The organism is Flavobacterium sp. KH_035 (assembly GCF_057839565.1).
Window position 1 is genome coordinate 5362234 of sequence record NZ_CM174492.1, and the last position, 57671, is coordinate 5419904.

Below are 57671 nucleotides of genomic sequence, written 5' to 3' on the forward strand. Positions count from 1 at the left end.
GACTGCTTTGTTAAAGATTTTCGAATCACAAGATCCCAACACCAATCTGGTACTTTTGGAACAACGGAAATTTGAGCTGGAATCCTTCCGTGATGAACTGGATGCTCCTTTAAAAGCAGACACCGAACAATATATTCAACGCTATATTGAAGAAGAAATTCATCCTCTTTTAAGGAACACAAAAGAAACCGAAAAAAGTGAAAAACTGGAACGTCATTACTTTGAAAGTCTTGACGCTAAGACCGGATTGTTTTATCAGGAAAGAAAGAAATTTGATAATGCGATGTCAATTATCAATAAAAAACTGGCTTCGGTTCTGGACAGGAAACAACTTGAAGCACAGCAAATTTATCCACACTATTACGAACGGTTTAAAACCGATGGTGTAGAGCATAATCTCTATATTGGGGCTTCTATTACTCCAACCCAGCCATTTGATATGATGTATTTGCACAACTTGCGTTTGTGGCAACTACAAACCTTGTGCGAGATGGAACTCGAACATCATCACCTTAAAGAATCACTTCCGTACGAACTGGACGTGACCTCTTTAATTTTAGTTTTTAGTTCAGCACTTTCCATCCGTTTCAGAATGGATGAAAAACGTTTTGATGTCGACGGAACCTACAATGCCAGATATGAAGTGGTAAAAAAACGTATCGACAAATCGAATATAAAAGGCACAAAGGACCGCATTACCGAGAAAGAGAAAATTACAATTGTCTATTCTCAAAACAGTGAAGAGGCCGAATACTTAAAATATATCAAATACCTTCAGCACAAGAAAATTCTGGAGCCTTCTATAGAACAATTTGAAGTTGAGGATCTTCAGGGAGTTTCAGGTTTACGGGCAATTAGGGTAAAAGTAATTAACAACAATACAAATCCGGTAGCAAAAAAAATTACATATCAGGACTTATTAGATGAGCTCAACTAAAATTTAGTTGAGCTTATATTGATTTGAAAGCAATTATAAAAGCGATAACAGTAACAATTATCCCCACCATAAAAAGATTATAAGCAATGCGCAGTAAATTGTACTTGCGCTGCAAAACCAATCCCAGATAGTACAAATCTTTAATCATCGTGGAATACAAATAGTCACGGTCTTTCATCATTTCATTCATCGCCCAGTCGTATTCTTCCAATGGCATTTTGTAGAAATTCCCAAAGAATAACAAATTAATCTTCTTGGCTTCGATATCCTCCCGGGTAAACACACCCGTAGTCACTTTTGGTCTCGTGGAAAGAATCGCAAAAATAATAGTCACTACACTAGAAATCAACATAATAAAAGTAGGAACAACCAAATGTGCATTTTTCGGACTGTCCAGTTTCGGGATAATCGTAGACAATGCAATCGAAATAATAATAGCGTTAACAGATAATAAAATATTGGCTTTGCTATCGGCAATCCCGCTCAGTCGGGTATGATTTCCTAACGTAACACGAAACAGCGTATCGACACCACGATCCGGCTTTTCAACTTTCTCTTTCTTTCTGTTTTCTTCTTCGATTCTATCCGCTTCTTTCTTTTCCTGTTTTTCAATTTTCTTCTGAACCAAAAGCAAGTTTTTCTCTTTTAAAGGTTGCCATTTTTTAAGCGCATAATCTGTATAAAACCTATGTTTATTCATTAAAAAATTTAGGTTTTCTTTTGCCCATTCGGCATTAGAAAAATTCAAATTCCAGGTATTCTTTAATTCAATACGCAATAATTCACAAGTAGTTGCATATTCAGCCCCCATGAGATGGGCAAAATCTGCATCTTTAATTATTTTCTCCAAATGTGTTTTGGGAATATACTCTTTTACAGTTGCCAGAACCAAACCCGAAACCTGCGCTATAAATTCCTCCGACAGTCCTTTGTCTTTCAAAAAAGCTGTAGCAATTTTTACGCTCTCCTGCTCGTGATTTTCATAACCGTTAATATATCCGCTATCATGAAACCAGGCCGCCACTAAAAGTACTTCTTTCTCCTCTGCCTTAACATCTTCCTTTTTACAAAGCTCTTTTACAGCATTTACGACCGTTAAAGTATGGTTAAAATTATGATAAGAATATAAATTAGAAAGTTTATCTTTGAGTAAATTACTAACAAAATCTTCGGATTGTTCTATTAAATTCATAGAGAATATTTTTACACCACTAAATTATGAAATTGTTTTTGGATAATCATTTTATTGCGAAAATTAAAACTTGTTCTTTGGCAATAACGGTCCTGCTGCTGGCCTATTCCTGTGCGACACATAAAGCGCAATACGGCAAAAATGTCAGTGCTAACGAAACGGAAAACGCAACAGATAGCATAAAAATTGCCCACACTTTTTATTTAGTAGGAGATGCCGGAAATGCCGATGAAGAAAAAGCACAACAAACACTTGAACTACTGCACCAAAAACTAAAAAAAGCCAATAAAAAATCGACTTTACTTTTTTTAGGAGATAATATTTATCCTAAAGGTTTTCCTGCTAATGATAATGCCACAGAAAAGGCTTTGGCAGAAACAAAACTTTCCAATCAATTAAAACTCACCAAAGGATTTAGAGGAAAAACAATTGTTATTCCCGGAAACCACGATTGGTACAACGGTATCAAAGGTCTGGAACGTCAGGCCGATTTTGTGACTAAATATTTAAACGATAAAAAAGCCTTCTTGCCCCGAAAAAGCTGTGCCATAGAAGATATAAAAATAGACAGTACAGCAACTTTAGTTACCATAGACAGTGAATGGTTTCTGGAAGACTGGGACAACCATCCCACAATCAATGACAATTGTGACATCAAAACCAGAGAAGATTTCTTTGACGAACTGGAAAGCGTCCTGAATAAAAACCAGGAAAAAACAGTTATCCTTGCTATTCACCATCCTCTGATGAGCAATGGCTCGCATGGCGGACAGTATTCGTTAGAAAAACAATTGTTTCCGTTAGAGCAAAAGATACCGCTTCCGGTAATTGGTTCTATCATTAATTTACTGCGAAAAACTTCCGGCGCCAGTCCACAGGACATTCAAAACAAACAATATACGATTTATGCCAAGCGCATTAAGACACTTTTGCAAAAGCAGAAAAATGTAATTGTAGTTTCCGGACACGATCATAATCTGCAATACGTGAACAAAGAAAACATCAAGCAAATTATTAGTGGTGCAGGATCAAAATCTGAAGCTGCAAGAGCAATCAATTCAACCGATTTCTCTTATGGAGGAAATGGTTACGCCACATTAACTTTATTCAAAAGCGGAGATGCCAAAGTTTCTTTCTTTGGAAATGAAAACAACCACGAAAAATTACTTTTTGAGCATGAAATCATAAAAGCCAAAGAAATCAACTGGGCTGCTGATATTCCGAATAATTTCCCTGCTAAGATGACCACTTCGATCTATTCTGAAAAAATGACCCAAAAAAGTGTATTCCATAAATTCCTTTTCGGAAATCATTACAGAAAATATTACAGCCTACCGATCGAGGCTAAAACTGCGACCTTAGACACTTTAATGGGCGGGCTTAAACCTATTCGCGAAGGCGGCGGACACCAGTCCAAATCCTTAAGAGTATCTGATCCTAAAGGCCGTGAATATGTGTTGCGTGCGTTGAAAAAAAGTGCTACACAATTTTTACAGTCTGTAGCCTTTAAAGATCAGTACATTGTTAATGATTTTGAAAACACCTATGCCGAAAACTTTTTGTTAGACTTCTACACAACCTCTCATCCTTATACTCCTTTTGCAGTTGGCAATCTGGCGGACAAACTAGGATTGGCGCATACAAATCCGATTATATATTACATTCCAAAACAAAATACCTTAAAAGAATTCAATTCGAATTTTGGAGATGAGTTGTACATGGTCGAAGAAAGACCTGCCGACAATCATCTGGACGGTAAAAACTTTGGAAATCCAACAGATATCATAAGCACATCTGATATGATGAAAAACCTTCATAAAGATGAAAAATATACGGTTGATGAAAACGAATATATAAAAGCACGTTTGTTTGACATGCTAATTGGCGATTGGGACAGACATGACGATCAATGGCGTTGGGGCGAGTATAAAAAAGGCGGAAAGGTTACTTACAAACCAATTCCACGCGATCGCGATCAGGCTTTTTCGAAATATGACGGTACTTTACTTTCACTCTTGATGAACATTCCTGCACTGCGTCACATGCGTACATTCAAAGACAAAATCGATAACGTAAAATGGCTCAACAGAGAACCTTACCCACTCGATTTGGCGTTTTTGAGAACTGCCGACGAAAAAGACTGGATCGCTCAGGCAAAATACATTCAGGAAAACTTAACCGATGCTGATATTGACAATGCCTTTAAAAGCCTGCCAAAAGAAGTTCAGGACGAGACTATTAAAGACATACAACAGAAGTTAAAAAGCAGAAAGAAGGAACTTCAAAAATATGCTTCCGAATACTTTGATGTTTTGAGTCATACCGTGATGATTGCCGGAACTGATAAAAAGGACAAATTCGTAATCAATCATAGCGCTAAAAAAACTTTGGAAATTAAGGTTTTCAGAATAAAAAAGGAAGGCGACGAATTAATCTATACCAAAACCCTTACAGATGCCAAGACTTGCAATTTATGGATTTACGGCTTGGATGATAATGATATTTTTCAGGTAACGGGCAATCAGAAATCGAAGATAAAAATTCGTTTAATTGGTGGACAAAATAATGACACTTATAACATTGAAAACGGAAAAAGAGTTATTGTTTATGATTTTAAATCAAAAGAAAACACTTACAATCTGGATTCAAAAACAGGAACGCAACTGACAGATGATTACGATGTCAACTTATACAATTATGAAAAACCGAAATACAATGTGGTTTCAGGGCTTCCTAATATTGGATACAATCCTGACGATGGTGTAAAACTTGGCTTTAACTTAAACTACACCATCAACAATTTTAAACAAAATCCATATACACAAAAACATATTTTAAACGGTTTTTTTTATTTCGCAACAGGAGGTTTAGAATTTAATTATGCTGCACATTTTCCGGGCTTGCTGGGCAAATGGGTTATTGACGTTGAATCTCTGTACACAACTCCAAATTTTGCAATGAATTATTTTGGATACGGAAATGAAACTGTCAATAATACAGAACAATTTGATATGGATTATAACCGCGTTCGCATCCAGAAATTTAATGTTTCGGCAGCGATCCGACATGTCGGACGATATGGAAGCGAGTTCAGCATCCAGCCCATGTTCCAACAAATGAGAGTAGAAGAAACCCAAAACCGATTTATTGACATTCCTAACATCATCAATCCGAATGTTTTTGAAAGTCAGGTATTTGGTGGAGCAAAAATCAAATATCAGTTCAAAAATTCTGATTTTGCCGCAAAACCTACTTTGGGAGTTACTTTCATGATCTCGGCAGCGTGGTTAGCAAATCTAAATAAAACCAAGCAAAACTTCCCGACTCTTGAAAGCCTTTTAGGATTTACGCATAAAATTGATTCTAACGGAAAGCTGGTTTTAGCTACTCTTTTAAAAGGAAAAGCACTCCTGAATAATAATTACGAATTTTATCAGGGTGCTGCTTTAGGTGGTGATACTGACTTACGTGGTTACAGAAACGAACGCTTTTTAGGAAGCTCTTATTTTTCGCAAAGCACCGACTTGCGATTCAGTATTGGTAAAATTCAGAAAACAATTGCTCCGTTCACTTACGGAATTCTGGGTGGTTTTGACTACGGAAGAATCTGGCTGGACGGTGAAAATTCCAGAAAATGGCATCAGGATTACGGTGGCGGACTTTGGCTAAATGCGATCAATGTTCTAACCGCAAGAATCACTTATTTCAAATCTCCAGACGAAACAGGAAGAGTCATTTTTGGAGCGGCGTACAGCTTTTAACTTTAATAGGTACTAAGGCACTGAGGTGCTAAGGCCCTAAGCTCAAAAAATTAGCCACGAATTCACGAATTTTAATTTATTAAATCATTCGTGAATTCGTGGCAAAAACCTTAGAACCTTAGCACCTCAGTACCTCAGAACCTTAGAGTTTAAACTCATAAACATTCCCACCCGTTTTATTTGCCTTCTCATCAGCAATCAGCAAGGTGTTGTTATCTTTAAAAACGATGGCTTCTTTTTGCGAAAAGTGGTCCAGTTTAATTTCGGCTTGAGATCCTTTATGAAACAAATCGCTTTTGTAGCCTTTAAACAAAACAATTTTATCATGACTTAATAAAACTACTTTTTTTCCGTCTGGACTAATTGTCGCACTGGTTAAAACACAATGATTATAATTGTCACAAGTCTTAAACTCTCCAATTTTAGTAGCTTTTTGAGTCCCAGGCGCATTCAAAATTTTATAAATAAAAGCAGTTCCATCAAAGTTTTTACTGCGGTTTTTGGTAAAAAGATAAAAGTAATTTCCATGTTCAAAAAAACCTTCAACATCATAAAACAATTCTTTTTTCTTTGGAGGAAATTCCGTTTGTTCCGGGTAGGAAAATGAAACCTTATACTCTGCCACTGCTGAATCTTTATTCAACTGATTCTTATTGACTTTATAAATACACAGATCTTTACGCTCGTTGTCGTTATTTCCAAAATCGCCTATATAAACATTCCCGCTTTTATCTCTGGTAATATCTTCCCAATCTACATTAGTCGCATTTGAAACAACAATCGATCTGGCAATCTTCCCATCTGATTTTATCGCATAAATTTCATTTTTATTACCACTGTCTTCTACCGCATAAATTAAATTCGTTTCAGGGAAATAAGTAATTCCTGAAACTTCTTTTAGCTTCTTCGGAAGTGCATATAACGTTTTTAAATTTGTATTGGATTGTTGCTGACAAGCCAGTAAGGCTATAGAAGCCCCGAGTAAAAAAAACTTTTTCATAATATCTTCTTTTAATTTAACCTAACTAAAATGTGCTAACCACAAAAGATTTTTATTGAGTGCGGTATTTAAAGTAGGTGTGTATTTTTAAAATTGCGTGTAATAAATTCAAAAGCAGCAAACATAATATGCCCCATAGATTTAGCATTCTTGAACTTCATATCATTGGTATAACGGTACAATTCCATTTTTAGTTGATTCAGATGCTCTTCTGTCGAAATCGTATCGTGACACATGATGTTCAGCAGTTTTTTGATTCTGGTTTCGGCAGAATGGATACGTTTCGCCAAAATCGCTCTTTCCTCATCCTTGTACTGAATAATTGACCGGTCCTCCAATTTTTCTTTAATCAATTTGATCATCGGATAATTTTCTTTGAAAAACTGCGGACGATACACTTTAAAATTCCCTTCATAACATTGCTGATCAAAATCAATTGGACGGATTTTATAAACTACCTGATCGAAGTCATGAATGGGAACAATCACATAATTATAAGCACGCATGTCACCCAAAAGCCTAATCATACAACGTTCGTTGAACTTCACAAACTCTTTTGCAATTTGTGACTTTTCCATTTCTGTACAACTATCTAATAAAGTATCCATAAAAACATCGCCCGGGATCCCGATGATGTGCTCTTCAATTAAAGTATCCTTAAAAACTAAAAAATTGATCTTGTCAGGGGAGAGAATATCTTCCAGCTCCAATCCATAAATTCTTGAAGCATCCGCTTTTTTGATATAAAAATGTACATAATTATCATTGAGAATATTACGGACTTTTATTCGAAAAGGTTTAGAATTTCCAAAGGTACAGTAATCAATTGCGTCAATATTTAAATACTGAATAATCTCGTTATTTCCATCAGAATGTAAAAGCGAATATATTTTTTTAAGATTCAGATCGATTTCATTTCGCTCAAATTCATTGTAATACACCCTAATCCACAAAGTATCCGTTTCGTTTTTATCATAAACATTTACAGAACCCGTAAATCGCAATAAATCATCATAGAACACAGATACTTTCGAAATACGTTCGTATCGCTCTAAATAGCTTAGCAGAGATGGCATTAAAGGATAGGATGGTTTTTTTAAAACCATTAAAGGTTCGCTCATTTTTTTGAATATCTTTATTACAAATTTACATGAATAGCCTGATAAAAATAAATTTAACGTAACAATATACAAGTTGAATCGTCATACATAAAACTAAAACCGAAATAAATTTGGAAACCATACTTACTATTGAAAATCTTCACAAGAGATACGGGCGCATTCAAGCCTTAAAAAATGTATCTTTTGAAATACAAAAAGGCCACGTTTATGGCATCTTAGGCCCAAACGGCAGCGGCAAATCAACCACTTTAGGAATTGTTCTGAATGTAGTTAACAGAACATCCGGAAACTACAGCTGGTTTGGAGGAAAAGTACAAACGCATGAAGCACTAAAAAAAGTAGGCGCGATTATCGAAAGACCCAACTTTTACCCGTACATGACTGCGGAAGAAAATCTGAAACTGGTTTGCAAAATAAAAAGCATCAATTATTCAAAAATTAATGAGAAACTTGATTTAGTAGGCTTATCCGAAAGAAAAGACAGTAAGTTCAGTACTTTCTCGTTAGGAATGAAACAACGTCTGGCCATTGCTTCAGCATTGTTAAATGATCCTGAAATTTTAATTCTGGACGAACCAACAAATGGTTTAGATCCACAGGGGATTCATCAGATCAGGGATATTATCAGAAAAATTGCGTCACAGGGAACGACTATTTTATTAGCCTCTCACTTACTGGATGAAGTCGAAAAAGTATGTTCACATGTAATTGTTTTACGAAAAGGAGAAATTTTATACTCCGGCTCAGTAGATGGTATGTCTGCAAACGAAGGTTTCTTTGAACTTCAGGCGAATGATAATCTGGCACTAAAAACCATTCTGGAAACTCATCCGGCAGTAGAAAAAATCACAGAAGAAGACGGCAAAGTTCTAGTCTATCTCCACTCTGAATTATCAGCCTCAGAACTCAATCTCTTTTTATTTTCTAAAAATATTGCTTTAAGTCATTTGGTAAAACGCAAAAACAGTTTAGAAGCACAATTTTTAGAATTAACCCAGAACGCCACTATCCAAAACAACTAGACCATGAACAGACTAATCTCTATAGAACTACAAAAAATCTGGAAAAACAAAGCCAGCCGTATCCTGACTTTAACCTATTTCGTACTGCTTTCGTTTATTGCTTTAATAGCCTCAATAAAATTTGACATAGGTCCATTCAAATTTCATGCGGCAGAAATGGGTATCTTTAACTTCCCATTTATCTGGCATTTTAATACCTATATAGCTGCTTTACTTAAACTTTTCCTGGCAATAGTCATTGTTTCGATGATGGCCAATGAATACAGTTACGGCACTTTAAAACAAAACTTAATTGACGGTTTAAGCAAAAAAGAATTCATTTTATCAAAATTCCTGACAGTCATATTGTTTGCATTAGGTTCGACTATTTTTGTTTTTATAATGAGTTTGATTCTTGGATTTTGCTTTTCATCGTATACTGAGTTTGACGTTATTTTTATGGATTTAGATTACCTTCTTGCCTTTTTCGTAAAACTCTCCGGTTTCTTCGCATTTTGTTTGTTTTTGGGGATTCTGGTAAAACGCTCTGCTTTTGCTTTAGGTTTTCTTCTAGTATGGAGTATTATTGAAGGAATTGTAAAAGGCCTTTTGATCTTTCAGATTTTTCCAGAAAGCCAAACTAGTTACACCATAATGAAATTTTTCCCGCTAGAAGCCATGTCAAACCTAATTATTGAGCCTTTTACAAGGTTATCGGTAATCAGATCTATCGGAACACAAATAGGCGTTGAAAGCACTAAAGATTATGGTGTACACTATACCTCAATTTTAATCGTTTTAATCTGGACATTCTTATTTGTTTACTTTTCATACAAACTATTAAAGAAAAGAGATTTATAGTATATTTGCTATACTATGAACTACTTTAAAGCCTTATCGCTAGTATTTTTTCTGTGCTTGTTATCTGTAAAGATAGAAGCGCAGAATATTACTGTAGACGATTCCAGAACTCCCGAAGATTTAGCAAAAAACATTTTAATAAACAGCACTTGTATTGATATTAGCGCTGTTAATGCAACCGGAAACCCGGCAAATACGGGTAAAAGTTATGCATATTTTAATTCAGGAGGTGGTAGTTTTCCATTTTCAGCAGGTATTGTTTTAAGTACATCACCAAGTAAAAATGCTGCGGGGCCATTTATAAGATCAAGCTCTATTGGAATTATCAACGATAGCTGGCCAGGTGACACAGACTTAAATCAGGCATTAAACAATACGGAAAGTCAGCAGGCAACAGTCCTTGAATTTGATTTTGTTGCGCTAACCAACTCTATCAGTTTCAATTATATTTTTGCATCAAACGAATATCAGATATATTATCCGTGTCAATACTCAGATGGATTTGCTTTTCTAATAAAAGAAGCAAACACAAGTGATCCCTATAAAAACTTAGCCATTTTACCTAACACTACAATACCTGTTTCATCTACAACTGTCCATCCCAAAATTGAGCCTTACTTGGCAAATGGTGTAAACGAAGACGGCTGTGCACCTTTAAATGAAAAATTCTTCAATGGCTATAATACCGTCAACAGCCCTATAAATTACGCAGGACAAACTGTTATTATGAATGCTCATTCGCAAGTTGTACCAGGTAAAAAATATCACTTAAAACTGGTAATTGCCGATGATGAAACGGGACAATACAACTCTGCTGTTTTTATAGAAGCCGGAAGTTTTACCTCGAATATAAATTTTGGAGCAGACAGAACAATTGCCGATAAGAACCCCGCCTGTTTTGGTGAAGGCATTGTATTAGAAACACATCTTGACGATAGTCTCTACACTTTTAAATGGTTAAAAGAAAACACTCCCAACAATTATGTAGAAGTTTCTCCTATAGAAACTGGCTCTAGATATACCGCAACAGCTACAGGGAATTATAAAGTAGAAGCCACTCGAGATGGCACGACATGCGTTGCCACCGGGCAAATTAAAATTGAGTTTACACCGGAAATTTTATCAACCAATACTTCATTAACGCAATGTGATGATGATGCAGACAACGTATCAATCTTCAACCTTACAAAAGTTGCCAATCTCATTAAAAATAATGTTGCCGAAACACTGAACAAAGGATACTACGAATCATTAGCAGATGCGCAAGCTAAAACCAATGCAATTCTGGCACCAGAAAAATACCGTAATAAATCCCAAAATCAAGTTATTTTTGTCAGACTTGAAAATCAATACGGCTGCGCTAAATTTCCAGAAGTAACATTGCAAATTTCCAACACTCCAATTGCCAGTCAAAATCCTTTCACCACTTGTGACAAAGATGAAAAACAAGACGGCCTATCCCAATTTGATCTTAATACCGAAGTTACGCCTCTAATTGCTACAGGTTTACCATCGGGCTTAACTTTTAGCTACTTTTTAAACACCAACGATGCTTTATCTGACACAAATGCACTACCAAATATCTTTAAAAACACTACTGCTTTTACTCAAATAATTTATGTAAAAGCCACAAATGGACCAGATTGTTACGATATACTTCCCATTACCCTTGTTGTAAATACTTTCGATCCGCCTAACTTCGAAGAGGAATCAAAATACTTATGTAAAGAGGAACCGATTACCTTAACTGCTGCCAGCGGCTTTGCCAGCTATTTATGGAGCACCGGAGATACCTCAAACTCCATTACTGTAAGCACAGAGGGTAATTATTCAGTGCTTGTAAAAAATGCAGACGGTTGTGAAAAAACCAAAAAATTCAAAGTAATACTTTCAGAACCTGCAGCTATAACTGGTGCATCTGTAAAAGATTTCTCCGGTGATCAAAATTCTGTCTTAATTCAATATACAGGAGTTGGTAACTATGAATTTTCATTAGACGGAAGTGTTTTTCAGGACAATCCGTTATTCACCAATGTCAGACCCGGAATTTACAATACTGTCGCAAGAGACAAAAACGGTTGCGGATTATCTAATTTATTTCAGGTATATATTGTAGACTACCCTCGCTTTTTCACTCCAAACGACGATGGTTATAATGATTTATGGATTATAACAAACTCCGATCAGCTTCCTGATTATAAAATATTCATATTTGATCGTTATGGAAAGCTACTCAAACAAATGGATAAAAATAATATGCTGGGCTGGAACGGCTCTTTTAACAACCAGCAACTGCCATCAGATGATTATTGGTTTAACATCCAATTTGCTAATGGAAGAGTTGTAAAAGGCCATTTTAGCTTAAAAAGATAAATTACACAACTTCCGATTGGGTATTCGAAATACCCGTTTCACCCAAAATATTGAGCAATAAAAAAGCCATTCGAAGTATCGAATGGCTTTTTTATTATTTACAGGATAAATTAGATTTTAAATCTTTTTCTATCCGTTTCAGTCAAATAAATCTTTCTAAGACGAATAGACTTTGGAGTAACCTCTACATACTCATCTTTCTGAATGTACTCTAATGCTTCCTCTAATGAGAAAATGATTGGAGGAATAATTCTCGCTTTTTCATCATTTCCAGAAGAACGAACGTTAGATTGTTTTTTCTCTTTAGTTACGTTTACACACATATCATCACCACGAGAGTTTTCACCAATTACTTGCCCTTCGTAAATTTCGGCATTTGGCTCAACAAAAAACTTACCACGATCTTGCAATTTATCGATAGAATAAGGAATAGCTTTTCCTTTTTCCATAGAAATTAATGAACCTTTGTTACGTCCGGCAATTTCTCCTTTGAAAGGCTCATATCCAATAAAACGGTGCGACATAATAGCTTCACCGGCAGTAGCCGTAAGCAATTGATTTCTTAAACCAATAATTCCACGTGATGGAATATTAAATTTAATGATCATACGCTCGCCCTTAGTCTCCATACTTAACATTTCACCTTTACGAAGTGTTACGAACTCAACTGCTCTACCTGAAAGATTTTCTGGCAAATCGATTGTTAATTCCTCAATTGGCTCACATTTTTTACCATCAATTTCTTTGATAATAACTTGTGGCTGACCAATTTGCAACTCATAACCCTCTCTTCTCATTGTCTCAATAAGAACAGATAAGTGAAGTACTCCACGGCCAAAAACCATGAATTTATCTGCAGAATCAGTTTCACCTAACTTCATCGCTAAGTTTTTCTCTAATTCTTTTGTCAATCTTTCTCTAATATGACGAGAAGTTACAAATTTACCTTCTTTACCAAAGAAAGGTGAGTCATTGATTGTAAACAACATACTCATTGTAGGCTCATCAATAGCAATAGAAGCTAAACCTTCAGGGTTTTCGTGATCTGCAATAGTGTCACCAATTTCAAAACCTTCAACACCAACTATAGCACAAATATCTCCTGCAATTACTTCCGCAACTTTTTTACGTCCAAGACCTTCAAAAGTGTGTAATTCTTTAATTCTTGATTTCGTTACAGCACCATCTCTTTTTACTAAAGAGATCGGCATACCTTCTTTCAAAACACCTCTCTCTAAACGACCAATAGCGATACGCCCGGTAAAAGCAGAGAAATCTAAAGATGTAATCAACATTTGTGGAGTACCTTCTGACACTTTAGGAGCAGGTACATTATTTAAAACCATGTCTAATAAAGGCTCGATGTTTTCCGTTTGGTTTTTCCAATCGTCAGACATCCAGTTGTTTTTAGCAGAACCATAAACAGTTGGAAAATCCAATTGTTCCTCAGTAGCTCCTAATTCAAACATTAAGTCAAAAACTTTTTCATGAACTTCTTCCGGAGTACAGTTTTCTTTATCAACTTTATTGATAACTACGCAAGGCTTAAGTCCTAAGTCAATCGCTTTTTGTAATACGAAACGAGTTTGTGGCATTGGACCTTCAAAAGCATCCACTAGCAAACATACACCATCGGCCATGTTCAATACACGTTCTACTTCACCTCCAAAATCCGCGTGGCCAGGAGTGTCAATAATATTGATCTTTGTTCCTTTATATTGAACCGATACGTTCTTTGAAGTAATAGTAATACCTCTCTCACGCTCTAAATCGTTATTATCAAGAATTAAATCACCTGTGTTTTCGTTGTCACGAAATAATTGACAGTGATACATAATTTTATCAACCAAAGTGGTTTTACCGTGATCGACGTGGGCAATAATTGCAATGTTTCTAATAGATTCCATCTGTGATTTTTAATGGGTGCAAAGGTACACTTTATTTTGATATAAAAAACGTTTCTGCGATAGTTTGCGTAGAGACAAGTAATTAGTTCCCCAAAAACAATGTAAATTTAAGTCTAAATTGAACTTTTCTTATTGTTTAATTATAGTTAAATTAACTATATTTGAGTGATGAAAAGTAAAACTCTACAAATTACTCTAGTTTATATTATCATATCGTTATTTGTGGCAATCATCTGTCATAAATTACTCACAACTTACTTTTCAAAGACCGATTATTATACTGCTTTTTTCTTAAAGGACATTTTCTTCATTTTAACTACAGCCTTGTTTTTCAAATACATACTTTCTAAAAATGAAAAAAAAAGCATTACAATTTTCAAAAAACTAAAAGAAACAAACGAAGAAATAAAAGAATCAAACGAAAAATATGATATTGTTGCTAAAGCAACAAGTGACACAATTTGGGACTGGAAAATCCAGGAAGACAGCATAAACTGGAACAAAGGAATAGAAAGCGTTTTCGGATACAATCCGAAAGAAGTTGGAAAAACATCTAAATGGTGGTTTGACAAAATACATCCCGAAGACAGCATCCGAATGTCTATCAAACTATACTCTTTTATTGAACAAAAAACGGAAAAATGGCAAGACCAGTACCGTTTTAAATGCGCAGACGGGAGCTACAAATACGTTTTAGACAGAGGTTTTTTACTCAAGGATGAAAACGGAAGAGCTATACGAATGATCGGAGCCATTCAAGATATCACTAAACAAAAGGAAGAAGAACAGCGTTTAAGACTTTTAGAAACAGTAATTACACAATCTAAAGACTCAATATTAATAACAGAAGCCAATTCAACAGATCGAAAAATACCTAAAATTGTCTATGTAAACCCTGCTTTTTCACAAATGTCAGGATATTTATCAAATGAAATAATAGGAAAATCACCTAATATTTTCAAAGGACCAAAGTCAGATTCAGAAGAATTAAAAAAACTCTTAAAAGCTATAAAAAACGAAGAGGAGTGCTTAATCGAAACTATTACCTACACCAAATCAAAAGAGGAATATTGGGTACGATTTTCAATGATTCCTATTTTTAATACCGAAGGCATAATTTCACACTGGATTTCCATACAAAGAGACATTACAGACGAAAAGAAACTAGAAACAGAAAAAGAACACCTAATTCGTGAATTAACTCAAAACAACAAAGACCTAAAGCAATTTTCCTACATTACTTCACACAATTTACGTGCGCCGTTATCCAACTTAATCGGACTCTTAAATCTTATTGAAGACATCCCTATCGAGAACGAAGAACTTGAAGAAATCCTAACCGGATTTACCAAATCAACGCATTTATTAAACGAAACTATCAATGACCTGGTAAAAGTCATTATCATCAAAGACAATCCTTCAATGCAAAAAGAAGAAGTCTCTCTACAAGAAGTTTTCGAAAACGTATTTAGCCAGCTTTCTTTCCAAATCGAACTACACAAACCAATCATAAAACTCAAATTCGACAAAGTCCCGCTGCTAAACACAAACAAAGCTTATATCGAAAGCATTTTACTAAACCTACTAACTAATTCGATAAAATACAAATCAGAAAATAGAAAACTAAAAATATCCATTACAGCAGAACAAATCGACCACAAAGCAATTCTAACTTTCAAAGACAACGGAATTGGAATTGACCTAGAAAGAAACCGCGATAAAGTCTTTGGGCTATACCAACGATTCCACAACTACCCCGACAGCAAAGGTCTCGGCTTATATCTTGTAAAATCACAAGTTGAGACGATGGGAGGAACAATCAGCATTGATAGCGAAGTCAACAAAGGCACCACATTTACAATAACATTCAAAAACTAACTCATATGCTCGAGCAAATTTTATGTATTGACGATGATCCAATCACGTTGATGTTATGCAAAAAAGTAATTTCGAAGTCATCATTCTCCAACGAAATTATCACAGCTCAAAATGGAGAAGAAGCATTGCACCATTTCAACACACTTAAATACACCAACAATAAAAACAAAGCAAACAAAAAACCGGAATTGATTTTTTTAGACTTAAACATGCCTGTAATGGGCGGTTGGGAATTCCTAGATCACTTTACCTCTCCGGCTTACAAAGAATTCAATACCGCAAGTGTAATTGTACTTTCTTCCACTATTGACCCAGATGATCTAGCCAAAGCTAAAAAATACCCCATTATAATTGATTTTCTTTCAAAACCAATTACCCAGCCTATGCTGGAATATCTTAAAAAGAAAATCGGAATCTAACCCTGGAATTCTAAATTCTAAATTCTAAACTCCAAATCTCAAATCCCAAACCACAATCAAGCACTATTGGAATTTAGATTTTTTACTTTAAAAATTACCTGAATATTACAAACAAAAAAAAGTCCTCAAAGAGGACTTTTATATTTTTAGGAAATTGCAATTAATTACAATTTAGCAACATGTTTAGTTAATTTAGACTTCAAGTTAGAAGCTTTATTATCATGAATGATGTTCTTTTTAGCTAATTTATCAATCATAGAAATTACAGTTGATAATTTAGAAGATGCATCAGATTTATCAGTAGCTAATCTTAATGCTTTAATAGCGTTACGAGTAGTTTTATGTTGGTATCTGTTAAGAACTCTTCTTTTTTCGTTACTTCTGATTCTTTTTAATGCTGACTTATGATTTGCCATTTTGTTTTAATTTTAGATGTAATAATTATTATAAATACTAGTTAAAAAAGAAAAACCTCCCACAATTGCAAAACAATCACTTTGGTTTTAACTAATAAAACAAAAATCGAGACACCAATTTTTATTTTACAAAACTTATTTACAACTAATTTTGTAGTCTGTAAGGGAATCGAACCCCTGTTACCAGGACGAAAGCCTGGAGTCCTAACCCCTAGACGAACAGACCATTATCGTTCTAAGTTTTTCTATACTTAAATAGAGGTATTATTGTAGCCCGTAGCGGAATCGAACCGCTCTTACATGGATGAAAACCATGCGTCCTAACCGATAGACGAACGGGCCATTTTAATTCTCATAATTTAAAGAACAATTTCGCAGTAAAAGTAGTAGCCCGTAGCGGAATCGAACCGCTCTTACATGGATGAAAACCATGCGTCCTAACCGATAGACGAACGGGCCTGCTTCTCTAATGCGGATGCAAAAATACAACTATTTTTAAGATGTACAATACCTGATGCAAAAAAAATTAAAAAAAATTAATATGCCTTTGCAAACAACACTCTTTTTGAGGAAGGATTACCAGTAAACACACAGGTTCCCGCCTCTTCTTTACCATTCAAAGGAATACAACGAATTGTCGCTTTTGTCAAGTCTTTTATTTTTTCTTCAGTCTCAGCAGTACCATCCCAATGAGCTGATACAAACCCTGCTTTACCATCTAAAACCTCTTTAAATTCCTCAAAACTATTCACTTCCGTAATATGAGTATCGCGATAGCCTAACGCTTTGTTAAATAAATCAGTCTGAATCTGCTCTAACAGGTCATTTATATAAGTAACAATTCCTTCACCAGAAACCGTTTCTTTTGTCAATGTATCACGTCTTGCAACTTCAAAAGTTCCGTTTTCTAAATCTTTTGGCCCAACAGCAATTCTAACAGGGACACCTTTCAACTCCCATTCAGCAAATTTAAATCCTGGTTTTTGAGTTGTTCTGTCATCATATTTAACAGACACTCTTAATTTCTTAAGCTTAGCCGTTAAATCATTTACTGCAGCTGTAATTTCAGCAAATTGCTCATCTGTTTTATAAATAGGTACAATTACAACTTGTATTGGCGCTAAATTTGGAGGCAATACCAACCCCTGATCATCAGAATGCGTCATAACCAAAGCCCCCATTAAACGAGTAGAAACCCCCCAAGAGGTTCCCCACACATGTTCTTGTTTCCCTTCAGCATTTGCAAACTTCACATCAAAAGCTTTAGCAAAGTTTTGACCTAAAAAGTGCGATGTTCCAGCCTGCAACGCTTTACCATCCTGCATCAAAGCTTCAATACAATAGGTTTCATCAGCTCCCGCAAAACGCTCTGTCTCAGTTTTTATACCTTTAACAACCGGAATTGCCATAAAATCCTGAACAAAATCAGCATAAACATTCATCATCTTTTCAGATTCTTCTAATGCCTCCGCTTTCGTAGCATGTGCCGTATGCCCTTCCTGCCATAAAAACTCAGCAGTTCTTAAAAACAAACGCGTACGCATTTCCCAACGTACCACATTCGCCCACTGATTAATCAACAAAGGCAAATCTCTATATGACTGCACCCATCCTTTATAGGTAGACCAAATAATCGCCTCACTTGTTGGACGAACAATAAGCTCTTCCTCTAATTTAGCGTTCGGATCCACCATTAGCTTTCCGGGTTTATCCGGATCATTTTTTAGTCTATAGTGCGTTACAATAGCACATTCTTTTGCAAATCCTTCAGCATTTTTTTCTTCTGCTTCAAACATGCTTTTAGGCACAAATAAAGGGAAGTATGCATTTTGATGTCCTGTTTCTTTAAACATTCGATCCAATTCCGCCTGCATTTTTTCCCAAATAGCATATCCGTACGGCTTAATAACCATACATCCTCTAACTCCTGAATTTTCGGCTAGATCTGCCTTTACAACCAGCTCGTTATACCATTTTGAATAATCTTCTGATCTTGTAGTGAGGTTCTTACTCATATCGAATAGTTTGGCACAAATTTTGTTTTAATAATTTTAACTAAATAGTTTGACAAAACTAACTATTTTTGTAATGTGCAACAATAAAAAACACCACAGATATGAAAACTTCTATTTCTCTCCGCCAAAACTCAAGTCATTTTTACTTAATTGGATTATTGAGTTTTCTATTGGCATCGTGTGGTTCTTACCAAAATACTTCTTATCATGATAATGATGGAGTTTATGGAGGTTCACCAAGAACGTATGCTCAAACAAACAGCACAAATAATCAATATAAAGACTATTTTAGATCGTTACAAGACGATAATCAGTCAACTGAAATTTTCACAGATGTTGACAATTACGGAAATTATGCCGTAAACGACAGCACACAAGCCACTAACTCTTACCCAGCTTGGGGAAGCGCCAATACAGAAGTTGCCGTAAACGTTTATTCAAACCCTTCATGGTCACTTGGTTTCGGACTTGGTTTCGGATATCCATATTATGGATGGGGCTACGGATGGGGCGGAGGATACTGGGGCTATCCTAACTATTGGGGACCAGGATGGGGATATCCGGGATGGGGTTACCCTGGTTACTGGGGGTCAGGCCACTGGGGATCAGGCTTCAGATACAACAACTATTCTTACAACTACGGAAGAAGAGGATCTGCTGCTTATTACGGAGGAAGAAACTATTCCTCTGACAGAAATTTCACTACAAATAGAGGCTACAACAACACCAACAGAAGTTATAGCTCTAATAGAAACTACACTAACACCAACCGAAGCTTTAACTCAAACAGAAGCTATAGCACAAACAGAAGTGACTTCTCTGATTCAAGAAGAAATTCAAGTTCATCAGTAAACGGAAGAACATACAACAATTCTTCTCCAACATTTACAAACAGAGGAAACGCCAGCCAATACAACAGTACTGATTACAGCAACAGAAGATCAAGTAGCAATTATCCTACCAGAAGCTACAATTACAACAACAATAATTCAGCACCAACAAGAAGCTATTCTCCTAGCCCATCCCGTTCTATGAATAGCGGAGGCGGAAGTATGAGATCATCTGGCGGTGGCGGCGGTGGCGGAAGATCATACAGTGGCGGAGGAGGCGGAAGAAGATAATCGTCTCTTTCGTTAATCACAAAATCATACTAAAAACTATCCAAATGAAAAAAATATTATTCCTACTTATTACAGGACTAACTGCCAGCGTCTCACATTCTCAGGAAGTATCAGATGCTGTACGTTATGCGCAAGACAATTTAACCGGAACTGCAAGATTTAGAGCCATGAGTGGTGCTTTTGGAGCTGTTGGAGGAGATTTTTCAGCTATTTCCGTAAACCCTGCAGGATCGGCAATATTCTCTAATAATCAGGTTGGAGTAAGTTTTAGCAATCAAAACATCAAAAACAATTCAAACTATTTTGAAACAGAAATTAGCGATAGCAAAAATTCTTTTACCCTAAATCAGGCGGGTGCTGTTTTTGTTTTTCACGATCACAACCCAAGCAACAACTGGAAAAAGATTGCTATTGGAGCTTCTTACGAAAACACCAATAACTTCAACAACAGAATTGTCTCAATAGGAACAAACCCAACAAATTCTATTGACAGTTATTTTTTATCTTATGCTAATAACGGAAACGGAGGAGCACCAGTGCCACAAGAATTCGTAAACCTGGCAAATAACGAATCAATTAGCGACCTTTATCGCTATTTAGGCTCGAACTTACCAAATGGTCAATACCGAAATCTATCGGGATTCTCTGCTCAACAAGCCATGCTGGGCTACCAGGGATTCGTCATAAACGCTTCTGACCCGAATAACCCGAACAGTACATACACCACAAATGTACCTGCAGGAAATACCCCGGGAAAAGGAAATTATTACCAAGAAAATGAAATTTTCACGAGCGGATACAATAGTAAATTAAGCTTCAACATAGCAACTTCCTACAAAGACAGACTTTATTTAGGCGCTAATCTAAATGTGCATATCACGGATTACAGAAGATCCAGTAGTTTTTACGAAGACAATGACAACCCACCGCAATCAACCCCAACGATATCAAGTTTACGCTTCAACAACAACCTTTACACCTACGGAAATGGCTTCTCTTTTCAACTTGGAGCTATCGCCAAAGTCACTAAAGAATTCCGACTTGGACTGGCTTACGAATCCAACACCTGGTACGAACTTTACGATGAACTTTCACAAAGCTTATACACAACAATACGAGCAACAGGCGGACAACCTATTAATAAATCTGTTAATCCTGATGTCGTTAATATTTACGAACGCTACACCTTACAAACACCGGGAAAAACCACTTTCAGTGCCGCTTATGTATTTGGAAAATCCGGATTAATCAGTATAGACTACGCCATTAAAGACTATAGCAATACCAAATACAAACCCGGCCGTGATTTTACAGGAATCAACAATCAACTAAGCAATCAATTGACCAATGCCGGTGAACTAAGAGTAGGTGCCGAATATAAAATAAAACAATTAAGCCTGCGCGGCGGATACCGTTTTGAAGAGAGCCCATACAAAGACGGAACTACGATTGGAGACTTAAACAGTTACTCAGGTGGTTTAGGATATAATTTTGGAAGCACTAAAGTCGATTTAGCCTATTCTTATTTAGAAAGAAAATCGAATCAGGGATTTTTTGCAACCGGATTCACAAACGGAGCAAAAATCAATTCTAAATTAAACAATGTAACACTTACTTTATTATTTGAATTGTAATTAAAAATAAATAGAATAAATTAAAATCTCCGTCAGGCTCTTACTTGACGGATTTTTTTTAGCCCTGATGGAAGCGACATCCTTTTGTCTCTGCCGCAACGGACACAAAAGATATAGCAAACAGCAGGATAAGCTTCATAAAAATCACCTAAAAGAAAAGGAAACAAGCGGTGTTTGAATAAAAAAGTGTAATTTTGCACTCCAATTTATAAAAGTATGAGAACCAAGTCTTTAAAAAAGAACAAAATTAACGTAATCACTCTTGGGTGTTCGAAAAATGTATATGACAGTGAAGTGCTAATGGGACAACTTCGTGCTAATGGCAAGGAAGTACAACACGAAGCACCTGCTAAAGAAGAAGGAAACATTATTGTGATCAACACCTGCGGTTTTATTGACAATGCAAAAGCCGAGTCGGTAAACATGATTTTGGAATATGCTGATAAAAAAGACAAAGGATTAGTAGATAAAGTTTTCGTTACCGGATGTTTGTCTGAACGTTACAGACCGGATTTAGAAAAGGAAATCCCTAATGTTGATCAATACTTTGGTACAACTGAATTACCTCAGCTGCTTAAAGCTCTTGGTGCCGACTATAAACACGAGCTACTAGGAGAGCGTTTAACTACAACTCCAAAGAATTATGCTTATTTGAAAATTGCGGAGGGCTGCGACAGACCTTGCAGTTTCTGTGCTATTCCGTTAATGAGAGGTTCGCATGTTTCTCAACCTATTGAAAAACTGGTTAAAGAAGCTCAAGGTTTAGCAAAAAATGGCGTTAAAGAATTAATTCTAATTGCTCAGGATTTAACGTATTATGGTCTTGATCTTTATAAAAAACGAAATCTTGCCGAACTTCTGGAAGCATTAGCCAATGTTGAAGGCATAGAATGGATTCGTCTTCATTATGCTTATCCTACAGGTTTCCCAATGGACGTTTTAGAATTAATGAAACGCGAGCCTAAAATCTGTAATTATATAGACATACCGTTACAACATATTTCTGATTCGATTTTAAAATCGATGCGTCGTGGTACTACTCAGGCGAAAACGACACAATTATTAAAAGATTTCCGTGCTGCAGTTCCGGGAATGGCAATTAGAACTACCTTAATTGTTGGATATCCTGGTGAGACTCAGGAAGATTTTGAGATTTTGAAAGATTTTGTTCAGGAAATGAAATTTGATAGAATGGGTTGTTTCGCTTATTCTCACGAAGAAAACACTCATGCTTATTTATTGGAAGACAATGTTCCGGACGATGTAAAACAAGCCCGAGCAAATGAAATAATGGAACTACAGTCACAAATTTCATGGGATTTAAACCAAGAAAAAATTGGACAGGTTTTCAAATGTATTATTGACAGAAAAGAAGGCGCCCATTTTGTCGGCAGAACGGAGTTTGACAGCCCTGATGTTGATAATGAAGTTTTGATTGATGCGTCTAAACATTATGTAAAAACCGGAGAATTTGTTAATATAAGAATAATAGAAGCAACAGAATTTGATTTATACGGAGAACCTGCTTAAATTTACGCTAAACAATTTTTAATAAATACATTTTTATGAAACCTATACAATCTTTATTTATTTTGTTTTTCGCGTTATTGTGCTTTAACTCTGTTTCAGCTCAGTACGGAAATGGCTACAATAATGGTTACGGTGGTGGTGGTGGCGGTTACGGCAATGGCTACGGAAGAGGTGGCGGAATGGGTATGGACAGAAGCATGATGGGAGGTCCTCAGCCAAATACCAGTAAACCAAAAGAAATACCTGTTGAAGAGACTGTTGGTAAGATTGTAGAACAAATGAAACCTGAAGTAAACCTTGACGAATTACAAGCTATAGCTATTGGAAATGTTTTAATCGACAGCATGAGAGAGCAAGGCATCTTATTAAAAAATGAAAGTAGCAATCAGGATCAAAAAATTGAACAGATTAAGGCATTAAGAGAAAGCACTACTAAAAAAATAACTGCTTTCTTAAATCCGGATCAGATCCCAAAGTATACCGCATTCATGGATAACTTTAAAGAGATCAAAAAAACCTCTAAATCAAAAAAGAAAAAAGATTCAAAAGATAAAGATTCAAAAGACGGAAAAGAAGACTCTGAAGCAACAAAAACACAGGAATAATTGTTTCAACCTCATCTAAAAAAATGCAACTGACCATGACAAAAAAACATTTTTGTTACCTGATTTTAGCAATTATTATTACTTCTTGCTCCACAAATCCATATAAAAACACCGAAAAAGTTTACGATCAGCAGCTTAAAACTTTAGAGGGGCAAATTACGAGTAAAGAAGCCCAACCAATTCCAGTAGTAAGCCCTGTAGTTATCGACACTACTTATGCACAACAACTTGGCATAGTAAAAGATACTTTATCTAAAACAGGATCAACTTCTTTACTAAATGGTATAAGTACCGAATGGATTGGAACTGTAAACTTCAACTTAAGAAAACCAAGTTTCATTATCCTTCATCATACCGCTCAGGATTCTCTTCAGCAAACGATCAATACTTTTACCAAGACCCGAACTCAGGTAAGTGCTCATTATATTATCTCTGAAAACGGAAAAGTAGTTCAAATGCTAAACGATTATCTAAGAGCCTGGCATGCAGGAGCATCAACTTGGGGAAAAAATACAGATTTAAACTCTTCTTCTATCGGAATTGAACTTGACAATAACGGCTTTAAACCTTTCACAGAAGCACAGATTAGTAGTTTAGTAGCGCTTTTAACAAAATTAAAGAAAGACTATAATATCCCTACTCAAAACATATTGGGACATTCTGATATTGCTCCGGGAAGAAAACGAGATCCAAGTGCTCTATTCCCTTGGAAAACCCTGGCTGAAAAAGGATTTGGAATCTGGCCGGACGAAGTTCTTGAGGAAGCTCCTTTTGATTTTAAAATTGAGCCCGCACTGAGAATTATCGGATTCAATACCAAAAACCTTTCAGCAGCTATCATGGCGTTTAAATTACACTACATTCAAACTGATACAACTGCAACTTTAGATCGAAAAACAATAGATACTATTTATTCGATTTATAAAAAACAGCTTCAGTAATACAATAACAATCAAGTATAAAAGTGCATCTCTAAAATTTAGAAATGCATTTTTTTTATTGTAATAAACCTGACATCTTATAAAAATGAAGCAATTGTTTATCTAAGTATCCATTTCTGCATTTTGATACACCAGAAAGAAATAACACAACTAATCTAAATTACAATGTAAAAATACTTAGCTGAAAGCTGTGAGAATAGTGCGACACAAAAAGACTCACATAAAAAAGCTGCCAAAACACAAAATAGGTTTCGACAGCTCAAAAAAAAAATATCAATCTTTATCTCTAGAAAGAGTATGTTGTAGCGACTAATCCGAAGAACGATCCTCCTGTTGGAGCAGCATCTTTATCTAAAAAAATATCCTGAGAAGCTGCGTCGTATCTTAATTCTGGAATAATCGTTAATTTCCCTACTTTATAATTCAAAGAAACTGTATTTGCAAAAACATTCGATCCTGTTAATACACCCAGACTGGCCGCGGCATCTTTAGCATCGAAATATTCCATTCTATATGCCAAACTCAATGATGGTTTAAAGGCATAATTTGCATATCCTACCAAAGCAAACCAATCACCATCTAATGCACTGTCAATATCATTATTTGTTTTAGCATAAGTAGCATTAAATCCTAAAGAAAATGCATCCGTTATCGTTTTAGAGGCTACAAAATCAATTTGAGTTTTATTCTCATCAGAGACAGGATTACTGCTACCCGAAGTAAAATTCAAATAAGCGCTACCTGTGTCTCCGATGTACCCCACTTGTGCTATGTATGTCTTTTGACTCGAACCTGCATCCATGGCTGACTTAAAGTCGGTTGGATTTGTGATACCAAACATGGCAGTGAACTTGCCTGATGTATATTGCGCTTTTAGTCCGGTATTAAAGAAAGGCCCATAAGAAAAAGCATAAGACATGCTGTAGTTTTTATTCCCGATAGCATCCAGTACTTCATACCCGATATGAGTTCCGAAACTACCTGCAACAAACTTAAATTTATCGGTAACCTGATAGGTAAAATATAATTGTTTAATTAAAAATTTTGCATTTATATCCTTATCAGTTGTTTCGTTATAGGAGAACTCCCCCGCTCTCTTCCCAAAACCTAAATCAACAAAGACTGAAGCTTTTCCGAAGGTATGTCCCGCCTGAACGGAGGCCATTCCTAATTCGAATGAGTCCTGAGAATTGGTAAAACTTGTCAATCCATTCATTTGTTTTGAAAAATCATATTTATAATACGCATCTGCTGATCCTCCCCAAGTGGTTGCCGGTGAAGTCGCAGCCTCAGTTTCCTCTTGGGCAAAAGCAAAAGAACTCGTTAACATCACGGCTAAAATGTGCAATACTTTTTTCATGTTTTAATTGGTTTTGGTTATTAATTGATTCTGGTTAGTTAATCTTTTATATAGGTAATTGAATACTATAAGCCACTTTTAAAACCTCTTATTCCCTCCAAAACTCCATCATTTTCAGTAGCGAATTTATTAACTTTTGTATGAGTAAAAGAATCCAAATCTACTTTTCTACTGTTTTTAAAGAAGAATTACGGATTACAAAAATTAACCTCCCTATAATCGTTATTTGGCATTATTAGTTATTCATTTTTAAAAAATCAATAACTATATTTAAACCAAAACACTCAAAAACAACAGGACAAAAACAAAATTATAAGTAAAAAACAATCAAAAAACACAAAAATTTAAATTTAAAAAACAACATACCCTTTAAAAAATAGGGTATTTCAAAAATTAAAATAAAAATAAAAAATAATATAAAAAACCTACCATACGAAAAATGACAATTTCAAAAAGTAAAAATTCTTACAAAAAACACATCCCAAAAAACAAGAAATAGATCTAAAAACACAACTGCTCTAACCCTAAAATAACTATTGCTAAAAACAAAAAAGCTTCACTATGCTTAACTAAAAATAACATCACAATACGCTATACTAAAATAAGAGCTTCTATATCCGATCAGCTTAAGATCATATAGAAATTCATCTTTTAAGAGTAAAAAGAATGCTTAGCCCTACTATTTCCCTAAAGCGCTAATAAGTCTGGCGCAAAAAAAAAGACGCACAATAGTGCGTCTTTTTACGGGGGGCTAAAAGCCACCGACTTATGCTAAAATTTTCTCAATTGCATTTAATTCATCTTGTGTAAAATCAAGATTTTGCAAACACTCGATATTATTATTCAATTGACGCACAGAACTTGCTCCGATCAAAACCGAACTAATTCGTTTGTCTTTTTGCAGCCATGATAAAGCCATTTGAGCCAGAGACTGATTTCTATTTTTAGCAATTTCATTCAACTGAACTAATTTTTGAATGCGCTCCTGTGTAACCTCATCTTCTTTCAAATGCCCGTTTGGATTATGTGCTCTGGAATTCTCTGGAATTCCGTTTAGGTATTTATCCGTAAGAAGCCCTTGAGCCAAAGGAGAAAAGGCGATACAGCCCACTCCTTTTTCTTCCAGAACATCAAGCAAACCGTTTTCTACCCAACGCTCCAGCATGGAATATTTTGCCTGATGAATCAAACATGGTGTCCCCAATTGTTTTAAAACATCAACCGCAACTCTGGTTTGCTCTGCCGAATAGTTGCTTATTCCCACATACAAAGCTTTTCCGCTTCTCACTGCATAATCTAAAGCCATCATGGTTTCTTCAATTGGAGTTTCCGGGTCAGGGCGATGCGAATAAAAAATATCCACATAATCGACTTTCATTCTTTTCAAACTCTGATCCAGGCTCGATAACAAATATTTACGGGAGCCCCAATCTCCATAAGGTCCGTCCCACATCGTATAACCGGCCTTTGTTGAAATAATAATTTCATCTCTTAAATTTCCCTGAAAATTATGCCAGAGAATCTTTCCAAAATTAGTTTCCGCCGATCCAGGAACTGGTCCGTAATTATTAGCCAGATCATAATGTGTAATTCCTTTATCAAAAGCTTCCACAGCAATGCATTCTGCAGTATCAAAATTATCTACTGATCCGAAGTTATGCCACAATCCTAAAGAAATCTGCGGCAGCAACAACCCACTTTTTCCACATCTGTTGTATTTCATTATTATAATTTAAAGGGTGTACATTTTATAGTTTTAAAGATAAAAAAAAATAAACTTCTTTTTTGGGCATTTCAACTTTCAATCGGTAACAAAACAAGAAGCAGGCAGATTCACTTCATTGAAAAGATCAGACTGAATTGTATTTCCCCAGGCAAAACGGATTTTTACGGGACTAGACACTTTTTTACTGGTCAAAATGACCTGATCCTTTAGTATAGAAGCTTCGGCTGGATAAAAAATTTCATCCGCTCCGGCCATTTCAAACTGACTGGAGTTTTTATTCTTAAAATACAATCCATCGGTGGCATCGAAAGAAACTATTATTTTATGCTCTTCTACTATAAAATCCCTAAAGAGTGGTCCGTTTACCAAATTCGATTTGATTTTATAGGTTTCAGCCAAAGCCAAATTCGCCAGACGGATTCCTACTGATTTTTTATCTTTTGGATGAATCTCTTTCACGTCTGAGACATCACTGATTACGACCATCCCGGTTTTAGGAACTTTATGGAGCAATTTTCTTTGTGAATCTCTTAAAATGACATTGAAGAAATTATTACTTCCGGTTTTATAAGGAGCAATCTGAACATAATAAAAAGGAAAATCATCTTTCCAGACTTCTCGCCAAGAGGCTATCAAAGCTGCCATAGTTTTATCATAAATCAGAGATCCCACATTTGACTCTCCCTGATACCAAATAGTTCCGGCTATTTTAAATCCAACTATTGGATGAATCATGGCGTTATAGGCCCGTCCGGGTTGGCGTGGCTCGTATTCCTGCTCATTAAATTTTCTGGCATTTCCTGCTAAAATAGGATCATTCTGAACAATTTCTTCCGGCATCCAAATTTCAGCCATGGTTCCTCCCCAATTGGAAGATATCAATCCGACAGGAACATTTTTCAAATCCTCACGCAAACGTCTTGCAAAGAAATAACCTATTGCACTAAAATCTTTCATAGTTTCCGGAGTCGATTGTGTCCAGTTTCCTAAAAGTGCAGACTGCGGTTTTGCGGCGGTTAATTGAGGAACATTAAAAAAGCGAATAGCAGCCTCAGTAGCATTTTTCACTTCCTCTTCTCCATTATCGATTCCCCAGCTTGCCGACATTTCCATATTCGATTGTCCGGCACAGAGCCAAACTTCCCCTATGAGAATATTGTTAAGCACAACCTCACTATTCCCTTTTATCAAAATTGTGTAAGGACCACCAGCTTCGTGAGTTTTAATAATAATCTCCCATTGTTCCTGATGGTTTACAATCGCCTGATAAGTCCGATTGTCCCAACTGGAAACTAATGTGATTTCTTCTTTTGGATTCGCCCAACCCCAGATCTTCACTGCGGAATTGCGCTGCAAGACCATATTGTCGCCAAAAATATTTGGTAGTATCACGTTTGCTATCATAGTACAGAAAATCATAAAAAAGAAAACAAACTTAAATCTATTATTTCCTATTTGCTATCTTTTTAAACGCTTCTTTTATTCTTCTGTCAGCAGTTTTATCAGACTTTCGTCTCTCTGATAAATGTCTTTATAAAAATTCAAGTGTCCTTCCCTATCTACCCAGGCAGTAAAGTATCCAATATAAACAGGTATCTTTCTTTTTAAAGTATACCAGTTTTCTTTACCGGCATGCATGGCTTTATCGATTCGTGCGGGAGTCCAGGAAGGGTCTTGTTTCAAGAGTTCGATCGCAAGCTCTCTTGGTTTTCCTACCCGTACACAACCGTGGCTAAAAGCTCTGTTTTCTCTTTCGAACAAACTTTTGGCAGGTGTATCATGTAAATAAATATTATTTGAGTTTGGAAACAAAAACTTCACTAAACCAAGCGAATTGTTTTTTCCGGGTAACTGACGAACTGCGCCGTTATTCCATTCAAGATTTTTCTCTCTCAGATAATTCTTGTTCTTGGCCATTCCGGGTTTGATCTCTTTATTGATTATACTAGTGGGTACATTCCAATACGGACTAAAAACAATATTGTTCATCATTCCGCTAAAAATAACGGTTTGTGTCATCGCTTTGCCCACCACTACCGGCGATACAAAAGCAATTTCCCCATTTCGGATTAAATACAATCTGAACTCAGGAATATTAACCTCTATATATTCTTTTCCTTTTTCAAGTTCCGGATCGATCCATCTACAGCGTTCCATATTGACAATAATCGTTTTGATTCTATCAGAAACAGGCACATTCAGTTCGACAATATGCTCTGGCAGGATTATATTTTTAGGTGTTAAGCCATGGTGGGATTCAAAATTCTTAACCGCTGCAATTAAAACGGAATCACAGACATTACTGTTATTGTTTTCCTTTAAATCACCTGTTGCATAAAGTCTTGCCCTTATCTGCCCAATAGCGGCTACAGAGTCTCCTGTTTTAAAGCTTTTAAAACCTTCTTCTGTTTCAATGGTTTTCCATCCTCCTTTTTTCTCTATTTCTCTGTATTGATGAAGTGCATCGCGAAGTTTATAGTACTGACTAAACATTTTGCTTTTCTTATCATCACTAATTGTAGCCTTATTATAAATAGAATCAGAAAATACCTGATAGTTTACTTTTTTTCTCGGTAAAAGCCATTCCAGGGACTTTGTGGTCTTCTCGTCTACTCCGGATACTTTTTTGACGTAATAGAAATATAAATTAGTAATCATCAAATCGGTATCGGCTTTCGATAGTTTGTTGTCAGCAGTGTGCTCAAATATTGGACTGATCTTTTCTTTATAAGGAAAATTAGCTTTCAGTCCTTCCTGATCCAGTCCTTTGTATTTGTTGAATAATAAATCCCCAAACTCTACAACTCCTTTATTGTCAATCCATAACTGAGTAGAATTATGCCTTTTATACAAGGCCAAAACGTCCGTCTGAAACTTAATCAACTTGGGATAGGCCTGATAAAAAGCAACAATACCCGAACTATCAATTTTAATTTTAAGCTCCGGCACTACATTTTGTAATGCCTTTTTCGATTCTTCCTTTTTTTCAGATTTTTTATTACAGGAAACAACACTAAAAAGTATGACAACAGCAACAAGAGGATACAAAAACTTCATAACTATTATTTTTACAATAAAAGTAGAAAAGTTTTACTGAAGATTTAGCCTCAGTACAAATTATTACTTCCATTTTAATCACTGAAATGACAACAATAGATTTAAATTTCATTAAAATAAAAACAAAAAAAACTCCAGACATATTATATCCGGAGTCCCTGCTTTATAACTAATCTCTAAATTTAAATCACTGTGCCTTTTAGAGTAAGGATTTTTGGAGTGCTTTCGGCACTTGTAGTCACAGTAACTGTTTTTGTAAAACCACCTTTGTTCGCTGCGTTATAAGTTGCAGTTACTTTAGCTGATTTTCCAGGCAAAACCGGTTCTTTAGTATAATCTGTTGCTGTACAGCCACAAGATCCTTGTACATTTGTAATTACAACGGCCGTTTTTCCTGTATTTTTAAATTCGTAAACAATTACTTTTGGAGTCCCCTGAGGAATTTCACCCACATCTATAGTTTCTGCTTTCCATACCACAGCTGAAGCAGCTACAGCGGTAACTTTTGTTTTTGAAGTAATTGACTTTAGTGGTGCAATCGCCGAAAAAGACATTAAACATAATGTCAAAGACAACATCGAAATTTTGATCATTTTCATAGCTAAATATTTTATTGGTTTATGATATTTCAAAAGTACTTCGGAACTGAACTAGACGCTGTTAACCGCTTTCAAATCTTTGTTAACGACTTGTTAATTGGTGTTTTTAACTATAAATTTGATTAATATTACACCTTTAAAAAACACCATTTTCTTGAAACTCAACAAACTCAATAGTATCATCATATTAGGATTAATAGCGATTATAAGCATACTCGTAGCACAATTACTTTGGACTAAAGAGGCTTTTACTTTGGAGCAAAAAAAACTCAATCAAAAAGCACATATCGCTTTACTCGAAGTAGCCAAAAAATTATACGAAGGAACCAATCATGAGCTTCCTGCACAAAATCCTGTTCAAAAAATTGCCAACGACTATTATATCGTAAATATTGATAATGATTTTGAACCTGATATTTTAGAATTTTATCTGAAAAACGAATTTAAAAAAATGAATATCACCACCGATTTTGAATATGCAATGTACAATTGCCAAAGCGACGAGATGGTGTATGGAAATTATATTTCTTTATCTGAAAAAACTAAAGTAAAGCAATCGGTTTATTTTCCAAAACATAAAAATTTGGTTTATTATTTTGCCATACGTTTTCCAAATGAAACGACCTATTTGTTTAGTTCGATGCGATTTTGGTTCATACTTTCGATTGCTTTGATTCTTATTTTACTGATTTATGTGTACTCTATTTTTACGCTTTTGCAGCACAAAAAATACTCGGAACTGCAGCGTGATTTCATCAACAATATGACACATGAGTTTAAAACACCTTTATCCTCTATTCTAATTGCCTCGAAATACTTAATTGAGCAAAAACCGATTAAAGACGATAAAAAACTCTATACCTATACTGACATTATTATCAATCAAAGCCACAAACTTAATGGTCATATTGAGAAGATCCTGAACGTTGCTAAGTCAGATTATGCCCCTTTGGAATTAAAGAAAGAAGCGGTTTCACTTGTTCCGATTATTGAAGAAATCATCCAGAACATTCTTTTAAAATATCCTGAAGCAAACGTCAAAATTGAAACGCTCTCCAAAGAGTATAAAATAGAAACTGACGTTTTTCATTTCTCAAATTTAGTTTATAATTTACTCGATAATGCGGTTAAATATTGCTCCGAAAAGTCGCTGATTGTAATTGGAATCGCAGTCGAAAATTCCGTTTTAAAACTAACTTTTAAAGACAACGGAATTGGAGTTTCTCCTAAGAACATTTCTTTTATCTTTGATAAATTCTATCGCGCTCCAAACGAAAAAAGCAATGAGGTAAATGGTTTTGGACTTGGCTTGTATTATGTAAAAGAAATTTGCAACTTGCATAACTGGAAAATAAAAGCCGAAAACAATTCAGAAAAAGGCATCACTATAACTTTATCAATTCCTTATAAAAAATGAAACAATTCAAAATACTTTATACCGAAGACGATGAGACCCTCGCATTCCTAACCAAAGACAATCTGGAACAAAATAACTATGACGTACATCATTGTTGCGATGGAATAACGGGTTTGCAAAACTTTAAAAAAGAGAATTTTGACATTTGTATCCTTGATATCATGATGCCTAAAATGGATGGTTTCGAGCTGGCTACCGAAATCAGAAAAAGCAACAGTGATATTCCAATTATCTTTCTCTCTGCCAAAACATTAAAAGAAGATCGCATAAAAGGATTGCGTTTAGGCGCCGATGATTATCTTGTAAAACCTTTTAGTATTGAGGAATTACTTTTAAAAATTGAAATTTTCCTAAAACGTTCGCAGAAAAACATCCCCGTTGAAAAACTAATTTATGAAATTGGAAAATATCAATTTGATACCAGCAACTTTGTTCTTTTCAATGAAAGCGAAAAAATCAGCCTTACGCAACGTGAAGCTGAATTATTGAAATTGTTTTTGGACAACAAAAATTCTGTTTTAAAAAGAGAACAGATTCTTACCTCTCTTTGGGGCACTGATGACTATTTTATGGGACGCAGTCTGGACGTTTTTATTTCACGTCTCCGTAAGATTTTAATCAACGAAAAAGACATTACTATTGAAAACTTACATGGAATTGGATTTCGGTTTACCATGTAATTTACCTCTTTTAATTCTTTTATATTTTTTGTATTTTAGTATCTATAATTTTTTCCCGATATGAAATTACATCATTTACGCAACGCCACTTTAGTTATAGAAACTGAAACCGATGTCATATTGGTCGATCCAATGTTAGGGAAAAGAAAAACGATTCCGCCCTTCACCATTTTTCGTTATAAACCTAAAAGAAACCCATTAGTTGCCTTGCCTAAAAACAGCAGAGATATTTTAAGCAAAGTAACAATTTGTCTGATTACGCATTTGCACCCCGATCATATCGACAAGGCAGGCGAGATTTTCTTAAGACGAAAAAGTATTCCTGTTGTTTGCAGCAGTAAAGATGAAGATGCTTTATCAAAAAGAGGATTGAACATCATACAAACCTTAAACTATTGGGAGCCTCAGCCATTTTTTGGAGGCAAAATCACAGGAATCCCGGCCATTCACGGTTATGGTTTTATTGCAAAATTAATGGGAAAAGTAATGGGTTTTCATATCGAATTACCCGATCAAAAATCGGTTTACATCAGCTCTGATACCATTTTTACAGAACATGTACAAAAAGTGTTGATTGAATTTAAACCCGATATTTCGATTGTAGCGTGCGGAACTGCAAGGTTAGATATTGGTCAGCCCCTATTGATGCGAATGAATGACATACTAAAATTTGCCGCACTTGCGCCCGGAAAAGTTTTCGCTAATCATTTAGAGGCTTTAAATCATTGCCCCACAACTAGAACTGAATTAAAACAGGCTCTTACGGACAATGATCTTCTGGACAAAGTTTCGATTCCAAATGACGGAACTAGTGTAGAATATTAATGTTATGTTTACCCTTTTTCGAATTATAAAACCAACAATCCGAATTCGCGTAAAGTATTAACAGGTTTGGAATACCAAAACAATTCAAAATCATCTAAATTTATCTCAAAATCATTTTTCACTTCCTGAAAAGTGTAGTTTTTGCTATTTGAAATGGCAATTTTACTTAAAATTTCAACCAGCCACTCGCCTTCTTCTTTATTCGTCTGAATATTGAAACTTTCTTTTTTATCGTGAAAAGTAAAAGCCATCATTTCCCAGGTTCTTCCTTTTTTAGATTTTGTAAAAGCCTCCACAAAAGGCTTTCCGCCTAACCAAACTACTTTGGCATTTGGTTTTGTATTAAAATCATTTCCTTCCTCAAGGGCATTAAAAATAAAATCCGGATCTATTTTTGTTTTTGGGATTTTAAAATCAAACCAATCCTGCAATTCATAATCAAAGCAGATGCCGTGCATGAAATTAAAAAGTGATTTTTTTAATCCAAAACTAAACTTATCGTGATTGATTCCTGTAGAATCGGTATAATCGATATCATTATTAGCAAAAGTTCCTATTGCTTCAGTTGTCTTTGTAACACCGAATTTTTCCGGATACAATCCAACCGGACTATGAGCTGTCATCGCAAATTGATGCCAAAATCCCGACTGCAAAATTCCAGCCTCAAATAGCTGACGTACCATTTCGAGACTATCCACCGTTTCCTGAACCGTTTGGGTTGGATAACCGTACATCAAATAAGCATGAACCATGATCCCAGCTTCGGTAAAATTTCGGGTCACTTTTGCAACCTGCTCTACCGTTACTCCTTTATCAATGAGCTTTAACAATCGATCAGAAGCCACTTCCAGACCACCAGAAACAGCAATACATCCTGACGCTTTCAGCAGCAGGCATAGATCCTTGGAGAAACTTTTCTCAAATCGAATATTTGTCCACCAGGTTACAGCTAATTTTCGGCGTAAAATTTCTAACGCCAAAGCACGCATCAAAGCCGGCGGAGCAGCTTCATCGACAAAATGAAAACCATTTTGCCCGGTTTGCAGCATCAAATCTTCCATACGATCGCAGAGCAAATTGGCCGCGACCGGTTCGTAAACCTTTATATAATCAAGTGAAATATCACAAAAAGTACATTTTCCCCAATAACAGCCGTGCGCCATGGTAAGTTTATTCCAACGGCCGTCACTCCACATTCTGTGCATTGGATTTACAATTTCGATTACCGAAATGTACTTGTCCAAAGGTAAATCCGAATAATCCGGAGTACCTACATAGGCTTGTTTATAATCGTGTTTTAACGAATTATTTTTGTAGACCACTTCTCCGTTTTCCAATAAAAAAGTTCTTTTATATGAATTGGAATTTGGATTTTCTAAATTGAATATTAATTCTTCAATTGGAACTTCACCATCATCTAAAGTGATAAAATCAAAGAATTCGAAAACACGAGCATCAGAAAGCGAACGCAATTCGGTATTCGGAAAGCCTCCACCCATCGAAATTTTAACTTCGGGATGATGTTTCTTTATCCATTGAGCACAGCGAAAAGCACTGTACAAATTCCCAGGAAAGGGAACAGATATTAGAAAAAAAGTGGGTTTTACCACTTCCATTTTTTCTTTTAGAATCGAAATTAAAATAGAATCGATGTAGGTTGGTTTCTGCTGTAAGGCTTCGTACAATTCATCAAACGAATTGGCACTTCGGCCTAAACGTTCTGCATATCGGCTAAAACCAAAATTTTCATCAATACATTCTACAATAAAATCAGAGATATCCTCGAGATATAAAGTAGCTAAGTGTTTGGCTTTATCCTGCGTTCCCATTGTTCCGAAAGCCCAATCGAGTTCTTCTAATTGTGCAAAACGAGAAGCTTCGGGTAGAAAATCTTCCTGACAAATCTGTAAAGCCAAAGTTGGATTTTTTCCCTGCAAAAACTGAATTACAGCATCAATTGTTTTGATGTATTCGTCCTGCAAAGCAAAAATACGTTTTGAATTATCGGAAACTTCAGAACCTGAAACCTGAAACCTGAAACTTGAAAAATCAAACAAATCAATTAAACCCTTCTTCGAAAACAATTCCAGAATCACATCGATACCCAAATCAGCCTGAACCGATTCGATATTTTTGGTATTCAGAAATCCTTTTATATACGCTGTTGCCGGATACGGTGTATTCAGTTGTGTAAAAGGCGGAGTAACAATGAAGAGTTTCGTTTTCAAGACGGCATTATTTTTTTTGCAAAAATACAGCATATTTAGAGACTTTTCAGGAAAAGATTCAACTTGCGATTTTGAAGTCTCCTTTATAGATAATTAATTACATTTGCGAAAATCCAAATCATTCCAATGAAGCATAAATTATTCTTTATTTTCTTTCTGTTTACACTTCACTTATTTTCACAAAACAAAAACCAATCTATTGGTTTTAAAGAAAATAAAGGACAGATCATCGATCAAAAAGGAAAACCAAATACGGAGGTAAAATTTTTACTAAACTCTAACGGATTAAATGTTCAATTAAAGAAAAATGGCTTTTCATATGACGTATACGAAGTTAAGAAAACTCCTCATCGACAAACTCCAAAAACAGCCAAAATACTTCCGTATCGAATTCCCGAAAAGGATAATGAAGAAAAACCGGAGTTTGATTTAGAATATATTTTTCATCGAATTGACATTGATTTTGTAAATTCAAATTCAAAAGTTGAATTAATTACAGAACAAAAATCAACAGATTTTGATAATTACTATAATGTTCCCAATAAACCGGAAGGAATTACTGGTGTTTATCAATTCAAACAAATAACTTATAAAAATATTTACCCTGATATTGATGTTGTATTTACAATTCCGAATGATCCCAAAAAAGTCGTCGAATACAATTTTATAATTCATCCAAAAGGTAAAATCTCTGATATTCAATTAAAGTTTAATGGCGCTGAAACTGATTTGGTTGATAATAAAATTCAGATGAATGTTCGCTTCGGAAAGATGGAAGAAACACTTCCTGCAAGCTGGATTGAAGAAGGAAATAGTAAAAAGGAGATTGCTGTCGGGTATCGAAAAATTAAAAAAGATGTTTATGGATTTGATTCAACCGATCCAGTTAATGGAAAAACAATTGTAATTGACCCAGTGCCAACTAAACTTTGGGGAACTTTTTATGGAGATCACACTGGTTCAGCCCAAGTACTTAGCCCTTCAAGCATCAGCACTGACTCCTTTGGAAATGCATATGTCTCTGGAAGCACAAATGCTTTAAATTCATCATATGCTTCAGCAGGCGCCCATCAAACAATACCATCATCAGTATATTTAAACGGTATAATTGAAAAATTTGATCCTAATGGAAATCGTTTATGGGGAACTTATTATGGTGGACAAAATTATTGTGGTATAACTGATATAAAAATAGATTTCCAGGACAATGTAATTGTAACGGGAACAACTCAAGATCAAACTAACATAAGTACTGCAGGATCCTATAAATCTAATTTAGGAGGTTATCAAGATGCTTTTTTAGTAAAATTTAATAGTTCAGGTGTTAGGTTATGGGGAACCTATTTTGGTGGCGAGTATCAGGATTCTGGATTTGCGATAGATGTTGATCACAACAATAACATTTATATGATTGGTCTTACGACCAGCACAACTGGTATTGCTATAAATAGTAAATTTCAAACACATATAAATGTAGACCCCGCTTTCTCTAATACAATTGATGGTTTTCTAACCAAATTTGAATCTTCAGGAAATTTAATTTGGAGTTCTTATGTCGGAGGTGAAAATCGTGATATATTTAATGATATAGTAGTAAAAAACAATTACTTGATTATCGGAGGATATACATATAGTTTTAACAATATTTCAACAGCAGGGGTGTTTCAAGAATTACACAATCCAATTACCCATCCGGATGGAGTTTTGTACAAATTTTCTCTTACCGGGGAAAGAATATGGTCAACATATTACGGTGGAGAACAAATTGACGAAATACATGCAGTGGAAGTTGATGATGAAGATAACATTTATATCGGAGGAGAAACTGCCAGCAATAATAACATCACAACTTCTGGCAGTTTTGAAAGCAGTAATACTTTTTCATATAAAGGTTTCTTTGCAAAATTAAATACTAATGGACAAAGAATTTGGGGCAGTTATTTAGGTGAAAATCATATTTATTCAATAGTTTTCAGAAACAACTCAATATATTTTGGTGCCACAAACTTTGGGTTTGCTAATTCAAAATTAACAAATGCTTGCTCATATCGATCTAATAAACATTTTGAACGATACATTGCTAAATTTTCGAAAGAAGCCGATTTTATATGGGGAACAGATATTGGAGGAGATGCACATCATAGTCCAACAAAAATAGTATTAGACAAAAACAATAACATATTTGTCAGCGGAATCTCAAGTGAGAATAACGGTATTGCAGATGCAAGTTCTTATCAATCTAACATTATCGGATTCCATAATTATTTTCTAATGAAATTTGAAGAATCAACCACAAATAGTATTCCAAATATAACAAGCAATTCTCCTGTTTGTATTGATAAAACATTAGAGTTAAAAGCATCTGGAGGAACAAATTATTCTTGGACTGGACCAAACGGTTTTGCTTCAACAGATCAAAATCCAACAATTATAAATACAACAACAGCTAATGGCGGAGAATACATTTGTGTAATTTCAGGAACTGATGTATGTAATGGAACAAAAAAAACTAATGTTATCATTCAAAGTACTCAGCCCCCAACAGGGGATGCAAATCAACAATTTTGTACAGGTCAGAATCCAACGATTGCTACTATCCAAGTAAATGGAAATAGCATAAAATGGTATGATTTGTTACATAATGGTTCCTTATTAGCCGAAACAACAAATTTGATTGACGGAAAAACCTATTATGCTTCTCAGACTATCAACGGTTGCGAAGGCCCCCGATTTGGAATTACAGTTTCAATAGTAAACACACCCGCTTCTCCAACAGGAAATGCCAATCAACAATTTTGCAAAAGCGAGAATGCCACTTTAAATAATATTCAAATACAAGGGCAAAATGTAAAATGGTACGACACCGGTTTTTCGGCCGGCGTTTTACCTAGTACAACTCTATTACAAAACAACAAGACCTATTACGTATCACAAACAATTGGATGTGAAAGTGACAGAACTCCAATTTTAGTTCAGGTTTATGATACTGCTTTACCCACTGGAAATAGCAATCAACAGTTTTGTATCGATGATAATGCAACCATTACTAATCTCACTATCTCTGGATCAGCTATTAAATGGTATGATGTCGCAATGAATGGAACTATTCTACCGGGAACTACTTTATTGCAAAATCGCATCTATTATGCTTCACAAACATTAAACAATTGCGAAAGTAAAAGACTTGCTATTATGGTAAAAATACAGGACACTCAAAAACCAATAGCCGATTCACGACAAACTTTCTGTATTCAACAGAATGCTTCAATAAAAGATATCAATATCATTGGGCAAAATATAAAATGGTTTGAAAGTAATTCTTCTACTAAAACTATTTCAGAATCAAGCCCACTTGAGAATGGAATTACGTATTATGCCTCTCAAACCATTGCTGATTGTGAAAGCGACAGAATTCCTGTTGCTATAAATATTCTTGAAGCGACTAATCAAAATTGCATCCACTTAGTTGAAGAACTCCCTTTTCCTAAATTTTTCACTCCAAATAATGATGGTTATAATGATACATGGACAATAGATTTTGGATATCTGGCAGCTAATACAGTAATTCAAATATTTGACCGCTACGGAAAATTCATTAAAGAAATAACTAAGGACGCCTTTTGGGATGGAACGTACCTCGGGAAAAACGAACCTACTTCAGATTATTGGTTTACGGCTACACGTTCAAACGGTAAGGAATACAGAGGTCATTTTACACTGAAAAGATAAAATTATTTAACCGAAAAGCTCACAAAGTCTTTAATTTACTTGCGAGCTTTTCGGTTAAATTTTAAGCTGAAATTTTATATTATTTCGTTTGTACTAAAACCCAACTAGAAATTTCGTCTAACGCAATTGGAGAAAATGTTTGTTCTATTTTCTCATATTCATTTGGCGAACCGGTTTTACATTCCTGAAACAAATGATTCATATCAGGCAAAATTTTAGTAGTCACTTTTTTATTCCCTGATTTCAGTAGAGTCTTTTTTATAACTTCTAAATTTACTTCGGCCGGAACCTGTAAATCTTTGCCTCCATTAAGGGCTAAAACTGGACATTTTACTTTTTCTAAAAAAGAAGCCGGATCCATCTTTATAAAATTATAAAACCAACTATTATTTATAAAATCGGCACAGTATTTCGCCATAGCTTCATTTTCGGAACCTGGATATTTTGATTTGAAATAACTCGTAATTTTATTTTTAAAAGTATCATCAAAAGAAGGAGAAGCCAATAAAATATCATAAGCACCTCTAAAAATCTCCTGGCCTTTTTGAATTTGTTCTTCAGGCATTCCGCTTTGTCGCTCAATTAATTCTTTTTGCAGCAAAATCAATTTATCTCCTTTAAGTCCGGGACCGGCCAATAAAACAATAAAATCAATATCTTTTGAATTACCAGCGACGATTGGGGCTATTATCCCTCCTTCACTATGTCCTATCAAACCAATTTCACTCTTATTAATTTCTTTTCTTGTTTTTAAATACTCAACTCCAGCCTGAACATCTTCGGCAAAATCAAATGTTGTTGCACTCGAAAAATCTCCGGTAGACTCACCCACGCCACGATCATCAAAACGTAAAACAGCAATTCCTTTTTTAGTCAAATAATCAGATACTACCAAGAATGTTTTATGCCCTAAACCTTCTACATCTCTATTTTGTGGTCCACTTCCTGTAATTAGAATTACAACCGGAAAGTTTCCTTCCTTTTTAGGCAGAGATAATGTTCCTGCCAGAGTTACGTTGGCTGCTTTATTTTCAAATTTCACATCTTCGGTATAATACGGATATGGTTTTATAGGTTCCTGAGGTCTTGTAGTCACTTCTTTCTGAGTTATTTCTTTTGATAAGTTAATGTCAACTGATTGTCCTGCTTGTGTAAGCTTTCCCTCAATAACATTATTACTGTTCAAAATTCCTTCATAAAAGCCTCTTATAGCTGTAATTTCTAATTTCAAAACAGCATTCTCAAAAGAGGTTTTTGTAACAGGAATTCCTTTTGCTCCCTGATCCGGGCTATCCATTGTAGAAATATAACCAGTTTCTGTTTTAGCAATATGAAAAACAACCCGAAGTTGAGTACCCTGTATTTTTAAAACTCCGTTCCATTGCCCTGAAATTTCTTGTCCGTTCATTATACAAGAAGCTAAAGCTACTATTAAAGTGAGTATTGTTTTTATCATTTTTATTAAAATAAATAAGATTGCTTTGTTGATGATGAGGAATTACAACTTCCCTTGTTTTTTCTCCAATTGTTTGAATTTGATAAAAGAATACGCTACTGGCACGAAGGCTAAAACAATCCCGATTGTGACAAAGGCCTTTGAGAAAACAAAACCTGAAAAAATCAATCCTCCTAAAATGATGATAATCCCACCTACAAACCATAGTTTACCTGCAAATGCATGTGTAGCTTTCCAAACTTCCTGACTCTCGAGAGTCCAGGGTGTGCGAATTCCAATAAAATAATTGGGCTGAATTACTTTAAAATAGTTCCCTAAAACCATAATTAAAATTCCCGCCAAAACATAAATCAAATTTGGGTTTGAAACAGACTGATTTTTTGTCACATATAAAAGAAATAAAGCCAGTAAAGACATAAACAAAACCATAAAAAACTTCAATTGATAAAACTTCTTTCCCATTAAAGAAAGTCTTTTTTTAGGGTCAAGTAGTGCAGCTGAAGCCATTATCGCATAAGTCAGAACCGGTAATAGAAAAACCAACACAATCAAAAAAGGTTTACTGCCCCATCGGTCAATTTGACCATTCATGTTCCAGTGAATCGGAACTCTTTCCGGAAGACTGTTCCAGATAAATGCTAAGTATACGTACGGAATCATAACAATTCCAATAATTGGAAGCTCTTTTTTCAATTCTAAATTCATTTTTTATTTTTTAAAAGTTAATATCCATTGCAAAACATCTTCCATAATGGTGGTATTGATGGAGTAGATGATAAATTGCCCTGTTTTTTCAGAAGTAATTAAATCGGCACGTTTTAAAATATCTAAATGATGCGAAATACTGGGTTTTGATATATTAAAAGCATCTGCAATTTCTCCGGCAGACAAATCCTTATGTTTTAGAAGCTCCAGAATTTCTCTTCGCGTTGCATCGTTAAGGGCTTTAAAAATATCATTCATTATTTATATATTTAGACAAATATCTAAATACTTTTCTAATTAGCAAAAAAAAAGGCTATAATTTTAAATCATAGCCTCTTTAGAGAATTTTATATTTTAATTAGATCTTAAAACTGATGCACTTTCTTAGAAACCGCTAAAAAGGAAATCAAGGAAATTAACGCAGCGCCGGTCAGATAAAATCCTACATAACTTAAACCATAAGTACTGGCCAGCCAAATGGCAATCATTGGAGCAAATGCAGCACCTAAAATTCCTGCCAGATTAAATGTCAAAGATGCCCCCGAATAACGAACATTTGTTGGAAACAATTCCGAAAGAAAAGTCCCCAGAGGGCCATAAGTAAACCCCATTAGAGCCATTCCGATACAGCCAAATGTGGTAATTAGAACCATATTTGCAGCGCTTAGAAAATAAGAAAACGAAAATCCGAAAAGTGCAATAGCTATGGTCGCAATAATTAGCATTTTACGTCGCCCGATCTTATCTGCCACTACTGCCGAAACCGGAATAAGAAGTGCAAAAAATAAAACAGAGAATAACTGAACCAATAATGCATCTCTTTTGGTAATCCCTAAATCTGAAGTAATCCAGCTTAAAGTAAAAACAGTCATCAGATAAAAAACCAAAAAGGTGGTAACAGCAGCCAATGTTCCAAAAATTAATTGATTTCGATAAGATTTAATCAAAGTTAAAAAAGGAACTTTAACTTCTTCCTGTTCTTTTTTAGCATTTTCAAATGAAGGAGTTTCTGTAATTTTTGTTCGAATATAAAATCCAACAACAACTAAAAGCGAACTTGCTATAAACGGAATTCTCCAGCCGTAATCCATAAAATTTTCACTGGTCATAGTATCCGTCAAAATTAAAAAAGTTCCTCCCGAAAGCAACAATCCAATGGGAGCACCTAATTGCGGAAACATCCCGTACCAGGCTCGTTTATCAGGTGGAGCATTTTCAATCGCCAGTAAAACAGCACCACCCCATTCGCCGCCTAAACCTACGCCTTGCCCAAATCGACACAGCATTAGTAATAAAGGAGCGGCAACGCCAATACTGGCATAACCCGGCAAAAATCCAATCGCAACTGTTGAAATACCCATCGTCAATAAAGCTGCTACTAAAGTAAATTTACGTCCAATTTTATCTCCATAGTGTCCAAAAAACGCGGAACCTAAAGGGCGTGATAAAAAGGCAATTGAAAAAGTAGCTAAAGATTCCAGAGTCGCCGTAGTCGAATCTGAACCGGGGAAAAATAATTGAGGAAAAACCAACACGGCTGCGTTGGCATAAATATAGAAATCAAAAAATTCAATGGTGGTACCAATCAAGGAACCAAAAAGAACATGTTTTAAAGAGTTCTTCTGCTTAGGGTTATTTTTCATCTGGCTTTGCTATCGTTTTTCTTATAAATACTTCTGCAAAAAATGAATCTCCACATTTTTACACAACAAATATTTGTCTGCAAAAATAGAATTTCATTATTAAAAACTCACACATAAACGCAATACTTTTATATTACTCTTAAATTTTTAACAGAAACAACAAATCAAACATTTTATTGCTTCACAAAAAATTTCCTACTCTTTTTGAATCAGCACAAAACTAAAACACTGAATTACAATATTTTAAACAAAAACTAAAAAATCAAATCTTAAGCATTAGTTAAAAAATCTTTTAAGTATATATTTTGATTAAATTTACAGCTATCAAAAGTAAATCTAAAATTATGCCCACCGACTGTATCAGCTACCAAAACTCAGGATATTTCTCTAAATTGATACAAGACTATTTAAGTCAAAAAACCGAATTACAATCACTATACAATCACTTCCCTACGCTTGAAAATTTTGAAAAGCAAATAAGTGAAAAACAAGCCAATTTTGATCATGCAAACCGCATACCTCTTGTCGAGACGCTAAAAAAGCAATATCAAAACATTCAAATTTCAAATTCAACAAAAGAGAATATTGAGCTTTTAGCGCTCTCAAATACTTTTACCATTACAACCGGACACCAGTTAAACTTATTTAGCGGTCCCCTGTATTTTTTATATAAAATCATTTCGACAATCAATCTGACCACAGAATTAAAATCAAAATACCCTACTCATAATTTTGTTCCTGTTTACTGGATGGCAACGGAAGATCACGATTTTGAAGAGATTAATTATTTTAATTTTAAAGGAAAGAAATTTCGATGGAATAAAGAGAGCACAGGACCTGTTGGAAGACTTTCTACAGAAGGTTTAAACGATTTTTTAGAAATATATTCCAAAGAACTAGGCTCGAGTACAAACGCCGGTTTCTTAAAAAAGCTCTTTGAAGAAGCTTATTTAAAACATGAAAATCTTGCAGATGCGACACGTTTTCTGGCAAATCGTTTATTTGACACTTATGGCTTAGTGATTTTAGATGCTGATGCTGCCGATTTAAAGCACGCTTTCATTCCTTACATCAAAGAAGAACTGGAACAGCAAACGGCTTTCAAAGCTGTTCAGGAAACAATAGAAAAATTAAATGATTACACGATTCAGGTAAATCCACGCGAAATCAATTTATTTTATATTGAAGACAAACTGCGCGAACGAATTATTCTGGAGAAAGACAGATACGTTGTCAACCACACTAAAATTTCATTTTCAAAAGAAGAAATTCTTAAACTATTAGAAAGTAATCCGGAGAAATTCAGTCCAAATGTAATTATGCGTCCGTTATATCAGGAAATTATTTTACCTAACTTATGTTACATCGGCGGAGGCGGAGAAATTGCTTATTGGCTCGAATTAAAATCTTTTTTTGATGCTGTAAACATTACTTTCCCAATGCTATTAGTTCGTAATTCAGTACTTTTAAGTACCGAAAAGCAAGCAAAAAAGGCCGACCAGCTTGGACTTCAGTGGAAAGATCTATTTACTCAGCCCGCTGATTTAGTCAATGCAGTTACGCATAAACTATCCACTTTTCCAATTGATTTAACGCCTCAAAAGGAAACGTTGATCAAACAATTTGAATATCTTTACGAATTAGCGCAACAAACTGATAAATCCTTTAGTGGAGCTGTAAAAGCTCAGGAAGTCAAGCAAAAAAAAGGTTTAGACAATCTTGAAAAAAGATTACTGAAGGCACAAAAACGAAAACTGGATTCGAAAATACAACGTGTTGTTGATTTGCAATTCGAGCTCTTTCCAAATCAGAGTTTACAAGAACGTCAAACCAATTTCTCAGAGTTTTATCTCGAAAAAGGAGACCAATTAATTCCGCTTTTAGTACAAAACTTAAAACCTTTAGAAACTAATTTTAATATTATCACGATATAAAAAAGCAACCTCAGATTTAAAGCATTCCGCTTTAAATTGTAACAAAAAAGTAATAGTCATCAGAATAAATAACCGCCTCTTCTGAAATTATTGCGGCTCTAACCAAATAGTAACCTTTAAAAAAAAATTAACCTATTTACCAAAATTATGACCAGAGAGCGCCTGATATCTTTAGATGTCTTTAGAGGATTGACTATTTTATTAATGACTATTGTAAACAATCCCGGAGATTGGGGCCACGTTTACGCTCCTTTGTTACACTCCGAATGGCATGGCTGCACGCCAACCGACTTAGTTTTTCCGTTTTTTATTTTCATTATGGGGGTTGCAGTTCCCCTGGCAATGCCAACCAAATCCTGGGACAATAACACTTTCAACAAAATTCTGGTTCGTTCACTCCGAATGCTTTGTCTTGGAATTTTCTTTAATTATTTTGGAAAAATACAGCTTTTTGGTCTTGAAGGAATCCCACTCCTTATTGGCCGATTAATCATTACTATTGCCGTTGGCTATGCTTTAATGGGTAATTTCAGCTCAAGAATTAAAAACATTCTGGCCTTCTCCATTCTGTTTATTTATCTGTTTCTCGCTTACAGCGGTATCGAAGCTTACCACGATGTGAGATTACCAGGAGTTTTACAACGAATTGCTATTGTTTATTTTGTAGTTTCTTTATTGTACTTAAAAACAACTCAAAAAACACAAATCATAACCGGCATCGTTTTATTGTTAGGCTATTGGGCGATAATGACATTACTTCCTGTTCCCGGAATTGGAGCAGCCAATTTAGACAAAGAAACCAACTTAGCCTCTTGGCTTGATGGTGTTTTACTTGAAGGACATATGTATCGCGGAACCATAACCTGGGATCCTGAAGGAGTTTTAACTACCATTCCATCAATCGTAAACGGGATCATCGGTTTGTTAATTGGTCAGGTTTTACAACTTGAAATTTCGAAAAAACAAAGAGCTGCAAAAATGGCAATTGCGGGTATTACGTTAATTATTGCAGGCTTATTATGGAATATCGTCTTTCCTATCAACAAATCACTCTGGACCAGCAGTTACGTTTTATACACTACAGGATTAGGAACAACGTGTTTAGCCTTCCTGTACTACATAATTGATATTGCCGAATACAAAAAAGGGCTCAAATTGTTCTTGATTTGGGGAGTAAATCCGATGATAGTGTTTTTCTTCTCACAAATTATCCCTCAGGCTTTAGTAATGGTTGAGTTTAAAAATCCGGATCATCCCGAGGAACAAATTAATCTTTTAAATTATTTGTATCATTTTGGGATCGCACCGTTTTTTAACAATCCAATGACCGCTTCTTTGGCCGGAGCATTAGTGTATGTTGGAATCTGGACTTTTATATTGTGGATTTTCTACAAAAACAAACTGATCTTCAAAGTTTAAAAAAATCATCACTTAAGTGACATAAATCCTTCTTAATAGAGACATGAAGCATCGTGTCTCTATTTTTTTTTCACAATTACAAAAAGAACTTACACTACTACATGTCTTGATTCTTTTCATTTTTGTTTACCAAAACATCATTTCCTACAGTTTTAATTATGAATTTATTAAAATCAATTCATAAAAAAAGTATACTTTTGCACAAAATTAAAAATAAGCAATAAAATGGCAACTAATAGAACTTTTACAATGATTAAGCCGGATGCTGTTCAAAACGGACACATCGGAAATATCTTAGCAATGATTACTAATGGAGGTTTCAAAATCGTTTCATTAAAATTAACTCAATTAACTGTAGCTGATGCTCAAGCATTCTACGCAGTTCACGCAGAAAGACCTTTCTACGGAGAATTAGTTGAATTCATGTCTCGCGGACCTATTGTTGCTGCAATTTTAGAAAAAGACAATGCAGTAGAAGATTTCAGAACTTTAATTGGAGCTACAAATCCAGCTGAAGCTGCTGAAGGAACTATTCGTAAAGCATATGCTACTTCTATTGGAGAAAATGCAGTTCACGGTTCTGATAGCGACGAAAATGCAGCTATTGAAGGTGCATTCCACTTTGCTGGTAGAGAGCAATTCTAACATAAGCTTTCAGTCTCAGTGGCAGTTTTTAGTCACAGAAACACATAAAAAAACCTGTTTGTCAAACAAACAGGTTTTTTTTATGATTTTTTTAAAAAGTCAGAAATATTATCATGTCCTTTTATTTCTCCTAAATCAGTCAAATTTTCTTTTAAAAATAATTTTAAACTATTAAAATTAGTTAGATAATAACTACAAATACAAACAACTCTTTTTCCTTTTTCAAGAACAAAAAGAGACTCCGAAATACCCAATTTTCCACTTTCGAATAAAACTACAAAACCATCTAATTCACTAAAGTTATAAACTATAGATCTACCTAATCCATAATAACGTTTAACTGTTATACTATTTTTTTCAACTATTACTTTGTGAATTCTAGTTCTCACTAAAGCAAACCAAAAATAAGCAACAATGACAAATACTACTAAAGGAAAAACCACGCTTTCTTTTGGAGAAATAATAAACATATAAATAGCCAAAAATGGAAAAATACTTAACATCGAAACTAACAAAATTGGCAGGAATTTAAATCTGGATCTCACTATAATCATGATTCTTTTTCAAATACTTAAAGAAAATTAACGTAAAACCACCTCTTTCACAACTTCACGACCTAATTCTTCATTAATCATTTTAACGATTTTAGATTTTCCGTGACTTAACTCTTCCCGCAAAACTGCCGATCCGAGTTCTACATACAATGTACTACCTTTTAAGACAACATTCTTGGTATAGGTATTCACACCATTTCCCATAAGCTGTCTCCAGGCCTCTTTTACATCAATCTGGTCCATTCCGGCACCTAACTTATTCACTTGGATAATCTGTTGCAAAACAGCCCCAATCGTACTTTGATTATTTAGTCTTTTTGCCATCGTCTAATAAATTTACCGGTCCTGTTTTTTTATAATGATACTCCTTATTCTGATCGTTTTTCACTACAAAATTCTCATCCGAAAGTGAAATCAATTCCTCGCTCCATTTTGCATAATCTGTTTTATAATCCAGAAAAACCTGATCTCCTTTAAATCGAATTGATACATTCTCGAAAGTATCCGTTGTTAGAAAAGTCCCATCAAGCTGTGCCATAACTTTCGTTCGTGTTCCTTTTGTTCCTTTGAAATTAAAAAAATCAAAATTTTCATTCATTCCATAATCTTTCTCTTCACCTTTATCAAAAACCACTTTTTCAATTTCCCAGTAGCCATTCAGCTTTGCAATATCCGTCGGTTTAATTTCCTGTTTACAGCTTACAAACAAAAGCGATAAAACCAAAATCATAAAAGTGTTCCTCATAATAGGTGTATTAAATTCAAAAAAAATAAAAATTTGTAAAATGCCTATAAAGCAATTTTACAAATTTCAAATATTACAGGTAAAAAATAAAATCTCAAGGAGATTTTTAACGTTTTGTTCGGATTCTTTTAAGCATGCCTGCAAAGAAAAGTACGAGCCCGAAAACCAACAAAATGTAATAAAAAGACAAACTGCTATCTTTTAAAACATTCGCCAAAACAAAACAGATAACACTTGCGAAATAAAAAGTAACTGGCGTTATATTTTTTAAAGAAGAAAAACTCATTGAATTACCAAAAAAAGATTATTTAAAAAAACTATCCACAAATTCATACTTATTAAAGACTTGCAAATCTTCAATTCCTTCTCCAACACCAATGTATTTTACAGGAATCTGAAATTGATCTGAGATACCTATCACTACACCACCTTTAGCTGTTCCGTCCAATTTAGTCACAGCAAGCGATGTTACTTCGGTAGCAGCTGTGAATTGCTTAGCCTGCTCAAAAGCATTCTGACCTGTAGAACCGTCTAAAACCAAAAGCACGTCATGAGGAGCATCGGCAACTACCTTTTGCATCACACGTTTTACTTTTGTAAGCTCGTTCATTAAATTGATTTTATTGTGTAGACGTCCGGCAGTATCAATAATAACTACATCGGCATTTTGAGCTACCGCAGATTGCAATGTATCAAATGCAACAGAAGCAGGATCACTCCCCATATTCTGTCTCACGATTGGAACATCTACGCGATCTGCCCATACCTGTAACTGATCGATAGCAGCAGCACGAAAAGTATCAGCAGCTCCCAGAACCACTTTATAACCGGCTTTCTTAAACTGATATGCTAATTTACCAATTGTAGTAGTCTTACCTACTCCATTAACACCAACAACCATTAAAACGTATGGTTTTTTATCCTTTGGAATCTCAAACTCCGTTGCTTCGCCTGTATTAGTCTCAGACAATAAAGCACCAATTTCTTCACGAAGAATCTGATTCAATTCATCTGTTCCTAAATATTTATCTGCAGCAACACGTTTTTCGATTCTGGAGATTACTTTTAGTGTTGTATTTACTCCAACATCAGAAGCTACCAAAATTTCTTCCAGATCATCCAGAACGTCGTCATCGACCTTAGATTTTCCGGCAACGGCTTTGCTTAACTTTGAGAAAAAAGTAGTTTTTGATTTTTCAAGACCTTTGTCTAAAGTCTCTTTTTTATCAGTAGAGAATAATTTTTTAAAAAAACTCATTTTTATAGGTTGTTAGTTTTTTAGATTATACGATTTTACAATCCGAATAATCTTTAATATTTAAAGAAACCTAAAATTAGTCATGTTTCTTTAAATATTAGACAAATATAAAAAATAAAAAAGCTACTTCCGAATGAAAGTAGCTTTTCTATATACTGTGATTGTTATTATTTCTTTTTCAAGAATTCATCAACTTCTTCAGGAGCCATAATAGATTCTACGAATGTATACGCACCAGTTTTAGGAGATTTAACCATTTTGATGGCTTTTGATAATCTCTTAGAAGATGTTTGTAACGATGCTACGGTTTTCTTTGCCATGATTTAAATGTTATTGAAATTCAATAAATCTTTAAATATTTTAATATTAACAGTATTACTAGTATTTCAAGTATTACTTAATAATTTAACACTTTAAGATTGTATTAAAATCTCTAAGTTATTACTTAATTTCTTTATGAACAGTTACACGTTTCAAGATTGGATTAAATTTTTTAATCTCTAATCTGTCCGGAGTATTTTTCTTGTTCTTAGTTGTTATATATCTAGAAGTACCTGGAACACCAGAAGTCTTGTGCTCAGTACATTCTAAAATTACCTGGATTCTATTACCTTTCTTTGCCATCTTGCTATATATTTATTTAGGAAAAGATTATTTGATAAATCCTTCTGACTGTGCTTTTTTCAAAACAGCAGTGATTCCATTTTTATTAATTGTTTTTATCGTAGATGCTGCTACTCTAAGAGTAATCCATCTATCTTCTTCTGGAAGATAAAAACGCTTTTTAACTAAGTTTACAGAAAACTTTCTCTTAGTTTTGTTCATAGCGTGAGAAACGTTATTTCCTACCATCGCTCTTTTACCTGTAAGGTCACAAACTCTTGACATTATACTTATCTTTTATCGTTATTCAAAATCAGGGTGCAAAGAAAAGAAAAATAAACCATTGTAGCAAAAAATTATTGCACAATTTTTAAAATTTCTTTCTGTAATATTTCTAAACTCTTGATAGTTGCTCTATCTATCACTTTTTCACGTGGTTGGCCAAAGTTAAATTCTTCGACAATTATACCCTGCGGAGTTGCTAAAGCGATAAAAACAGCTCCAATTTCAGCATCAGAGTCTCCTTTTGTCGGTCCGGCGTTCCCGGTTGTAGCAATTGCATAGTCGGTTTTAAGCATCTCTTTCACATTCAAAGCCATAGCCGATGCAACCTCGGCACTTACGACCGAAAACTGATCAATCAAATCCTGCGAGACACCGAGAACATTGACCTTCGCTTCTGTCGCATAGGAAACCACACTGCCTTTAAAATAATTGGAAGCCCCCGGTATTGCCGACAAAAGTGAAGCAATTTTTCCTCCGGTAAAACTTTCGGCCGTCGAAATCGTTTTATGCTGTTTGGTTAAAATTTTCCCAACTACAGATTCAATGGTTTCATTTTCTTCATAACCCACTATAATATCATTGATTATAGCATCTAAAGATTTTACATTCTCTTCAATTGCAGCTTCCAGCACTTCTTTATTGGCTCCGCGGGCAGACAAACGCAAACGTACTCGTCCGGGATTAGGCAAATAGGCTAACTTTATAAATTCAGGCAAATTATTCTCCCAATCTTCGATACGTTCCGCAACTAGACTCTCGCCCTGACCATAGGTCAAAATTGTTTTATGAATGATGTAAGGACGTTTGTATTCACGAATTATTTTGGGAATTATCTCTTCTTCGACCAAATATTTCATCTCATACGGGACTCCTGGAAGCGAAACAAATACTGTATTTTCTTTCTTCATCCACATCCCTGGAGCCGTGCCCATTTTATTATGCAAAACGGTACATTTGGACGGAACTAAGGCTTGATCTTTATTTAATTGTGAAATTGGACGTTTGTAAAAACCTTCAATCAATTGTGTCACGTGAGTCAGAACTTCAGGATTCACCACCAGCTCATCATCAAAATAATCGCAGAATGTTTTTTTAGTGACGTCGTCTTTTGTTGGCCCTAAACCACCGGTCACAATAACCACATCAACCTTATTCTGCAACTGGGCGAATGTTTCTAAAATATGCTTTTTATCATCACTTATCGAGATCATTTCATGAACTTCGACACCAATGCGATCCAGCGATTTTGCAATAAAACCTGAATTTGTATCTACAATCTGACCTATTAAAATTTCATCTCCAATAGTAATGATAGTTGCTTTCATAGCTGTGCAATATTTTCACTTACTTATCGTAAGCCATTATTATAAAATTAGATTGTTGTTGCAGCAATTTTACACAAAAGACTGGTATAATATACTTTTATACCCAAAAAATGCCCGCCAGATTCTCAAAGCAAAAAATGAAGTGATCTACTGAACACTACTTCTATTTTTTAGCATAAAAAAAAAGACTTACAAATCAAAGTCTTTCTTTATCTCTTTGATCGCCTCTTTTACCTGTACTTTTATACTTTTAAAAGTTTCGATAATTTCTTTTTTCTTGCCTTCGGCTTTGGTCCAGGCCTCAACTTGCAGAATTTCTTCAAAAGCCACATTCAACCCCATTAAATCTAATGTGGGTTTTATTTTGTGCGCATATGAGTAGGCATACTTATGATCCTTCTTTTTAATTCCTTCTTTGATTTGTTTCAAATCCTCAGGAACTTCAGTTACAAATAATTTAAGAATTTCGTTTACAAATTCCGGATCATTGTCTGAAAGCGCATATACTTTCGAAAGGTTGTATTTTAAAGCCATTATTTTACTTGTATTCTGAATAATTTTTTATCTTCTAAAAAGCCTTCTAAAACGTCGTTTGGTTTAACCGCAGCAACACCTTCCGGTGTTCCTGTAAAAATGATATCGCCAATTTTTAGCGTGAAAAACTGCGACACATAAGAAACAAGTTCGTCAATTTTCCAAAGCATAAAACCAGTATTTCCTTTTTGAACAGTTTCGGAATTGTTTGTCAATTCAAATGTAAGATTTTCCATCGAAACAAAATCAGTCTTTGGCAAAAACTCTCCAATAACTGCAGACCCGTCAAAAGCTTTTGCTTTTTCCCAAGGCAATCCTTTTGCTTTTAATTTTTCCTGTAAATCTCTGGCGGTAAAATCAATACCCACACTAATCTCATCGTAGTACTTGTGCGCAAATTTAGGCTCAATATACTTTCCTACTTTGTTAATTTTAACAATTATCTCTATTTCGTGATGAATTTCTTCAGAAAATTCCGGAATTACGAACGGATGCTGTTTCAATAAAACTGCTGAATCCGGTTTCATAAAAACCACCGGCTCTGTCGGACGCTCGTTTTTTAACTCCTCAATGTGATTGGCATAATTTCTACCGATACAAATAATCTTCATTTTTATATAAGTTGCTAAGCTACTAAGATTCTAAGACTCTAAGAAACTATGCTAAAACTTAGCTCCTTAGAACCTTAACCCCTTAGAACCTTATTTTGTGTTTAACTTTCTTAATTTAATTGCCGTTAAGACCTTTTTGGTGTATAGAGGAAAATCAGCATTTTGAATCCAGCTGAAATACCCCGGCTCACTTTCTAAAATCTTATCCACTTTAGCTCCTTTATGTTTTCCGAAGGTAAAAATCTCTTCGTTGTCTTTATCAAAAGCAATCATTCCGGCAAAGTCTGCGATTTTTTTTCGGGTCGTAAACTCAGACAATGATTTCATATCATTTTCCAATTCCGGGTAACGATCTAGTTGTGCTTTTAAGATCTCGTAGGTAGCCATTGTATCTGCTTCTGCCGAATGCGCGTTCTCCAGACTTTTCCCGCAATAGAATTTTAGCGCCGCACTTAAAGTACGCTCTTCCATTTTATGAAAGATCGTTTGTACATCTACCGAAACTTTGTTTTTCATATCAAAATCCACTCCGGCACGCAGCAATTCTTCCGCCAGTAACGGAATATCAAAACGATCTGAATTAAAACCGCCTAAATCACTGTCTTTAATCATATTATAAACCTGTGGTGCCAATTCTGCAAAAGTAGGTTCATTAGCTACTTTTTCATCCGTGATACCATGAACAGCAGTTGTTTGTGGTGGAATTGGAATCGTAGGATTCACCAACCAGGTTTTACTTTCTTTATTTCCGTTTGGAAAAACTTTGAATATCGAAATTTCTACAATTCGATCTTTACCGATATCAATTCCGGTTGTTTCAAGATCAAAAAAGCAAATTGGTTTATTGAGTTTGAGTTCCATTTTTAATTTTTATAAGATTACAAATGTAATTTTTAAAGCCGAATTTCTCCTTTTATTCTTGACTTTTTTAAACAAAAAGGGCTGTAATTGCTCGATTTTAACTTTTAAATTCATTCTAAAAGCAAGCTTACATTAGCTTTCTTAACCTTTTCTTACAAACAAAAAACCCGGGAAATCATTTAAATTTCCCGGGTTTGCATTTATTTTTAAAACAGAATTTAAAAATCTCTGTTCACATCAAAAGCTTCTAAATATTCAGCTACTCTTTTTACAAAACTTCCTCCTAAAGCACCATCTACTACCCTGTGATCGTAAGAGTGCGATAAGAACATTTTTTGACGGATTCCGATAAAATCACCTTCCGGAGTTTCGATAACCGCAGGTACTTTACGAATAGCACCCAGAGCCAGAATTCCAACTTGCGGCTGATTGATAATTGGAGTTCCGAAAACACTTCCAAAAGTCCCCACATTGGTCACCGTATAAGTTCCGCCTTGTGTATCGTCCGGTTTTAATTTTCCAGCTTTTGCACGGTTTCCTAAATCGTTAACCGCTTTTGCCATTCCAACTAAATTCAACTGATCCGCATTTTTAATTACAGGAACAATTAAATTTCCATTTGGCAAAGCTGCCGCCATTCCTAAATTTATATTTTTCTTTTTGATGATGTAATCACCATCAACAGAAATATTCATTCCCGGGAAATCTTTTAAAGCTTTCGCAACTGCTTCCATCATAATTGGCGTAAAAGTCAGCTTCTCACCTTCTCTTTTCTCGAAAGCACTTTTTACTCTTTCTCTCCATTTTACAATATTCGTTACATCTACTTCAATAAACGACTGCACGTGTGCTGAAGTTTGTACCGAAGCCACCATGTATCCCGAGATCAGTTTACGCATTCTGTCCATTTCGATGATTTCATCACCTCCATTTACAGATACTGGAACTGCTTGCTGGCTTTTTTGAACAGGAGCTGCGGACTGAACCGCTTTTGGAGCTTCCACAACTGCTTTTGGAGCCTGAACACCCGATTTACGAGCTTCAATATATTTTAAAATATCTTCTTTTGTTACGCGACCGTCTTTACCTGAACCTGCAATACTTTCTAATTCAGCAACAGAAACTCCCTCTTCTTTAGCAATATTTTTTACTAATGGAGAAAAGAATTTATCCGATCCTGAAAAATCCTGCGGTGCTGTTACAGCGTCTTTTACAACTTCGATTGTTTTTTCGATTTCAGCGACTTCTGCCGGAGCAGCAGATTCTACTGCCTTAACAGCCGGTGCATCACCTTCTGTTTCAATAATTGCAATAGTTTGTCCTACCTGAACCAAATCGTCTTTACCGAACAATTGCTCAATCAAAACTCCTGATACCTCGCTTGGTACTTCACTGTCAACCTTATCAGTTGCAATTTCCAGTACTGCTTCATCAGCTTCAATTTTGTCTCCCACTTCTTTCAACCAGTTTGTAATAGTTGCTTCAGCGACACTCTCTCCCATTTTAGGAAGTTTCAATTCAAATCTTGCCATATTGTTAATCTAAAAGGTGATTTTGATTTTCAGATTGCGAAATTACTGAATATTTTGAATATAAATTACACTTAATATAATTTTTTACTCGATTTTTACAATTTGCCCCCTGTCATTTCGCGAATTGCTCCCAATAATAAAATTTGCATTTTTGGGGAAAATCTTAAAAGTAATGTTCTTATCTTTAACAGTTTCTATGATTTTGATACATTTTTCGAATGAAACATATTGATTATCCAAAATAATCTCAACTCTTTTACCCTCAAAAACCTGGCACGAATTTACCATTTTTTCTTTTTTGAAATCTAAAAAGGTGACTTTATTTTTTAAAATTTCAGGTAATTTTTCAGACAAAATTCGATTTGAAGAGTAAAAAACGACTCTTTCCGGCAAAGGTTTTGATTTTGTTTTTCCTTGAAACATTTTCACAAATGAAAAGAACCAGATTCCGATTTGGATGAAAAATTCAAAAAACCATGATTTTCTAAAATGCTTCTGATAGAAAAAACTCATCGCTTCCTGAAAACGTTTCATATACTTTTCATCTTTTACCGTACTTTCACCTTTGTAATGCAAAACGGTTGTTTCATGAAAATAATAATTACACTTCTTTCTTTGTATTGCCCTATACGACAAATCAATATCATCGGCATACATAAAGCATTTTTCATCAAAACCTTCTAATTCTAAATATAAATCACGCGTCATCAACATAAAAGCCCCAACCAAAACATCAACTTTTCCGCTTTCGTTTGTCCCTAAATGCTGTGCGTAGTACTGATTAAAAAGTTTCCATTTTGGAAAAATTTTATACAATCCGAAGATTTTAGTAAAAGCCACCCAGGGTGTCGGGATTCCGCGTTTGCTTTCGGGTAAAAAAGCTCCGGTACCATCGATTAGTTTACAGCCCACAATTCCTAAATTGATTTGTCTTTCTGCGAAAGCTACAATTTTCTTAAACGTATTTTCGGCAACAACCGTATCCGGATTTAAGATACAAACATACTTTCCCCTAGCGGCTGCAACTCCAATATTATTCCCTTTTGGAAACCCAAAATTGGTATCGTTTTGAATTAGTTTTACTCCCGGGAACTTCGTTTTCATCATCAAACAGCTCTCGTCTGATGAATTATTATCCACTACAATGATTTCGGCATCAAGCGACGAAATAGCATCCTGAACACTTAAAACGCATTGTTCCAAAAAGTAACGTACATTATAATTAAGA

The 57671-nt window shown here is 35.0% G+C and carries 48 protein-coding genes and 3 tRNA genes (2 of these 51 only partly in view); 19 read left to right on the plus strand and 32 right to left on the minus strand.

What is annotated here, in order from left to right; translation table 11 throughout:
* On the plus strand, positions 1–937 hold the 3' portion of the coding sequence (locus AC3IS6_RS21685) for a GAF domain-containing protein (RefSeq protein WP_489162462.1). 1433 nt of this gene lie to the left of the window's left edge; the window shows 937 of its 2370 coding nt (coding positions 1434–2370); its start codon lies off the left edge, out of view; the stop codon is at positions 935–937.
* Positions 938–950: 13 nt separating this feature from the next.
* Here AC3IS6_RS21685 and AC3IS6_RS21690 read toward each other — a convergent pair whose 3' ends face one another.
* Positions 951–2129 carry a Pycsar system effector family protein gene (locus AC3IS6_RS21690; RefSeq protein ID WP_489162463.1) on the minus strand — a complete coding sequence of 393 codons (1179 nt, stop codon included), beginning with the start codon at positions 2127–2129 and terminating at the stop codon, positions 951–953.
* A 26-nt stretch (positions 2130–2155) separates the two neighbouring features.
* Here AC3IS6_RS21690 and AC3IS6_RS21695 point away from each other — a divergent pair, with 26 nt between their 5' ends.
* Complete coding sequence (locus AC3IS6_RS21695; RefSeq protein ID WP_489162465.1) at positions 2156–5890, plus strand: metallophosphoesterase; 3735 nt, start codon at positions 2156–2158, stop codon at positions 5888–5890.
* 142 nt (positions 5891–6032) lie between these two features.
* Here AC3IS6_RS21695 and AC3IS6_RS21700 read toward each other — a convergent pair whose 3' ends face one another.
* Both AC3IS6_RS21700 and AC3IS6_RS21705 read right to left on the minus strand, forming a co-directional pair.
* Positions 6033–6890 (minus strand): SdiA-regulated domain-containing protein, encoded by an 858-nt coding sequence (locus AC3IS6_RS21700; RefSeq protein ID WP_489162467.1) that lies wholly within the window; start codon positions 6888–6890, stop codon positions 6033–6035.
* 68 nt (positions 6891–6958) lie between these two features.
* Positions 6959–8011, minus strand: a complete 1053-nt coding sequence (locus AC3IS6_RS21705; RefSeq protein ID WP_489162468.1) for a hypothetical protein — start codon at positions 8009–8011, stop codon at positions 6959–6961.
* A gap of 110 nt (positions 8012–8121) precedes the next feature.
* Here AC3IS6_RS21705 and AC3IS6_RS21710 point away from each other — a divergent pair, with 110 nt between their 5' ends.
* Genes AC3IS6_RS21710 through AC3IS6_RS21720 form a run of 3 tightly spaced genes read left to right on the plus strand, consistent with a single transcriptional unit; the run spans position 8122 to position 12246 of the window.
* Positions 8122–9033, plus strand: a complete 912-nt coding sequence (locus tag AC3IS6_RS21710; RefSeq protein WP_489162470.1) for an ABC transporter ATP-binding protein — start codon at positions 8122–8124, stop codon at positions 9031–9033.
* Positions 9034–9036: 3 nt separating this feature from the next.
* A complete protein-coding gene (locus AC3IS6_RS21715) occupies positions 9037–9873 on the plus strand; it encodes an ABC transporter permease (protein ID WP_489162472.1) in 837 nt (278 codons plus the stop codon).
* A gap of 15 nt (positions 9874–9888) precedes the next feature.
* On the plus strand, positions 9889–12246 hold the full coding sequence (locus AC3IS6_RS21720) for a T9SS type B sorting domain-containing protein (RefSeq protein ID WP_489162473.1): 2358 nt from the start codon (positions 9889–9891) through the stop codon (positions 12244–12246).
* 110 nt (positions 12247–12356) lie between these two features.
* Here AC3IS6_RS21720 and typA read toward each other — a convergent pair whose 3' ends face one another.
* Positions 12357–14153, minus strand: coding sequence for a translational GTPase TypA (gene typA, locus AC3IS6_RS21725; RefSeq protein ID WP_489162475.1), 1797 nt, complete (start codon positions 14151–14153; stop codon positions 12357–12359).
* Between the two features lie 168 nt (positions 14154–14321).
* On the opposite strand from typA, the gene AC3IS6_RS21730 reads away from it, so the two are divergent.
* Together AC3IS6_RS21730 and AC3IS6_RS21735 are read left to right on the plus strand one after the other, a co-directional pair.
* Complete coding sequence (locus tag AC3IS6_RS21730) at positions 14322–16031, plus strand: PAS domain-containing sensor histidine kinase (protein ID WP_489162477.1); 1710 nt, start codon at positions 14322–14324, stop codon at positions 16029–16031.
* A gap of 5 nt (positions 16032–16036) precedes the next feature.
* Complete coding sequence (locus AC3IS6_RS21735; protein WP_173966332.1) at positions 16037–16450, plus strand: response regulator; 414 nt, start codon at positions 16037–16039, stop codon at positions 16448–16450.
* 164 nt (positions 16451–16614) lie between these two features.
* On the opposite strand, the gene rpsT is transcribed toward AC3IS6_RS21735, so the two are convergent.
* The 5 genes from rpsT to proS all read right to left on the minus strand — a co-directional run bounded on the left by rpsT (position 16615) and on the right by proS (position 18881).
* Positions 16615–16866 (minus strand): 30S ribosomal protein S20, encoded by a 252-nt coding sequence (gene rpsT / locus AC3IS6_RS21740; protein WP_173966087.1) that lies wholly within the window; start codon positions 16864–16866, stop codon positions 16615–16617.
* 154 nt (positions 16867–17020) lie between these two features.
* Positions 17021–17092, minus strand: a tRNA-Glu gene (locus tag AC3IS6_RS21745).
* Between the two features lie 44 nt (positions 17093–17136).
* Positions 17137–17208 (minus strand) — tRNA-Glu (locus AC3IS6_RS21750).
* Between the two features lie 45 nt (positions 17209–17253).
* Positions 17254–17325: transfer RNA gene (locus AC3IS6_RS21755), tRNA-Glu, on the minus strand.
* A 77-nt stretch (positions 17326–17402) separates the two neighbouring features.
* Entirely contained in the window at positions 17403–18881 is a 1479-nt protein-coding gene (proS, locus tag AC3IS6_RS21760; protein WP_489162479.1) for a proline--tRNA ligase, read from the minus strand.
* Positions 18882–18982: 101 nt separating this feature from the next.
* On the opposite strand from proS, the gene AC3IS6_RS21765 reads away from it, so the two are divergent.
* The 5 genes from AC3IS6_RS21765 (at position 18983) to AC3IS6_RS21785 (ending at position 24712) form a co-directional block, all read left to right on the plus strand.
* Positions 18983–20002 (plus strand): hypothetical protein, encoded by a 1020-nt coding sequence (locus tag AC3IS6_RS21765; RefSeq protein WP_489162481.1) that lies wholly within the window; start codon positions 18983–18985, stop codon positions 20000–20002.
* A gap of 44 nt (positions 20003–20046) precedes the next feature.
* Positions 20047–21636 (plus strand): OmpP1/FadL family transporter, encoded by a 1590-nt coding sequence (locus AC3IS6_RS21770; RefSeq protein WP_489162483.1) that lies wholly within the window; start codon positions 20047–20049, stop codon positions 21634–21636.
* Positions 21637–21852: 216 nt separating this feature from the next.
* On the plus strand, positions 21853–23166 hold the full coding sequence (gene rimO / locus AC3IS6_RS21775) for a 30S ribosomal protein S12 methylthiotransferase RimO (RefSeq protein ID WP_395340101.1): 1314 nt from the start codon (positions 21853–21855) through the stop codon (positions 23164–23166).
* Between the two features lie 35 nt (positions 23167–23201).
* Positions 23202–23771 carry a hypothetical protein gene (locus AC3IS6_RS21780; RefSeq protein WP_489162484.1) on the plus strand — a complete coding sequence of 190 codons (570 nt, stop codon included), beginning with the start codon at positions 23202–23204 and terminating at the stop codon, positions 23769–23771.
* Between the two features lie 35 nt (positions 23772–23806).
* Positions 23807–24712, plus strand: coding sequence for an N-acetylmuramoyl-L-alanine amidase (locus AC3IS6_RS21785; protein ID WP_489162486.1), 906 nt, complete (start codon positions 23807–23809; stop codon positions 24710–24712).
* 286 nt (positions 24713–24998) lie between these two features.
* Here AC3IS6_RS21785 and AC3IS6_RS21790 read toward each other — a convergent pair whose 3' ends face one another.
* The 5 genes from AC3IS6_RS21790 to AC3IS6_RS21810 form a co-directional block, all read right to left on the minus strand.
* The gene (locus AC3IS6_RS21790; protein WP_489162487.1) at positions 24999–26072 is read right to left on the minus strand and encodes an outer membrane beta-barrel protein; all 1074 of its coding nucleotides are present in this window, start codon (positions 26070–26072) and stop codon (positions 24999–25001) included.
* Positions 26073–26838: 766 nt separating this feature from the next.
* A complete protein-coding gene (locus AC3IS6_RS21795) occupies positions 26839–27795 on the minus strand; it encodes an aldo/keto reductase (protein ID WP_489162488.1) in 957 nt (318 codons plus the stop codon).
* A 78-nt stretch (positions 27796–27873) separates the two neighbouring features.
* Complete coding sequence (locus AC3IS6_RS21800; protein ID WP_489162490.1) at positions 27874–29202, minus strand: sialate O-acetylesterase; 1329 nt, start codon at positions 29200–29202, stop codon at positions 27874–27876.
* Positions 29203–29277: 75 nt separating this feature from the next.
* Positions 29278–30855, minus strand: coding sequence for a L,D-transpeptidase family protein (locus AC3IS6_RS21805; protein ID WP_489162492.1), 1578 nt, complete (start codon positions 30853–30855; stop codon positions 29278–29280).
* Between the two features lie 182 nt (positions 30856–31037).
* Positions 31038–31454 (minus strand): DUF1573 domain-containing protein, encoded by a 417-nt coding sequence (locus AC3IS6_RS21810; protein WP_489162493.1) that lies wholly within the window; start codon positions 31452–31454, stop codon positions 31038–31040.
* Between the two features lie 154 nt (positions 31455–31608).
* Between AC3IS6_RS21810 and AC3IS6_RS21815 the strand changes: the two genes are divergently transcribed.
* The 3 genes from AC3IS6_RS21815 to AC3IS6_RS21825 are packed head-to-tail and all read left to right on the plus strand — an operon-like array spanning position 31609 to position 34376.
* Complete coding sequence (locus AC3IS6_RS21815; protein ID WP_489162495.1) at positions 31609–32871, plus strand: sensor histidine kinase; 1263 nt, start codon at positions 31609–31611, stop codon at positions 32869–32871.
* On the plus strand, positions 32868–33551 hold the full coding sequence (locus AC3IS6_RS21820) for a response regulator transcription factor (protein WP_489162496.1): 684 nt from the start codon (positions 32868–32870) through the stop codon (positions 33549–33551). Before AC3IS6_RS21815 ends, AC3IS6_RS21820 begins: the two co-directional genes overlap by 4 nt.
* 60 nt (positions 33552–33611) lie before the next feature.
* Positions 33612–34376, plus strand: coding sequence for an MBL fold metallo-hydrolase (locus tag AC3IS6_RS21825; protein WP_489162498.1), 765 nt, complete (start codon positions 33612–33614; stop codon positions 34374–34376).
* Positions 34377–34399: 23 nt separating this feature from the next.
* Here the strand turns inward: AC3IS6_RS21825 and AC3IS6_RS21830 are convergent, their stop codons facing one another.
* Positions 34400–36604, minus strand: coding sequence for a B12-binding domain-containing radical SAM protein (locus AC3IS6_RS21830; RefSeq protein ID WP_489162500.1), 2205 nt, complete (start codon positions 36602–36604; stop codon positions 34400–34402).
* Between the two features lie 126 nt (positions 36605–36730).
* Between AC3IS6_RS21830 and AC3IS6_RS21835 the strand changes: the two genes are divergently transcribed.
* Positions 36731–40333 carry a DUF7948 domain-containing protein gene (locus AC3IS6_RS21835; RefSeq protein WP_489162502.1) on the plus strand — a complete coding sequence of 1201 codons (3603 nt, stop codon included), beginning with the start codon at positions 36731–36733 and terminating at the stop codon, positions 40331–40333.
* 79 nt (positions 40334–40412) lie between these two features.
* Here the strand turns inward: AC3IS6_RS21835 and AC3IS6_RS21840 are convergent, their stop codons facing one another.
* The 4 genes from AC3IS6_RS21840 to AC3IS6_RS21855 form a co-directional block, all read right to left on the minus strand.
* Positions 40413–41789: an alpha/beta hydrolase family protein gene (locus tag AC3IS6_RS21840; protein WP_489162504.1), complete on the minus strand. Its 1377-nt coding sequence runs from the start codon at positions 41787–41789 to the stop codon at positions 40413–40415.
* Positions 41790–41831: 42 nt separating this feature from the next.
* Positions 41832–42494, minus strand: a complete 663-nt coding sequence (locus tag AC3IS6_RS21845) for an SdpI family protein (RefSeq protein ID WP_489162506.1) — start codon at positions 42492–42494, stop codon at positions 41832–41834.
* 3 nt (positions 42495–42497) lie between these two features.
* Entirely contained in the window at positions 42498–42752 is a 255-nt protein-coding gene (locus AC3IS6_RS21850; protein WP_263361736.1) for an autorepressor SdpR family transcription factor, read from the minus strand.
* A gap of 107 nt (positions 42753–42859) precedes the next feature.
* Positions 42860–44137, minus strand: coding sequence for an MFS transporter (locus AC3IS6_RS21855; protein ID WP_489162508.1), 1278 nt, complete (start codon positions 44135–44137; stop codon positions 42860–42862).
* Between the two features lie 344 nt (positions 44138–44481).
* Here AC3IS6_RS21855 and bshC point away from each other — a divergent pair, with 344 nt between their 5' ends.
* The 3 genes from bshC to AC3IS6_RS21870 all read left to right on the plus strand — a co-directional run bounded on the left by bshC (position 44482) and on the right by AC3IS6_RS21870 (position 48135).
* Positions 44482–46071 carry a bacillithiol biosynthesis cysteine-adding enzyme BshC gene (gene bshC / locus AC3IS6_RS21860; protein WP_489162509.1) on the plus strand — a complete coding sequence of 530 codons (1590 nt, stop codon included), beginning with the start codon at positions 44482–44484 and terminating at the stop codon, positions 46069–46071.
* A gap of 147 nt (positions 46072–46218) precedes the next feature.
* Positions 46219–47490 (plus strand): acyltransferase family protein, encoded by a 1272-nt coding sequence (locus tag AC3IS6_RS21865; RefSeq protein WP_489162511.1) that lies wholly within the window; start codon positions 46219–46221, stop codon positions 47488–47490.
* A gap of 225 nt (positions 47491–47715) precedes the next feature.
* On the plus strand, positions 47716–48135 hold the full coding sequence (locus AC3IS6_RS21870) for a nucleoside-diphosphate kinase (protein ID WP_017495185.1): 420 nt from the start codon (positions 47716–47718) through the stop codon (positions 48133–48135).
* 80 nt (positions 48136–48215) lie between these two features.
* Here the strand turns inward: AC3IS6_RS21870 and AC3IS6_RS21875 are convergent, their stop codons facing one another.
* The 13 genes from AC3IS6_RS21875 to AC3IS6_RS21935 all read right to left on the minus strand — a co-directional run.
* Positions 48216–48638: a hypothetical protein gene (locus AC3IS6_RS21875; RefSeq protein WP_489162513.1), complete on the minus strand. Its 423-nt coding sequence runs from the start codon at positions 48636–48638 to the stop codon at positions 48216–48218.
* Positions 48639–48716: 78 nt separating this feature from the next.
* Positions 48717–49013, minus strand: a complete 297-nt coding sequence (locus AC3IS6_RS21880) for a DciA family protein (protein WP_489162515.1) — start codon at positions 49011–49013, stop codon at positions 48717–48719.
* A complete protein-coding gene (locus AC3IS6_RS21885) occupies positions 48994–49434 on the minus strand; it encodes a hypothetical protein (protein ID WP_173966108.1) in 441 nt (146 codons plus the stop codon). Before AC3IS6_RS21885 ends, AC3IS6_RS21880 begins: the two co-directional genes overlap by 20 nt.
* Before the next feature lie 304 nt (positions 49435–49738).
* On the minus strand, positions 49739–50692 hold the full coding sequence (gene ftsY, locus AC3IS6_RS21890) for a signal recognition particle-docking protein FtsY (RefSeq protein WP_173966109.1): 954 nt from the start codon (positions 50690–50692) through the stop codon (positions 49739–49741).
* 167 nt (positions 50693–50859) lie between these two features.
* Positions 50860–51012, minus strand: coding sequence for a DUF4295 domain-containing protein (locus tag AC3IS6_RS21895; protein WP_008468081.1), 153 nt, complete (start codon positions 51010–51012; stop codon positions 50860–50862).
* Between the two features lie 121 nt (positions 51013–51133).
* The gene (gene rpmG / locus AC3IS6_RS21900) at positions 51134–51316 is read right to left on the minus strand and encodes a 50S ribosomal protein L33 (protein WP_008253902.1); all 183 of its coding nucleotides are present in this window, start codon (positions 51314–51316) and stop codon (positions 51134–51136) included.
* 27 nt (positions 51317–51343) lie between these two features.
* Positions 51344–51580, minus strand: a complete 237-nt coding sequence (gene rpmB / locus AC3IS6_RS21905; RefSeq protein WP_008468080.1) for a 50S ribosomal protein L28 — start codon at positions 51578–51580, stop codon at positions 51344–51346.
* Between the two features lie 71 nt (positions 51581–51651).
* Positions 51652–52905, minus strand: coding sequence for a CinA family nicotinamide mononucleotide deamidase-related protein (locus tag AC3IS6_RS21910; protein WP_489162519.1), 1254 nt, complete (start codon positions 52903–52905; stop codon positions 51652–51654).
* A gap of 189 nt (positions 52906–53094) precedes the next feature.
* The gene (locus AC3IS6_RS21915; RefSeq protein WP_173966111.1) at positions 53095–53439 is read right to left on the minus strand and encodes an Hpt domain-containing protein; all 345 of its coding nucleotides are present in this window, start codon (positions 53437–53439) and stop codon (positions 53095–53097) included.
* Positions 53439–54050 (minus strand): fumarylacetoacetate hydrolase family protein, encoded by a 612-nt coding sequence (locus tag AC3IS6_RS21920; RefSeq protein WP_489162521.1) that lies wholly within the window; start codon positions 54048–54050, stop codon positions 53439–53441. Before AC3IS6_RS21920 ends, AC3IS6_RS21915 begins: the two co-directional genes overlap by 1 nt.
* A 90-nt stretch (positions 54051–54140) precedes the next feature.
* On the minus strand, positions 54141–54911 hold the full coding sequence (locus AC3IS6_RS21925) for a 3'-5' exonuclease (RefSeq protein WP_029272720.1): 771 nt from the start codon (positions 54909–54911) through the stop codon (positions 54141–54143).
* 218 nt (positions 54912–55129) lie between these two features.
* The gene (locus AC3IS6_RS21930) at positions 55130–56443 is read right to left on the minus strand and encodes a dihydrolipoamide acetyltransferase family protein (RefSeq protein WP_489162523.1); all 1314 of its coding nucleotides are present in this window, start codon (positions 56441–56443) and stop codon (positions 55130–55132) included.
* A gap of 84 nt (positions 56444–56527) precedes the next feature.
* Positions 56528–57671: the 3' portion of a glycosyltransferase family 2 protein gene (locus AC3IS6_RS21935; RefSeq protein ID WP_489162525.1), read on the minus strand. It continues 20 nt past the right edge of the window; the window shows 1144 of its 1164 coding nt (coding positions 21–1164); its start codon lies off the right edge, out of view; its stop codon occupies positions 56528–56530.

Coding starts and splice junctions, on each gene's coding strand:
- AC3IS6_RS21895 (WP_008468081.1), bottom strand. CDS start 51,012: ATGGCAAAGAAAACCGTAGCATCGTTACAAACATCTTCTAAGAGATTA.
- AC3IS6_RS21690 (WP_489162463.1), bottom strand. CDS start 2,129: ATGAATTTAATAGAACAATCCGAAGATTTTGTTAGTAATTTACTCAAA.
- AC3IS6_RS21925 (WP_029272720.1), bottom strand. CDS start 54,911: ATGGAACTCAAACTCAATAAACCAATTTGCTTTTTTGATCTTGAAACA.
- ftsY (WP_173966109.1), bottom strand. CDS start 50,692: ATGAGTTTTTTTAAAAAATTATTCTCTACTGATAAAAAAGAGACTTTA.
- AC3IS6_RS21730 (WP_489162477.1), top strand. CDS start 14,322: ATGAAAAGTAAAACTCTACAAATTACTCTAGTTTATATTATCATATCG.
- AC3IS6_RS21795 (WP_489162488.1), bottom strand. CDS start 27,795: ATGAAATACAACAGATGTGGAAAAAGTGGGTTGTTGCTGCCGCAGATT.
- AC3IS6_RS21715 (WP_489162472.1), top strand. CDS start 9,037: ATGAACAGACTAATCTCTATAGAACTACAAAAAATCTGGAAAAACAAA.
- AC3IS6_RS21845 (WP_489162506.1), bottom strand. CDS start 42,494: ATGAATTTAGAATTGAAAAAAGAGCTTCCAATTATTGGAATTGTTATG.
- AC3IS6_RS21825 (WP_489162498.1), top strand. CDS start 33,612: ATGAAATTACATCATTTACGCAACGCCACTTTAGTTATAGAAACTGAA.
- AC3IS6_RS21930 (WP_489162523.1), bottom strand. CDS start 56,443: ATGGCAAGATTTGAATTGAAACTTCCTAAAATGGGAGAGAGTGTCGCT.
- rpmB (WP_008468080.1), bottom strand. CDS start 51,580: ATGTCAAGAGTTTGTGACCTTACAGGTAAAAGAGCGATGGTAGGAAAT.
- AC3IS6_RS21700 (WP_489162467.1), bottom strand. CDS start 6,890: ATGAAAAAGTTTTTTTTACTCGGGGCTTCTATAGCCTTACTGGCTTGT.
- AC3IS6_RS21810 (WP_489162493.1), bottom strand. CDS start 31,454: ATGAAAATGATCAAAATTTCGATGTTGTCTTTGACATTATGTTTAATG.
- AC3IS6_RS21780 (WP_489162484.1), top strand. CDS start 23,202: ATGAAACCTATACAATCTTTATTTATTTTGTTTTTCGCGTTATTGTGC.
- bshC (WP_489162509.1), top strand. CDS start 44,482: ATGCCCACCGACTGTATCAGCTACCAAAACTCAGGATATTTCTCTAAA.
- AC3IS6_RS21880 (WP_489162515.1), bottom strand. CDS start 49,013: ATGGCAAAAAGACTAAATAATCAAAGTACGATTGGGGCTGTTTTGCAA.
- AC3IS6_RS21865 (WP_489162511.1), top strand. CDS start 46,219: ATGACCAGAGAGCGCCTGATATCTTTAGATGTCTTTAGAGGATTGACT.
- AC3IS6_RS21850 (WP_263361736.1), bottom strand. CDS start 42,752: ATGAATGATATTTTTAAAGCCCTTAACGATGCAACGCGAAGAGAAATT.
- AC3IS6_RS21885 (WP_173966108.1), bottom strand. CDS start 49,434: ATGAGGAACACTTTTATGATTTTGGTTTTATCGCTTTTGTTTGTAAGC.
- AC3IS6_RS21720 (WP_489162473.1), top strand. CDS start 9,889: ATGAACTACTTTAAAGCCTTATCGCTAGTATTTTTTCTGTGCTTGTTA.
- AC3IS6_RS21840 (WP_489162504.1), bottom strand. CDS start 41,789: ATGATAAAAACAATACTCACTTTAATAGTAGCTTTAGCTTCTTGTATA.
- AC3IS6_RS21800 (WP_489162490.1), bottom strand. CDS start 29,202: ATGATAGCAAACGTGATACTACCAAATATTTTTGGCGACAATATGGTC.
- AC3IS6_RS21805 (WP_489162492.1), bottom strand. CDS start 30,855: ATGAAGTTTTTGTATCCTCTTGTTGCTGTTGTCATACTTTTTAGTGTT.
- proS (WP_489162479.1), bottom strand. CDS start 18,881: ATGAGTAAGAACCTCACTACAAGATCAGAAGATTATTCAAAATGGTAT.
- rpsT (WP_173966087.1), bottom strand. CDS start 16,866: ATGGCAAATCATAAGTCAGCATTAAAAAGAATCAGAAGTAACGAAAAA.
- AC3IS6_RS21765 (WP_489162481.1), top strand. CDS start 18,983: ATGAAAACTTCTATTTCTCTCCGCCAAAACTCAAGTCATTTTTACTTA.
- AC3IS6_RS21785 (WP_489162486.1), top strand. CDS start 23,807: ATGACAAAAAAACATTTTTGTTACCTGATTTTAGCAATTATTATTACT.
- rpmG (WP_008253902.1), bottom strand. CDS start 51,316: ATGGCAAAGAAAGGTAATAGAATCCAGGTAATTTTAGAATGTACTGAG.
- typA (WP_489162475.1), bottom strand. CDS start 14,153: ATGGAATCTATTAGAAACATTGCAATTATTGCCCACGTCGATCACGGT.
- AC3IS6_RS21875 (WP_489162513.1), bottom strand. CDS start 48,638: ATGTTAAGTATTTTTCCATTTTTGGCTATTTATATGTTTATTATTTCT.
- AC3IS6_RS21915 (WP_173966111.1), bottom strand. CDS start 53,439: ATGGCTTTAAAATACAACCTTTCGAAAGTATATGCGCTTTCAGACAAT.
- AC3IS6_RS21735 (WP_173966332.1), top strand. CDS start 16,037: ATGCTCGAGCAAATTTTATGTATTGACGATGATCCAATCACGTTGATG.
- AC3IS6_RS21855 (WP_489162508.1), bottom strand. CDS start 44,137: ATGAAAAATAACCCTAAGCAGAAGAACTCTTTAAAACATGTTCTTTTT.
- AC3IS6_RS21695 (WP_489162465.1), top strand. CDS start 2,156: ATGAAATTGTTTTTGGATAATCATTTTATTGCGAAAATTAAAACTTGT.
- AC3IS6_RS21835 (WP_489162502.1), top strand. CDS start 36,731: ATGAAGCATAAATTATTCTTTATTTTCTTTCTGTTTACACTTCACTTA.
- AC3IS6_RS21790 (WP_489162487.1), bottom strand. CDS start 26,072: ATGAAAAAAGTATTGCACATTTTAGCCGTGATGTTAACGAGTTCTTTT.
- AC3IS6_RS21770 (WP_489162483.1), top strand. CDS start 20,047: ATGAAAAAAATATTATTCCTACTTATTACAGGACTAACTGCCAGCGTC.
- AC3IS6_RS21870 (WP_017495185.1), top strand. CDS start 47,716: ATGGCAACTAATAGAACTTTTACAATGATTAAGCCGGATGCTGTTCAA.
- AC3IS6_RS21820 (WP_489162496.1), top strand. CDS start 32,868: ATGAAACAATTCAAAATACTTTATACCGAAGACGATGAGACCCTCGCA.
- rimO (WP_395340101.1), top strand. CDS start 21,853: ATGAGAACCAAGTCTTTAAAAAAGAACAAAATTAACGTAATCACTCTT.
- AC3IS6_RS21920 (WP_489162521.1), bottom strand. CDS start 54,050: ATGAAGATTATTTGTATCGGTAGAAATTATGCCAATCACATTGAGGAG.
- AC3IS6_RS21910 (WP_489162519.1), bottom strand. CDS start 52,905: ATGAAAGCAACTATCATTACTATTGGAGATGAAATTTTAATAGGTCAG.
- AC3IS6_RS21705 (WP_489162468.1), bottom strand. CDS start 8,011: ATGAGCGAACCTTTAATGGTTTTAAAAAAACCATCCTATCCTTTAATG.